We start from the raw sequence: 55,784 nt of genomic DNA on the forward strand, positions 1-55,784 counted from the left end.
CTCGGGGGAAAACTTCTTTGACTTTCTCATGGCTCCGTCTCAAGTGTAGGAGCCTCCGGGAAAGCCGGCGCGGTTCATTCCGGGGGTGTGACACGGACGTGGGCACGCGGGCGCAAAAGGGGCCGGTCGGTGTCACGGGCAGGATGAGGTAAGTCCTTGATTTTTAACAGTTCACCCCGTCTGGAGCCATCCTTGATCGGTCAACCTCTCTGCACCTACGCACAAGAAAACACGGGCTCATAACCCAAAGGTCGCAAGTTCAAATCTTGCCCGCGCAACCAAATTCGACGCCCGGTGGTCCCCCACCGGGCGTTTCCTTTTGCGCTTGCGGGAGGGCGCCGGGACGCACTATCGTGCGGACCAGCCATGAACCTCGCCCACACCCTCCTGCGCATCGCGCGGTCCGATCCGCGCCGTCCTGCCCTCTTCGAAGGCGATCGCCTGCTGCTGGACTACGGCCAGCTGGCGGAGCGGGTCGCGCGCCTCGCCGCCGCCATGCGCGAGGGCGGCCTCGCGCCCGGCGACCGCGTCGCGCTGTTCATGCGCAACCACCCCGCCTACCTCGAACTGATGTACGCCGCCTGGTGGGCCGGCCTGGCCGTGGTACCCATCAACGCCAAGCTGCACCTGCGTGAAGCCCAGTGGATCCTGGACCATGCGCAGGCGCGCTGGGCCTTCGTCACGCCCGACATCGGCGCCGGGCTCGTGGCGCCGGGACGCACGATCGATGCGACCGGCCCGGACTACGACGCGCTCTTCTCGCCGCCGCCTGCAGACCTGGCGCAGCGGCGGCCGGAGGACCTCGCCTGGCTCTTCTACACGAGCGGCACCACCGGCAAGCCCAAGGGCGTGATGCTCACGCACCGCAACCTGGCGACGATGGGGCTCACGTACTTCGTCGACGTCGATGCCATCGACAGCCGCGACGCCATCGTCTACGCCGCGCCCATGTCGCACGGCGCCGGCATCTACGCGATCCCGCACATGATGGCCGGCGCGCGCCACGTCGTTCCCGCCTCGGGCGGCTTCGATCCCGTGGAGATGTTCGCGCTCGCCCGCACCGTGGGGCGGCTGTCGATGTTCGCCGCGCCGACGATCGTCAAGCGCCTGGTGGACCACGCGGAGTTCGCCGGCGCCGACGGCGAAGGCTTCAAGACCATCGTGTACGGCGGCGCGCCCATGTACCTGGCGGACATCCAGCGCGCGCTGCGCGTCATGGGCCCGCGCTTCGTGCAGATCTACGGCCAGGGCGAGAGCCCGATGGTGATCACGTCGCTGCCGCGCGCGTACCTGTCCGACGTGGCGCACCCGCGGTACCTGCAGCGCCTCGCGTCGGTCGGCTTCGCGCAGACGCCGGTGCAGGTGCGCGTGGCGACGGCCGAGGGCGAGCCCCTGCCGGTGGGCGAGGTGGGGGAGGTGCTGGTGCGCGGCGACACCGTGATGGCGGGCTACTGGCGCGATCCCGACGCCACCGCCGCGGCGCTGCGCGATGGCTGGCTGTTCACGGGCGACATGGGCAGCCTCGACGAGGACGGCTTCCTGACGCTGAAGGACCGCAGCAAGGACGTCCTGATCAGCGGCGGCTCCAACATCTATCCGCGCGAGGTCGAGGAGGTGCTGCAGCTGCATCCGGCCGTGGCGGAGGTGGCGGTCGTGGGCGCGCCCGATCCCGAGTGGGGCGAGGTCGTCGTCGCCTTCGTCGTGTTCCGTACGGGGCAGCGCGTCGAAGCGGACGAACTCGATGCGCTCTGCCTGGAGCACATCGGCCGCTTCAAGCGGCCCAAGCGCTACGAATTCGTCGCGGCGCTCCCCAAGAACAACTACGGCAAGGTCCTCAAGCGCGAATTGCGCGAACGGCTCCGGGTTTGACTCGGGGCATCACTGACGGTACCATTCCTGTTATCAGAATGCTATTCCGCTAATCGGAATAGTGGTGATGAAGGAGTTTCCATGAACCGTCGTGAAGCAGCCCTCTGGCTCGCGGCCGGCGCCCTGGCCGCGCCCGCGGCGTGGGCGCAGGGCTATCCCGCGCGTCCCGTGAAGATCATCAATCCCTTCCCGCCCGGTTCGCCGGTCGACGTCGTGGCCCGTCCCGTCGCGCTGAAGCTGCAGGAAGCGCTCGGCCAGCCGGTCGTGGTGGACTACAAGTCCGGCGCCGGCGGCACCATCGGCGCCGACCTGGTGGCGAAGTCGCCGGCCGACGGCTACACGCTGCTGCTCACGTCCGCGTCCACGCACGTGATCGCGCCGGTGCTGCGCAAGAACCTCCCATACGACGCGGCAAAGGATTTCGTGCCGCTGGCGCTGCTGGCCCACGGCCCGACGGCCATCGTCGTGCACCCGTCGGTGCCGGCGCGCACGCTCGCCGAATTCGTGCAGTACGTGAAGGCCAACCCCGGCAAGGTGGCGTTCGCCTCGTCGGGCCCGGGCACCATCCTGCACCTGAACGGCGAGCTGTTCGCCTCGCGCACCGGCACCCAGCTGCTGCACGTCCCCTACAAGGGCGCGGTGCCCGCCGCCACCGACCTGCTGGCCGGCCAGGTGCAGGTGATGTTCGATTCCATCACCAACTCGGCGCCGCAGGTCAAGGCGGGCAAGCTGCGCGCACTGGCCGTGCTGACGCCGGAGCGTTCGCCGCTGATGCCGGACGTCCCCACGGCGCAGGAGCAGGGCTTCCAGGGCCTGGAGTTCCCGGCCTGGATCGGCATCTTCGCGCCCGCGGGCACCCCGCGGGAAGTGGTGGCCGAGCTGACGAAGGCGCTGCGCAGCATCACGGGCAGCACCGAGATCCGCGAGCGCTTCGTGCAGGCCGGCCTGGTGCCGTCCACGCTGCAGGAAGACGCGTTCGCGCGCCAGATCGCCGCGGACCAGAAGGTCGTGGCCGACCTCGTCCGCAAGGCGAAGATCCCCCAACTATGAGGCACCCGAACACCATGCGCCATATCTCCCGACGCACCGCCGCCGCCCTGCTGGCGTGCCTGCCGCTCGCCTTCGCCGCCGCTCCGGTGGCCGCGCAGTCCGACTGGCCCACCCAGACCGTCAAGCTGGTGGTGCCCTTCCCGCCCGGCGGCGGCACCGACGTGCTCGCCCGCATGCTGGTCGACAAGCTGCGCCCCTCGCTGAGCCAGCCGATCGTGATCGACAACCGGCCCGGGGCCACCGGCAACATCGGCAACGACCTCGTCGCCAAGGCAGCGCCGGACGGTCACACGATCCTGATGCAGGGGACCATCATCGGCATGTTCCCGCACATCTTCCCCAAGCTGAGCTATGACCCGCTGAAGGACCTGGTGGCGGTGGGCACGGTGGCGGAGTCGCCCAACGTGATCGTCGTGGAAGCCGGCAGCCCCATCAAGTCCTTGCCGGACCTGGTGAAGGCCGCCAAGGCCGACACGCGCGGCATGAACTACGGCACCGCCGGACTCGGCTCGCCGCAGCACCTGGCGATGGAGCAGCTGGCCAGCCTGGCCGGCATCAAGCTGCAGCACATCACCTACCGCGGCACCTCGCCCGCCGTGACGGACCTGCTGGCCAAGCAGACGCACTTCGGCGCCTTCAGCCTGAGCTCCATGCTGCCGCTGATCCAGGGCCACAAGGTCCGCGTGCTGGCGGTGATGACGGAGAAGCGCACGTCGCTGCTGCCCGATGCGCCGACGGTCGCCGAACTCGGCTACAAGGGCGTGGATTCGAGCATCCGGTTCGCGCTGTTTGTTCCCGCGGGGACGCCGCAGGACGTGATCGCCAAGCTGGCCGCGGCCAACACCAAGGCCATCTCGGACCCCGGCCTGAAGGAAAGCTTCGTCAAGGCCGGCTACGAGACGGTGTCGGCGACGCCGCAGCAGACGGCCGCGATGGTCCAGCGCGAGCATGACCTCTGGGGTCCCATCGTGCGGAAGCTGGGCCTGAAGCCCGAGTGACGCGCACGACCCTCTCGCAGGCGCTCGCCGAGCGCTGCAGCGCCGACGCATCCGCGCAGTTCACCGCGGCGGACCGCGCCGCGCTCGCGTCCCTCGTTCGCACCGCGTTCATCGACACGATCGCGTGCATCCTCGCTGGGCGCGGCGAAGAGCCCACGCGCGTGGTGCACCAGTGGGTGCGCACGCGCGGCGCGGGGCAGGGTCATGCGTCCGTGCTGTTCGGCACCGAGCGCGCCGACAGCGCTTCGGCGGCGCTGGTCAACGGCGTCGCGGGCCATGCCCTGGACTACGACGACGTCGGCCTGGGCGGTCATCCCAGCGTGGTGATCGTCCCGGCGTTGCTGGCGGAGCACGAACGCACGGGCCAGGGCGGGTTCGCGCTGGTGCAGGCCTACGCGAAGGGCTATGCGGTCTGGAGCGAGCTGCAGCGGCGCATCCGTGTTTCCCTGCACGCCCGGGGCTGGCACCCGAGCGCCGTGTTCGGCGTGGTCGCGGTGGCCGCGGCGGTGGCATCGCTGCGCGGCCTGGACGCGCGCCGCACGGCGAACGCGCTCGGCATCGCGGCGAGTTCCGCCAGCGGCGTCATCGCCAACTTCGGCTCGATGACCAAGCCGCTGCACCTGGGCCGCGCCGCCGAAGCCGGGATCCACGCCGTCGAACTGGCCCAGGCGGGGCTGGACGCATCGGCCGACGCGCTCGATGCGCGCGCCGGCCTGCTGGTCGCGCTCGCGGGCGACCCCTCGCGCGTCGACCTGGACAGCGCGGTGCCCGAGGACTTCGCATCGACCCTCCTGCGCATGCGCCCCGGCATCAAGAAATACCCGGTGTGCTATGCGGTCCATCGTGTCGTCGACGGCGTGCTGGACCTCGCGGCGCGCCACCGCTTCACGCCGGCGGACGTCCTCGCGGTGCAAGCCACGATCAGCGAAACGACGGCCGGCGTGCTGCGGCACCACGATCCGCGCACGCTGACAGAGGCGCGCTTCAGCATGGAGTTCGCCGTCGCCACCGCGATCGCGCGCGGGCGGCTGGGCATCGCCGAAGTGTCGGCGTCCTCGCTGCAGGACCCGGCCGTGCGCGCGCTGATGCAGCGCGTGGAGACGCGGACGGTGCAGACCTCGTGCCCGCTGGAACCTTCCTTCGCCTACACCGACCAGGTCGCGGTCACGCTGCGCGACGGCACGTCGCTGGACAGCGGGCCCATCCGCTTCGCCCGCGGCCACGCGGAGCTGCCGCTGGACGACGCGCAGCTGCGGGAGAAGCTGTTCTCCTGCGTGGAACCGGGCGAGGAGCCCCTGGCGCGCAGCCTGCTCACGCAGGTCGACGCCATGCTGGCCTGATCAGGCAGCCGCCGGCACGCCGCGCCAGCCGAGGGCATCGCTGAAGCGCGCGGCCTGCGCCTTCAGCACCCGCGCGAGCCGCGCTTCCATGCCTTCCTCGAAGCGCGAGTCCGGCAGGGTGATGCACAGCGCCGCGACCACGCCGCCGCTGTTGAACACGGGCGCCGAGATGCCCACGGCGCCGGGGACCTTCTGGCCGCGCGTATGCGCATAGCCCTGCTGCCGAATCGCCGCGAGGTCCCGGCGCAGTTGCGCCGGCTTCACGGCCTTGCCGCTCGAAGGCGAGGGCCCGTCGTGCGCGATGATGTCCTCGATCACGTCCGGCGGCAGGAAGGCGAGGATGCCCTGGCCGGTGGAACCCCACGCGAGCGACGTGGGCTGGTACAGCGTGGCCTCGTAGCGCAGGGGATGGCTGCCGTAGATCACCTTGGCGATCATGGCGGCGCGGATGCGCGGCATGTAGACGGACAGCATGCAGGTCTCGTCGCATTCGTCCACCACCGCCTGCATGAAACCCTGGGCGACGTCCGTCAGTTGCGCGCGCGAAGTCACGAGGCCGGACACGCGCAGGAACTCCAGCCCGGGGCGGTAGGTGCGGCTTCCGGCGTCCCGGTCGACGAAGCCCTGCTCCTGCAGCAGGCTCAGCAGCCGGTGCGTGGTGGAGGCCGGCAGCTTCATGCGTTGCGCGATGTCGCTCAGGCTGGCATCGTGCTCGCCCTCGGCGAGCACGCGCAGCAGCAGGGCGACCCGCGCGACGGTGCCCGAGGAGGTGGATCCTTCCTTGTCCGTGTTCGTTGGCATGTCCGTTCCCGTTGGCGGCCATCGCGTTGACGCTGCGGCCCGCGACCGCTAAAATTCCTGATAACAGAAATGTATTCCGATAATCGGAATACGTCAACACAGGAATCCATGCCGGACATCACGGGATTCATCGGCCTCGGCCACATGGGCGGGGCCATGGCGCGACGGCTGCTGGCCGCCGGCCACGCGCTCGCCGTGCACGACCTCGACGCCGGTGCGCGCGCCGCCTTCGCGCAGGCCGGGGCGCGCGCCTGCACCTCCGCGCGCGAAGTCGCGGACACGGCCAGCGTCGTGTTCCTGTGCCTGCCCTCGGTGGAAGCGACCGAGCAGGTCGCCCGCGAACTGGCCGGCGGCCAGGCCCTGAAGGTGGTGGTCGAGACGTCCACCGTGGGCCCCGCCTCCGTGCGCGCGCTGGCCGAGCGCATGGCCGCGCACGGCGTCGCCGTCCTGGACGCGCCGGTGAGCGGCGGGCCGCGCGGCGCCGAGGCCGGCACGCTGGCCGTCATGCAATCGGGCAGCGCCGAGGCCCTTGCGCTCGCCGCGCCGCAGTTGCGCGCCATCGCCGGCAAGCTGTTCGACGTCGGACGCGAGCCGGGCCTCGCGCAGGTCTGCAAGCTCGTGAACAACGCGATTTCGGCCGCCGGGATGATCGCCGCCTGCGAGGCCACGGTGCTGGGCGTCAAGGCCGGGCTGGACGCGGGCACGCTGCTGGATGCCATCAACGCCGGCTCCGGCCGCAACGCCGCGACGCAGGACAAGTTCCCCAAGTCCATCCTGCCCGGCACCTTCGATTACGGCGGCCCCATGGGGCTGATGCTCAAGGACCTCTCCCTGTTCATCGAGGAAGCGCGCCGGCAGGGCGTGCACAACCTCGTGGCGCCGGCCACGCTCCAGGCCTGGACGGAAGCCGTGCAGCGCAGCGGCGCGCAGGCGGACTACAGCATGGTGATCCGCCACATGGAAATCGACGCGGGCGTGGAAGTGCGCTCGCGGCCTCACCCCAAGGACTGAAGACAATGGATTACGGCATCGGCGGCAAGGTCGCCTTCATCACCGGCGCGGCCGGAGGCATCGGCTCGGCGACGGCGCGCCTGTTCGCCCGCGAGGGCGCGGCGGTCGCGCTGTTCGACCGCAACGGCGAGGGCGTCGAGCAACTCGCGAGCGAACTGCGTGCCTCGGGCGCCCGTGCGATCGCGGGCGCCTTCGACGTGCGCCGGCTGCAGGAATACGCGGCCGCGATCGAGCGCACCGAGCAGGAGTTCGGCGGGCTCGACTTCATCGTCAACGTGGCCGGCGGCGGATCGCGCCAGACGCTCGCGACCATGACGGAAGAGGACTGGCACGCGATCGTCGACCTGAACCTCACCGGTCCCTTCAATTCCATCAAGGCCGGCGGCCCGGCGCTGCGCCGGCGCGGGGGCGGCGCCATCGTCACGGTGGGTTCGCTCGCGGGCCTGCGCATGTCGATGAACAACGGCGTCAGCTACACGGCGAGCAAGGCCGGCGTGTTGGGCCTGACGCGCCATGCGGCCTTCGAACTCGGCCGCGACAACATCCGCGTGAACGCCGTCCTGCCCGGCCCGGTGCTCACGCCGCAGATGAAGGCCAAGATCTCGGCCGAGACGCTGGCCCGCGTGCCGCGCGAGCTGCCGCTGGGCCGCTGGGTGCAGCCCGAGGAAGTGGCCGCGCCCATCCTGTTCTTCTGCTCGCCGATGGCGAGCGCCTGCACCGGCACGCACGTCGTCATCGACTGCGGGCTGCACATCGGCGCGACCAGCTCGCGCGAAGAGTACGACCGCACGCGCGACCTGGCCGCCGCACCGGCCCGGTCCTGAATCCCGCACGAATCAAGGAGTGAACGAATGTCCCAGAAGCTGATCGAGCTCGCCAAGGTCTTCCAGACCCCGCTGAAACTGAATGCCAAGGCCGGCGACAAGGTCCTGATCATGACCGACACGCAGATGGACCCGCTGCTCTGGCAGGGCCTCGCGGCGGCTGCCAACGGCCTCGACATGGAGCCGGTCGTGACCGTGATGACGCCGCGCGCGCACCACGCGGCCAACCCGGCCAGTCCCGTCATGCACGCGGCGCTCGACCCCGAGGTGGACCTCGTCATCTACCTCACCAGCACGGCGATGGCGCACGCCAAGATCACCGAGGACCTGGTGGAGGCCAACAAGAAGTTCATCCTGATGGAAGAACTGACCGTCGACATGCTCAAGCCAGGCGGCCCGGCCTGGGCCGACTACGAGGCGATGAACCGCCTGGGCCAGAAGATCGCCAAGGTCTACACCGAGGGCAACACGGTGCGCGTCACCTGCCCGAACGGCACCGACCTCACTGCCAGCATCAAGGGCCGCCCGGGCCGCTCGATCGCCGGCATGCCGCTGGCGCTGCATCCCGGCAAGGGCGGCGGCTGCGCCTTCCCCGATGGTGAATCGCACGTGTGCCCGGTCGAGGGCACGGGCGAAGGCCGCGTGGTGTTCGACCTGACGGCGCACTCCACCGGCGCGCTGAAGGAGCCGATCATCCTGACGGTGGAAAAGGGCATGGTCACGAAGATCGAGGGCGGCCACCAGGCGCAGATCTGGCGCAACATCCTCGAGAAGGCCAACGACCCGAACAGCTACAACTGCCCGGCGGAAGTCTCCATCGGCCTGAACAAGAACGTGGTGCCCACCGGCTCCATGCGCACCGACAAGAAGATGTACGCCACCTCGCACATCGGCCTGGGCGACACCGTGGTGCTGGGCGGCACCTGCCACGCCAAGCTGCGCCTGGAAGGCGTGATCCGCCATCCCGAGATCTCGGTCGACGGGCAGGTGCTCACGCGCGGCGGCCGCATCCTGCTGGACGACTGAACACCGATCCGACCCACCCCTCGAGAGGAGACAACATGATCCGCACACTGCGTTCCGCGATCCTGGGCTTCGGCCTGCTGGCACTGCTCGGGGCCGCCGCGGCCCAGGGCTATCCCAACCGGCCCGTGCGCTGGATCATTCCGTACGCCGCCGGCGGCGGCTCGGACGCGCTGGCGCGCATGATCGCGCCGGCGCTGTCGCGCGAGCTGGGCCAGCCGGTGGTGATCGAGAACAAGCCGGGCGCGGCCTCCGCCATCGCCGCGACCGAAGTCGCGCGCTCCGCGCCGGACGGCTACACGATCTTCTCCGCGGACAACGGCACGCTGGTCTACAACCCGGCGCTGTACAGGAAGCTGCCGTACAACCCCTCGAAGGACTTCGCGCCGGTCTCGCTGATGGGACGCCTGCCCACCATCCTGGTGGCGGGCCCCGCCTCGCCGGCCAAGGACCTGAAGGAACTGGTGCAGATGGTGAAGGCGCAGCCCGGCAAGCTGAGCTACGCCTCGGCCGGCACCGGCAGCCCGCATGCGATGGCGATGGAGCTGTTCAAGAAGGAAGCGGGCCTGGAGATGATCCACGTGCCGTACCGCGGCGGCGCGCTCAGCCTGCAGGACGTCGCCTCGGGCCAGGTGCCGATCACCATGACCGACTATGCCGGCGGCGGCGGCCTGATCCGCGGCGGCAAGGTGCGCCCGCTCGCGGTCGCCAATGCCAAGCGCATCCCCCAGCTGCCGGACGTGCCCACCTTCGCGGAACTGGGCTACCCGAACGTGCTGGCGGAGGCCTTCGCGGGCATCGTCGTGCCGGCGCGCACGCCGCCGGAGGTGATCGCGAAGCTGCAGGCCGCGGTGCAGGCGGCGGTGCACGACCCGGTCGTGAAGGCGAAGCTGGTCGACATCGGCTACGAGCCGGTCGGCAACACGCCGCAGCAGTTCGCCGGCGTGCTGCAGCAGGAGGTGCCGCGCTGGCACAAGCTGATCCGCGAGCTGAACATCTCGCTGGACTGAGGCGAGGAGGACCGCCATGCCGGTGATCCAGACGGCGCCGGACCTGCACACCTGGTACCGCATCGACGACTTCACCGATCCCTGGGCCGACGCGCCCTGGATCGTGCTGATGCACGGCGTGGCCGAGAACAGCGACGCCTGGTACGCGTGGATCCCGCACCTGGCGCGCCGCTACCGCGTGCTGCGCTTCGACGTGCGCGGCTTCGGCCGCTCCACCCCCATGCCGCGCGACCACGCCTGGTCGCTGGCGCAGGTGGGCGACGACCTGCTGGCGCTGACGCGCGCCCTCGGCATCGCCTCCTTCCACCTCGTCGCCGCGAAGGTGGGCGGCACCATGGCCCTGCAGTTCGCGAGCAGCCGCCCGCCCGCGCTGCGCAGCCTCACGGTCCTGGGCACGCCCGTCGTGACCGCCAACTCCGGCTATTCCTCGCGGGAGATCGAGGAGCTGGGCGTCGGCCACTGGGTGCGCCGGACGATGACCAACCGGCTCGGCTCCGTGATGCCCCCGGAAGGCAAGGAGTGGTGGGCGCGCATGATGGAAGCCACGCCCGTGTCGACGCAGGCCGGCTTCATCGACTACCTGCACACCATCGACATCCGCCCGGTCCTGCCGCGCATCGCCTGCCCGACGATGGTGGTGATCACGGGCGATCCGCGCAACCCGGCGCAGAACCTCACGGGCGTCGAAGGCACGCGCGCCTGGCAGTCGACGATCCCCGGCTCGCGCCTGCTCGTGATCCCCAACGACTCGTTCCACGTCGCCGCGACCGCACCGGACGCGGCGGCCCAGGCCACGCTGCGCTTCATCGACGAGCAGGAGAAGCGCAGCGAGCCCACAGGAGGCATCAATGTGTGAGCACTACGCACCGATCAAGCGCGCATGGAAGGGCTGGCTGCCCCTGCCCGCCGCGCGCGGCGAAACGGGCACCGGCCCGTGGACGGACCTGACGCACGTCCTCACCGAGGACCTGTCGCGCGCGTCGGCCTTCCCCAAGCCCGTGATCCGCCAGATCCTGAGCATGCCCGAGGGCAACGCCAACATCACCGAGATCCACATGGTGGCCCACCACGGCACCCACGTGGATGCGCCGCGGCACTTCATGATCGACGGTCCCACCTTCGACCAGATCCCGCTGGAGCGGCTGTACGGCCCGGCCGTGGTCTGGCGCGTCGAGAAGGACCCGTTCGGCGTGATCACCGCGCAGGACCTGGAGGCCGCACGGCCCCAGCTGCGGCCCGGCGACATGGTCCTGCTGGACACGGGCTGGGCGAAGTACGTCAACACCGAGAAGTACGAAGACCATCCCTATCTGTCCATCGACGCGGCGTCCTGGCTGGTGGAGCACCAGGTCAAGCTGCTCGGCGTGGACTTCAGCACGCCCGACCTGACGGCGCACAAGCGCCCCAGCGGCTTCACCTGGCCCGTGCACCAGATCCTGCTGTCGCAGGGCGTGCTGGTGGCCGAACACCTGACCAACCTGGCGCCGCTCGCCAGCCAGCGCGTCGAGGCGATGTTCCTGGCGCTGCCGATCGCAGGTTCGGACGGCGCGCCGGCACGGGTCCTGGCCCGGCCGCTCTAGACGACGGCCGCCCCGGCGGCCCCGTCCACGTTCACGATCGCGCCGCTCACGTAGGACGCGCGCGCCGAACTGAGGTAGACGACGACGTCGGCCACTTCCTCCGGCGTCGCGAGCCGCCGCAAGGGCATGGAAGCCGAGGCCTGCCGCAGCGCTTCCTCCTCGCTGGTGCCGTGCAGGCGCGCTTCGGCGGCCAGTCCTTCCTGCAATCGTTCGGTGACGGTGAGGGACGGGTTCACCGCGTTCACGCGGATGCCGTGCGGCGCATAGGCGAGTGCCAACCCGGCCGTCGCCAGCATGAGGGCCGCGTTCGCCGAGCCGCCGGCGAGGTGCGTGGGCTTGGGGAACTTGCCGCCCATGCCGATCACGTTGACGATGGCCCCGCTGCCGCGCTGCGCCATGCGCTTCACGAGCGGATCGATGACGTTGACGTAGGCGTGGAACTTGGCGTCGAAGGCGGCCTTCCATGCGGCGGGGTCGAGCTCCGCATAGGGACGGCGTGCAGCGGCGCCGGCGCAATTCACCAGCACGTCGACCGGCCCTTCGCGCGACTCCACGGCCTCGACCAGCGCCTGGGCCGCGGCCGCGTCCCTGACATCCGCGAGATGCGCGCTCACCGGGCCGGCGCCTGACAGCGAGGCCAGCGCGGCGTCGCGCGACGCGGCGGAGCGCCCGCAGAGCGTGACGCGAGCGCCCTCCTGGAGGTACAGGCGCGCGCAGGCGAGGCCGATGCCCCGGGTGCCTCCCGTGACGAGGACGTGTTTTCCTTGCAAGCCGAGATCCATGTGCGCCTTCCTTTGCGTCCCGCGCCGCGGCGGGTCGCGTTCGATCGTAACGGCATCCCTGGCTGCGCGCAGCGCGCGGGCGCCGCCGCTTCACGCTGCGGTGCCTCTTCGCCTGGAACCAGGCCGGCCGAGCTCCGCCACCAGGTGCCGCACCATGGCCTCCGCCGCCGGCGACAGCGAGCGCCCGATGCGGCTCACGATGCCGATGCGGCGGATCGCCGCCGGCCGCTGCAGCGGCACGGCCACGAGCTCCTGCGAGCCCACCAGGCCCAGTGCCAGGCGCGGGAGCGCCGTGATGCCCAGACCTTCCGCCACCATCGCGCCGGCCGCCGCGACGCTCGGGTAGTCGAAGGTCCGCGCGACCTCGATGTATTCGCGCAGCAGCACCGCGTCGACGATCGGGCCGATGCTGCCCTGGGCGGAGCTGCCGATGAAGGCGCGGCCGGAGAACACCGTCCAGGGCACGGACTTGCGCCGCGCCAGCGGGTCGTCGCCGCGGCACACGAGCACGAAGGGATCGTCCAGCAGATGCGTGTAGCGCAGCCGCGCGTCCTTCGGCGGTTCCACGGTGATCGCGAAGTCGACCAGCCCCTGCTCCACCAGCTTCAGCAGCGGCGCGGCCGGCGCCTCCTCCAGCGTGAAACCCACGCCCGGCAGTTCGCGCTGCAGCCGCGCCACGGTGCGCGGCAGGATCGCGACGCCCACCGAGGGCAGCGACGCCACGGTGACGTGCCCGCGCCGGCCATCGACGAACTGCGAGAGCTCGCTGAAGGCGCTGTCGAACTCCTGCAGGATGCGCCGCGCGATCGGCAGCAGCTCCTCGCCGGCCGGCGTGAGCGCCACGCGGCGCGTGTCGCGGTCGAACAGGCGCGCGCCCAGCGTGCCCTCGGCGATGCGGATGGTGCGGCTCAGCGCCGGTTGCGAGACGAACAGCGCCTGGGCCGCGGCGCGGAAGCTGCCGCTGGTTGCCACCTTCTCGAAGGCTTCCAGCTGCTGCAGGGTGAGCTTGATGCGCATGGGGCTGATCAGGAAAGCGGATCACACATATACCTTCATTGTCCTTGTTCTATCGCCGGGGCCTGCCTAGACTGCCCCTTCCATCTGCAGGAGGAAGCATCCGCGTGCTCAAGGTTCTCGAAGGCATTCGCGTCCTGGAACTCGGCCAGGTCCTGGCCGGTCCGTTCGCCGGCTCGATCTTCGCCGGCCTCGGCGCGGAAGTGATCAAGGTGGAGCGCACCGAAGGCGGCGACGACGCCCGCCGCATGGGCGCCGCCTTCCACGCGGGCGACTCGCTGATCTTCCAGGTGTTCAACGCCGGCAAGCAGTCGGTCGCGCTGGACCTCAAGACCGAAGCGGGCCGCGCCGGGCTGGAACGGCTCCTGGCCCGGGCGGACATCCTCGTGCACAACCTGCGTCCCGGCGTCACCCGCGACCTCGGCATCGACGCCGCGTCGGCCTGTGCGCGCCACCCCGCCCTGATCTACTGCGAGATCTCCGCCTTCGGCGCGCGCGGACCCATGGCCATGCGTCCCGGCTACGAGCCGCTGATCCAGGCCTTCAGCGGGCTATCGAGCACCAATGGCGGCCCCGACGATCCGCCCATGCGCTCGGCGACGTCCCTCTGCGACCAGGGCTCCGGCATGTGGCTGGTGATCGGCGCGCTGTCGCTGCTGGCCCAGCGGGCCCGCACGGGCCGCGGCGGCGTGGTGGCCACCTCGCTGCTGGAGACTGCGCTGACCTGGAACGCGCAGAAGGCCGACGCGTGGCGCAACGAGGGCAGGCTGCCGCAGCGCCATCGCTCCGGCCACCCGGGCTTCGTGCCCTACGAGGCCTTCGACACAGCCGACGGGCCGCTGCTCGTGTGCTGCGGCAACGACCGCCTGTTCGCCAAACTGGCCGCCGAACTCGGCCGGCCGGGCTGGATGGAGGATGCGCGCTACGCGACCAACCGCGCGCGGCTGCAGAACAAGGACGCCCTGGTCGCCGAGCTCACGGCGCTGCTGCGGCAGCAGCCGCGCACGCACTGGATCGAGCGCTTCGCCGAGGCCGGCGTGCCCTGCGCGCCCGTGCATTCCTTGCCCGAAGCACTCGCGCATCCGCAGGTCGAGGCATTGGACATGCTGCAGCCGATGGCGGACGCCGACTTCGCGCTTACCGCGCTGCCGCTGTCCATCGACGGCGTGCGCGCCGGCTGGGACCGCGCCGCCCCCGCCCTGGGACGCGACAACGCCGCGCACGGCGTGCAGGAGGCCTCGCGATGAGCCGCAGCATCCGCATCGGGGGCGCCAGCGGCGCCTGGGGCGACAGCCCGATGGCCGTGCCGCAGCTGCTGGGCGCCGGCGTGCAGTACCTCATGATGGACTTCCTGGCGGAAGTGACCATGTCGCTGCTGGCGCGCGCGCGCATGAAGGACCCGGCCGCGGGCTTCCCGCCGGACGTGATCGGCTACCTGCAGCCGCACCTGGAGACGCTGGCGCGCGGCAAGGTGAAGGTCGTCACCAACGGCGGCGGGGTGAATCCGCTCGCGTGCAAGCAGGCGCTGGAAGCCGCCTGCGCGGAACGCGGCGTGCCGCTGCGCATCGCGGCGGTCGACGGCGACGACGTCCTGCCGCTGCTGGAGGAATTGCGCAGCGAAGGCGTGCGCGAATGGGTCAGCGGCGAGCCGCTGCCGCGCCGCCTCCTCACGGCCAACGCCTACCTCGGCGCGCTGCCGATCGCCGCGGCGCTGGACGCCGGCGCGGACATCGTCATCACCGGCCGCTGCGCCGACAGCGCCCTGGCGCTCGGCATCCTCATGCACGAATTCCGCTGGGCCGAAGGCGACCACGACCGTCTCGCGGCGGGCAGCCTCGTGGGCCACCTGCTCGAGTGCGGTCCGCAGGCCACCGGCGGCCTCTTCACCGACTGGGAGCAGGTCCCCGGCTGGGAGAACATCGGCTATCCCATCGCCGAGTGCGAAGCCGACGGCAGCTTCGCCATCACCAAGCCGGAAGCAACGGGCGGGCTCGTGACGCCGCGAACGGTGGGCGAGCAGGTGCTCTATGAAATCGGCGATCCCGCGGCCTACGTGCTGCCTGACGTCGTCGCCGACTTCTCGCAGCTGCGGCTGGAACAGGACGGCCCGGATCGCGTCCGGATCACCGGCGCGCGCGGCCGGTCCCCGACCACGCAATACAAGGTGTCCGCGACGTGGCAGGACGGCTGGCGCGCGACTTCGCTGGTCTGCATCATCGGCACGGATGCCGCCCGCAAGGCGGAGCGCACGGCCGAAGCGCTGCTGGCCCGCTCGCGCGCCTTGCTGCAGGAGCGCGGCTTCCCGGATTTCACGGCGACGCACGTCGAGGTGCTGGGCGCCGAGGCGAGCTACGGCGCCCAATCGCAGGCGCGCGCCAGCCGCGAAGTCGTGCTGCGCCTGGTGGCGGAGCACCCCGATCCCAAGGCCCTGGACCTGCTGGCGCGCGAAGTCGGCTCGTCCGGCCTGAGCTTCGCCCAGGGCACGGCGGCCTTCATCGGCGGGCGGCCCAAGCCCTCGCCGATCGTGCGGCTCTACACCTTCCTCGTCGACAAGACGCGCCTGCCCGCGCCGCGCGTGCACCTGGACGCGGACCCGGCCTTCGCCGTGGCCGTGCCGGCGGGGACACCCTGGCGTGCTGGTGCGGTGGCACAGGTGCCGGATCCGCAACCCGAAGCGCGCGCCGAAGGCGAACTGGTGGAAGTGCCGCTGCTGGCCGTCGCGCATGCGCGCTCGGGCGACAAGGGCGACTTCTCCAACGTGGCGATCTTCTGCCGCGAGCCGCGCTTCCACGCGCACCTGAAGCGCGAGCTCACCTGCGAGCGCATCGCGGAACACTTCGCCGGAACCGTGCAGGGGCCCGTGCAGCGCTTCGAGGCGCCGGGGCTGGCCGCGTTCAACTTCCTCATGCACGCCGCGCTCGGCGGCGGCGGCATGGCTTCGCGCCGCATCGACCCGCTCGGCAAGGCGCACGGGCAGCGCGCGCTCGAAATGCGCGTGCGCGTGCCGACCGACTGGGTCGCCGCCGGCGCCCCTTCCAGACAACACGGAGACGAAAGACGATGAGACGAGCATTCCTGCGGGGCGTGGCCCTCGCGTTCGGCCTGGCCGCGGCGCTGTCGGTGCAGGCCCAGGGCGGCTACCCCGACAAGCCGGTGCGGCTGGTCGTGCCCTTCCCGCCCGGGTCCGGCACCGACATCGGCGCGCGCATGCTCGCGCAGCAGCTGCAGGTCACGCTGGGCCAGTCCTTCATCGTGGAGAACAAGCCGGGCGCCGGCGGCTCCATCGGCGCCATGGACGTGGTGCGCTCGGCGCCCGATGGCTACAACCTGCTGTTCGCGTCGAATTCGCCGGCCGCGTCCAACGTCGCGCTGATGAAGAACCTGCCCTACGACCCGGTCAAGGATCTCACGCCCATCGCGGGCGTCGGCGACACCGTGCTGGTGCTGATGGTGCGCGCGGAGCATCCGGCGAAGAACCTCCAGGAATTCGTCGCGTACCTGAAGCAGCGTCCGGGCAAGGTCTCGGCCGGCTACGGCTCCTCCAGTTCGCAGACCAGCATCGCGCTGCTGAACAAGCTGGCGAAGGTCGACGTGCTGCCCGTGCCGTACAAGGGTATCCCGCTGGCCGTCACCGACACGATCGCCGGCATCGTCGACTTCACCTTCGTCGACATCCCGAACGCGCTCTCCCAGGCCAGGGGTGGCAAGATGCGCGCGCTGGGCGTCACGTCGTCGAAGCGCGCTGCGCTCGTGCCCGAGTGGCCCGCGCTCGGCGAGACCTTCCCGGGCTTCGACATCACCGCCTGGCTGGCCGTGTTCGGGCCCGCCCACATGCCGGCCGACCGCGTCGCCAGGCTCAACGCCGCAATCAACGAGGTGCTGCAGAAGCCGGAGATGCGCGAGAAGCTCGCCGCCACCGGCATGCAGCCGATGGTGATGAAGCCCGAGGAGCTCAAGGGCTTCCAGGCGGCCGAGATCAGGAAGTGGGTGCAGCTGGCCCGCGACGCGAACATCCAGCCGCAGTGAGGCGCGGCCGCGCCGCGCCGGGGTTCAGCCCTGCGCGGCGGCGGCCAGCACCTGCGGCGCCAGCTCGCTCTGCGCGTTCAGCGAATTGCTGATCAGGCACAGCGACTTCGCCTTCTTCAGCACGGTCAGCGCCAGCGTCTCGCTCGCGCCGGCCGCCAGTCGCAGCCGCGGCGAAATCGTCAGGTGCGTGAAGCGCGTGACCTCGTCCACGCGGTCCAGCACGCCGTGGACTTCCACCTGCAGGTCCTGCCATTCGAGATTCGACGCGCGCGCCACGCGGCGGAAGGTGAGCGTGAAGCAGTCCGCCACGGCCGACAGCAGCAGGCTCTCGGGCGACCAGTAGCCTTCCGGGCCGTCGAACTCCGGCGGCGGCAGCGTTTCGATGGTCGTGAGGCCCTGGGCGCCGACGCGTACCGGCCCCTCCGGCTTGGCTTCGGCACGCGTGCGGTAGTGGTGGGGAAAGGCCTGCGGCATGGCTTGCGTCCTTCAGTCGGCTTGGGGTTGCGGGAGGTGCCCCGCGTCGCGCCGCGCGAGCACCACGAACAGTTGCGCCATCCAGGCGAAGGCGAGCGCGAACGCGATGACCACCAGCGCCTGACCGAGCCAGAGCTGGTCATCCAGCAGGTAGGCGTTGCACAGGCGCAGCGGCGAGTCCTGGTACAGCTGGCCGGCCACGCCCATCATGGGCAGCACGTTGAACAGGAAGAAGCCCTGCACCACCAGCCCGGCGCGCTGCCAGGAGCCGCGCAGCGCCGCGCCGGCCGCGACGAGGGCCAGCCACTTCGCCGTCTCGATCCAGGGATCCACCAGCGCGAGATCCAGCAGGCGAGGGATCATCGCCAGCGCCAGCACCAAGGCGACCAGCACGAGGCCGCTGATGCCGTAGGCGTTCCAGCGCTGCACGCGCGCGGACAAGGCGGACGGGACGTGGCCCGCGAGCAGGAAGCCGCCCAGCATCAGCAGCGGGAACTGCGCCAGCATGTGCAGGCTCATGCTCGCTTCCAGCAGCGCACGCAGCGGCGGCAGCGCCAGCACGAGCGGCAAGGCCAGGCCGGCGATGAGAGAGAGCCGCCGCCTCACGATTGGCCTCCCGCGGCGATGTGGCGGGCGTAGTCCAGCGCGAGCTGCTGCTCCGCGAGATCGAACACGCGCACGAGCCGGCCCTGGGGATCCACGACGAGGAGTGCACCGTTGTGCTCGTAGTCGCCCAAGTCGTTGGGCACCACCACGACCTGGAAGGCCGAGAGCAGCTTGCGCGTGTCCTGCACGTCGGGCAGGCGCACGAAGCGCCAGTGTTTCGGATCGGCCTCCATGCGCCTGGCATACGCGGCCAGCGCCTGCGGCGTGTCGCGCTGCGGATCGAAGCTGATCGCCAGCAGCTTCACCCGCGCGGCATCCTCGCCCTTGGCCGCCTGCAGCGTGGCCTGCATCTGCTGGAAGATCGTGCCCTGCACCAGGCAGACCGTCTGGCAGTTGCTGTAGAAGAACTCGACGATGCTGACGTCGCCGTTGGCGAGCAGGCTCTGCAGGTCGCGCTCGGCGACCTGGGGACCTTCGACCGCGAAGGCCGGCGCCGGCACGGGCGCGAGCGCCACCTCCAGCCGCCGCGCGCCCTCGGCCGTCCACACCTGGAAGTCGTGCGTGAGCCATGCCCCGCTGGCGTACGCGGCGCCCAGCAGGGCGGCGCAGAGGACGGTGGTGCGCAGCATCGGGCGTCCCTCAGGGCGAGCCGGCCAGGGTCTTCAGCTCGGCGCCGCCGTCGAAGGGCTTGTCGCGCGGACGCGCCTTGCGCTCCTCGGCGAACAGCGAGGCCTCCAGCGCCTCCGCCTTGTTGGACCAGCTCGAACGCACGTAGCTGGCGACGGCCGCCAGTTCGGCGTCGCCCAGCTGGCCGAAGGCCGGCATCGAGCCCTGGTAGGACTGGCCCTTCACCTCGATCTTGCCGTTGATGCCGTGCAGGAGGATGTTCGCCAGCACGCGCGGTTCGCCGGTGACCCATTCCGATCCGTCCAGCGGCGGGAACACGCCGGGCAGGCCGGCGCCGTTGGCCTGGTGGCAGGCCACGCAGTTGCCGGTGAAGACCTGCTTGCCGTCCGCCACCGCACCGGCGGGCGGGCCGGCCAGGTCGGCCACCGTGCGCTGGTCGCCGAGCGCCGAGGCGCCGAAGGGCTCGGAGAACAGGATGTAGACGGCGCCCGCGATCACCATGGCGAGCGTCACGCCGGCGACCACCAGCGGGATCGGGCGGCTGCGTTCGGTGGGATCGACTTCCTCGCGCAGCTGCGCGGGGCTGGGCGCCGACGCGGCCTGGCGCCCCACGGGAAGTTCTTCGCTCATGGCTTGGGCGGTGCGGGCAGCACCGGGTACGTGTGGTTCAGCGACTGCAGGTACTTCACGAGGTCCAGCGCTTCCGGCGTGGGCACGACCACCTGGTCCACCATCGGGCCGTAGCCCGGGGGCAGCTTCAGCGGCTCCTCGCCTTCACGCTCGGCCTCCTTCGCGTCCTTCACCCGGAACAGGTAGGGGTAGGACGGCATGATCGAGTCCTTCACGTAGGCGCGCGGCTGGTACAGGTGGCCCAGGTTCCAGTCCTTGCTGGGCTGGCGCGCGCCGATGTTGAACAGGTCCGGCCCCGTGCGCATGCTCCCCAGCAGGTGCGGCTTGTCGTAGTAGTAGTCGCCCGGCACCGAGGCGCGGCCCCAGCCGCGCTGCAGGTCGGGGCCCAGGGAGCGGTCGCGCGGCTGCTGGCTGTGGCAGTACACGCAGCCGTTGGCGATGTAGACCTCGCGCCCGCGCAGCTGCGCGTCGGTGTAGGGCTTCAGTTGCGCCGGCGGCTGGATGTCGCGCACCTGCACGTAGGGCAGCACCACCAGGGCCGCCGTGGCCACGCCGAGGGCGACCATCGCCCCCGAGGCCAGCTTGACTTCATTTTCCATATGCGGGTTCCAGGTCGGCGCGGGCGCCGCCGAACAGCGCGGCGCCGGTGCGCATCGGGCCGAAGCGCAGCGCCATCGCGAGGAAGTGGCCCACGAACACGATGTGGCTGGCGACCATCAGCGTGCCGCCGATCGAGCGCCACTTGAGGTAGGGGATCGTGAGCGTCACCGATTCCATGAAGGCGCGCGCCGGGTCCAGCATGGCCAGCCCCTGCAGCCAGCCGCCGATGGTGAGCGCCACGAAGTAGATGGCTATGCCCACGGCGGCCAGCCAGAAGTGCACCGTGATCAGCTTCGGGTACGGCCACTCCCAGTTCAGCACGCGCGGCATCATGAAGTAGATGGCGCCGAACAGCACCATGCTGACGAAGCCGTAGGCGCCCAGGTGCGCGTGGCCCACCGTGTAGTGCGTGAAGTGCGCGACCTGGTTGACGCTGCGCAGCGCCTCCATCGAGCCCTGCAGCGACGAGGCCAGGTACATCAGGCCGCCGAACATCATGAAGCGCAGCGTCGGCGAGTGGCGCGCCAGGTGCATGCGGCCCCACAGCGTGCCGCCCATGTTGATCGTGAAGGCGATCACCGGGATCACCATCATCATGCTCTGCACGATGGACAGCGTGATCAGCCAGCCCGGCACCGGTCCGCCGATCAGGTGGTGGCCGCCGACCTGGCCGTAGAAGAAGGCGAGCGTCCAGAAGCCCAGGATCGACAGGTTGTAGGAGCTCACCGGCCGGCCGATGATCTTCGGCAGGAAGTAGTAGATGGCGCCCACGCTCACCGGCGTGAACCACAGGCCCAGCACGTTGTGGCCGTACCACCAGTTCATGGTGGCCTGCTGCACGCCGGTGTGCACGCCCGGCATCTTGGCCACGACGAACAGCAGCGTGATCCACAGCAGGCCGGCCACCGAGTACCAGACCGTCACGTACAGGTGCTCGGTCTTGCGGTTCACCAGCGTGAACAGCACCGGCAGGATGATGAGGGCGAAGCCGGCGGCGATGAAGATGCCGATCTGCCACGGGATCTCGAGGTACTCCATGCCGGCGGTCCATCCCGCGGCGATCGCGCCGATGCCGGCGGCGATGCCGGTGTTGATCAGCGCGCCGCCCAGCATCGTCCAGATCGCGCCCTGCAGCCGCGTGCGCAGCAGGCGCGGCAGCAGCCACAGGATCATGCCCAGCGCCGCGTTCGTGATCCAGCCATAGAGCACGGCCTGCAAGTGCACGGTGCGCAGGCGCCCGAAGGTCATCCAGGCCTGCTCGGTGAGCAGGTCCGGCATGTGCAGCTTGAGCGAGGAGGTCAGGCCCGCGATGGACCCGAGCAGCAGCCAGAAGCAGGCGAAGGCCGCGAACATGAAGACGGGGAAGGCGCTGGAGCGGTCGGCCGCCACGCGCGCCTGCAGGTCGCCGGCGTCGGCGGCGTGGGCGGGCGCGGGCTGCGCCGCGTCCTGCAGCGCCTGCTCCTCGCCGCTGGCGAGCGCCGGGTCGTCCACGCGCCCGACTTCGCCGCGCGCGAAGATCACCGAGGCGGCGGTCGGGTTCTCCACCAGCAGGCCCTTGCGCAGCGACCAGATGAAGAAGAAGAGGCCGATGATGGACAGCAGGAAGGCGCCCAGCAGGCTCAGGATGGCGCTGTCCATCACGCGTGTCCTTCCATGAGGTCGACGCCGCGGGCCATCTGGTAGCCGTACCAGAGGCTCTGGGCGACGCGGTGCGCCAGGTCGTTGGCGCGTTCTTCCATGGCGGGGTTGCCGAGGCCCGCGGTGGTCTGCCGGAACAGCATCAGCCAGCGGCCGAACAGGTCGGCGCTGAGGCCGGGGAGCGCCGCGTGCTTGGGCATGGGCGTGCCGCGGAAGCGCGCGGTGCCGCGCAGCGCGCCGGACCAGAAGTCCACCATCGTGGCCAGGTGGGGCGTCCAGTCGCGGATGTGGGTGTCGAAGATGGGGCCGAGGAGGGGATCCTCGCGGACCAGGGCGTAGAAGCCGTGGACCAGGCTGTGCACCTCTTCCTCGGTGCAGAGATCGGGGCTTGGCATGGCCCCGATTATAAGATTCACATAATGTGCATCTATTGATCTGGCGCAAAGCGCACTGCTGCGTGGGGGTGCTAGGAAGCGCGCCGCGCCATGCGCCGGTTGGCCGCGATGCCGGCCACCACCAGCAGCACCACCAGCCCCTGCGAGGCGAGCCCCTGCACGCTCGGATGCACGCCCAGGAGCGGCAGCGAGACGAAGTGCGTGGGGGTGAAGTGCAGCACGCCCGCTTCCTGCAGCGCCGCGACGCCGTGGCCCACGAAGACCACCGCCATCAGCACCAGCAGCGCCGAGGTCGCGGTGAAGAAGGGCCCGATCGGCAGGCGCACGCTGTACTTCAGGATCGCCCAGGCGATCGCCGCCAGCGCCACCGCCGCCGCCGCGATGCCGGCGAGCACGGCGCCCTGCCCCTCCGGGCCGGCCTGCGCCCACAGCGTCTGGTAGAACAGGACGATCTCGAACAGCTCGCGGTACACGGCCAGGAAGGAGATGCCGGCCATGGCCCACAGCGTGCGCTTGCCGAGCGCCGCCGTCACCTGCTCGCGGATGAAGGCCTGCCAGGCCTGCGCGTACGAGCGCTTGTGCAGCCAGAAGCCCACGTACAGCAGCATCGCGGAGGCGAGCAGCGCCGAAACGCCCTCGGTCAGCTCGCGGTTGGCGCCGGTGATCTCCAGCAGGTAGCTCGCGACGAACCAGGTGGCGAGGCCCAGCGCCACGGCGGCGATCCAGCCGACGTGGATGTAGGGCAGCGCGTCGCGCCGCCCGGTCTTGACCACGAACGCGACGATCGCCGCCAGCACCAGGATCGCCTCCAGGCCTTCGCGCAGCAGGATCAGCAGCGAGCTCACGAAGGCGGCCTGCAGCGACATCGCGTCGCCGGTCAGGGCTTCGGAAGCGCGATCGAGCAGCGCTTCGATGCGGCTCGCCCGGTCGGCGATCGCGCTCGCGTCCTCGCGCGCGTCGATCCCCGAGCGCAGCGCCATCATCTCGCGCTCCGTTTCCGTGCGCAGCTCCGGCGCGACGTTGTCCAGGCTGGCTTCGACCAGTTCGAAGCCTTCCAGGTAGGAAGTGATCGCCAGCTGGCGCGCGGCGGCCGCGTCGCCGCGCTGGTAGGCGGCCACGGCCTCGCGCAGCTTCGCGCGCGTGAGGTCCAGCGGCGCCGGCCGGGCGGCGTCCAGCACCTCCGGGTGCGCCGTGAGGTAGGTGCGCACGTCGGCGAGCTCCGCGCCGCCCTGCTGCGCGACGGCGTTGGGCGCCTGGGTCACGAGCGCCCGCAGCGTGCCGAGCTCCTGCTTGCCGCGGCCTTCCTTCCAGAGCGCCTCGCCGCGGCGGATGCTCTCCGCGTCGGCGCGCAGTCCGGCGGCCAGGAACGCGAGGCCCCAGCGCTGGTCTTCCGACAGCTCGCTGAAGGCCCGCATGGGCGTGCCGCCCACGCCCAGCGTGATGGTGTTGTACAGGCCGTAGACGCTGCGCTGGTCCATGCGCGCGGCGTGGTGGAAGTTGCTGGGCGTCGGGTCCATGCCCCTGGCCGCCGGCCCGTCGCCGTGGCCGCTGGCGCCGTGGCAGGCCGCGCACTGCGCCTGGAACAGCGTGCGCGCCTGGGCGAGATCGGGCGCCTGCTTGGGCGCGGTGGCGAGCTTGTACACGCGCACCACGTCGGCCGCCACGCCGCGCGCGAGCCGCGCCACCTCGTCGCCCGGCGCCTTGGCGTCGATGCGCGCGAGCAGCTCGCGCGCCTTCGCCAGCACCGCCGCCTGCTCGGGCGCCGCGGGCAGCTGCCCGATCAGCGCCACGGACTGGCTGGCGAACTCGCGCTGCTCCTGGTACTCCGGCTCGTCGAGCACCTTGCCGTCGCGCACGAACTCCGGATAGTCCACGCTGACGTAGTCGAGCATGTGGATCACGGTCTGCGCCCGGTCCTGCGCCGTCTGCGCGGCGGCGGGCAGGCAGGCGGCGCACAGGAGAAACAGCAGGACGCGGAGGCAGGAGAGGGCGGAGGCGGACTTCATGGTGGGTCGCAAGCGGGAGCGTTCAGGGACTACAGGTCGATGCGGGCGCCGACGCGCAGGGTGCGCGGCGCGCCGGTGCCGAGCAGGCCGTTGCCGGCGGTGGCCCAGTAATCGCGGTCGGTCGCGTTGTCCAGGTTCGCCTGGAAGATCACGTCGTGCCCGCTGATGCGGGTGCGGTAACGGGCGCCGAGCGACAGCGTTGTGTAGCTGCCCACGTAGGCCTGGTTCAGGTTGTTGACCGCGCGTTCGCCGACGTGGAACAGGCCCGCGTTGAGCGACAGGCCTGCGACCTGCGGCAGCCGGTACTCGCCGAACAGGCTGAAGGTGCGCTTCGGCGTGTTCTCCGGGGTCTTGCCCAGTTCGCCCGCGTTGGCCGCGCCGACCTGCACGATTTCCGCGTCGAGCAGCAGCGCCGAGGCGACGACCGACAGGCGCGGCGTGACCTCGCCGCTGGCCGACAGCTCCAGGCCGCGGTAGCGGCTCTTGCCGCCCAGCACGAAGCGGTTGGCCGCGTCGATCGTGGTCTGGGGCCGGTCGATCTGGAACAGGGCCGCCTGCGCGAAGATGTTCCTCCAGGCGCGGGTCTTGATCCCCAGCTCCTTCTGCTTGTTCACCGCGGGCGGCAGGATCTCGCCCGAGTTGGCGCGGCTGGCCGGCGCGGTGCCGGTTTCCTCCAGGCCCTCGAGGTAGCTCGCGTAGATCGACGTGTCCGGCGAGGCCTTGTACAGCAGCGACAGGTTGGGCGAGACGTCGTCGGTGCTGTAGCGCGAGTTGACGTTCTCGTTGCTGTAGTCGGACGCGCGCAGGCCCGCCAGGAGCTGCCAGCGTTCGCCGAAGGAGATGCGATCGAAGGCGTACAGGCCCTTGTCGCGGATCGTGGAGTTGGTGCCGGGGCGCGTCAGCGCCGGGTTCATCTCGGGGATCGGCCGCGGGTCGTACAGGTTCTGCGGCACCAGCGCGTTCGGGGCGGAGTCGCCCGAGAAGGCGTTGCGCCGGTTGTAGGTGTAGCCCAGGGTCAGTTCCTGCTGGACGAAGCCGCTGCCGAACAGGCCCAGGAGCTCCACGCGGTGGTTGGTGTTCGTGTAGCGCTGGCCGTCGGCGAAGAAGATCTCCAGCTGGCCTTCGCCCGTCGTGAGGTCGTAGTCGCGGAACTGCGAGAAGCGGCGGTCGCGCACCGTCTCCGCCCGGCCCGTCTCCACGGTCAGCGACCAGGTGTCGCCCAGTGCCAGGTCACCGCGCAGCAGGGCGTTGGTCGCGTGGGCGTCGTAGTGCTGCCACTCGCCGGCGAGGTTGGTCTTGTTGTCGGGGATGGCGGGCAACGGGATGCGGCCGCCGACGGCATCCAGCAGCCGGATCGCCGCCTGCTCGCTCACGTCCTTGCGGTAGTGCTCCAGGTCCGCCTTGAGGTTGAAGCCAGGCATGACGCGCCAGTCGTAGGCCGCGGACAGCAGGCTGCGGTCGCCGCTGTAGTTGTCGATGCCGATGTCCTGCTTGCCGGCCACGGCGTTCAGGCGCAGGCCCATGTCGCCGCCGGCGAAGCGCCGGCCGATGTCGACGTGCGCGTCGGCGCCGCCGTGCTGGTTGACCGAGGTCTCGAAGCTGGTGACCGGCGTGTCGCCCGCGCGCTTGGTCACGAAGTTGACGACGCCGCTGGGCGGCACCAGGCCGTAGTAGAGCGACGACGAGCCCTTGAGCACTTCCACCCGCTCCTTGTTCTCCAGCGGGATGTCGATCAGGTTGATGATCGGCAGCGAACCGTTGAGGCGATAGTTGCCCCGGTTCTCCACCAGGATGCCGCGGATGGAGATGTTGTCGTAGGTCGAGCCGCTCAGCTGCGAGCGCGTGACCCCGGCCGTGTTGCGCAGGGCGTCATAGAGCGTGCGCGCGCCCTGGGCGTCGAGCACTTCGCGCGTGACCACGTTGTTGGTCAGGGGCACGTCGATCGGGTCGACATCGCGGAAGGCGCCCACCTGGACCTTGCTGGAAGTGAAGCTGCCCTGCTGCCCGGTGACCCGGACTTCGGGCAGCGTGACGGTGGCGGTCTGGGCCTGCACGGCCGGCCAGACCAGGGCGCAAGCGGCGAGGGCGATCGGGGCGCGGGGGAAGCGAGGGAGTTTCTTCATTCGTTAGAATCGGAATGCCAATGCGAATTATTCTTGTTTGGAGTGTAACGTACCGATGAGGCCGGCCCTGCGCGCGACATGGGTACAGGTCCATCGCTGGCTCGCCCTCACCCTAGGCAGCCTGCTCGTGTTCACCGCCTTGCTGGGCGCGCTGCTCACGGTCGCGCGGCCGCTGGACGAGGCGCTCCATCCCGGCCTGTTCGCCCAGCCCGCCGAAGTGCAGGCCATCGCTTCGCCCCTGGAACATGCGCGGCAGCGGCTGCGCCACGAGTTCGGGCCCGAGGCCGGATTCACCTTCCGGCCGCCGCGCGCGCCGGGCGACACGCTGTGGGTCTTCGTGCGCGGGCCGTGGGACGGCACGGTCTACTTCGATGCCGCCGGCCGCGAGACGGGCCGGCGCGGCGAGACCGAAGGCTGGTTCAACGTCCTGTTCGAGCTGCACAGCGCGCTCCTGCTCGGCGACGTCGGCAAGGCCGTGCTCGCCAGCGCCGCCGCGAGCTACGTGGTGATGCTCGCGACCGGGCTCGCGCTCTGGTGGCCGCGCCGCTGGCCGCCGTCGTTCCGTGTCGAACGCCGCGCGGGGGCGCTGCGCACCTGGCTCGACCTGCACAAGGTGGTGGGCTCGCTGCTGGGCCTGCTGCTGCTCGTCCCGGTGGCCAGCGGCGCCTACATGGCGTGGACGCCGCTGCGCGCCTTCGTCACCGCGGCGGCCGGCGAGCGGGCAGTGAAGCCGCCGAGCCTCTCAGCCGTGGCGCCGGCCACCGATCCGGCCAACCTGGATCGCATCGTCGCAACGGCGCACGCGCGCTTCCCGGATGCGATGGTGGGTTACGTGCAGGTGCCGGCGAGCGTGAAGCAAGCCATTCGCGTGCGCCTGAAGACGCCCGGCGAGCCGCATCCCAACGGGCTGTCCTCGGTGTGGCTGCACCCGGCCAGCGGCGAGGTGCTGAAGGTGGCGCGCTGGGACGCGCTCGATGCGGGCAACCGGCTGGTGAACATCGTGTACCCGCTGCACATCGGCGTGCTCGGGGGCACGCCGCACACCATCGTCGCCGGCCTCTCGGGGCTCGCGCTGGCGACGCTGGGCGCGAGCGGCATCGTGCTGTGGTGGCGGCGCCGGTCCGCGCGGGCGGCCGCGCTCGCGCGCACGGCCAGCGGCGCGAGCGCGTAAGCTGGCGGGCCCCATCGAAGAAGAAGGATTCCATGACCGACCTCAGCGCCTTCCCCATCACCCGCAAGTGGCCCGCGCGCCAGCCCGACCGCATCCAGCTCTATTCGCTGCCCACGCCCAACGGCGTGAAGGCGTCGATCATGCTGGAGGAGACGGGCCTGCCCTACGAGGTGCACCGCGTGGGCTTCGAGAACAACGACCAGAACTCGCCCGAGTTCCTGTCGCTGAACCCGAACAACAAGATCCCGGCGATCCTCGACCCCAACGGGCCCGGCGGCCAGCCGATGGCCCTGTTCGAATCGGGCGCGATCCTCGTGTACCTGGCCGACAAGAGCGGCAAGCTGCTGGCGAAGGAGGGCGCGCGCCGCTACGAGGCGCTGCAGTGGCTGATGTTCCAGATGGGCGGCATCGGGCCCATGTTCGGGCAGGTCGGCTTCTTCCACAAGTTCGCCGGCAAGGACTGGGAAGACAAGCGCCCGCGCGACCGCTACGTCAACGAAGCGAAGCGCCTTCTGGGCGTGCTCGACGGGCACCTGAAGGGCCGGCAGTGGATGGTGGGCGACGAGTACGGCATCGCCGACATCGCAATCTTCCCGTGGGTGCGCAACCTGGCGGACTTCTACGGCGCGGGCGAGCTGGTCGGCTTCGACAGCTTCAAGGAAGTGCAGCGCGTGCTCGCGACATTCGTGGCGCGGCCGGCAGTCGTGCGCGGACTGGAGATCCCGAAGAGGGAAGGGTGAACCCGCGCCCCGGAGCGCGTTGGCCTGCAAGTTTTGGTCGCAGTTGGCCGTAGGACCGCCTCGCGGCCCTACCTAGCATGCCAGGCATCAGGCGCCGCATGCGCCAATGGAGACGACGAGATGATTTGCAGGAGACGCCTCCTCGCGCTGATGCCGGCGCTCTTGGCCGCGACGCCGCTGGCGATGGCCGACACCTTTCCCAGCCAGACCGTACGCTTCATCGTGCCGTTCCCGCCCGGCGGGTCGGCGGATGCGCTCTCGCGCATGCTGGCGCAGCGCCTCCAGGCGGCCTGGGGACAGCCCGTGGTGGTGGAGAACAAGCCCGGTGGCGGCACGGTCATCGGAACCGACGTCGTCGCCAAGGCGGCACCGGACGGCCACACGCTGGGACTCGTGATCCCATCGTTCGCCGTCAACCCGAGCATCCTGCCGCAACTGCCGTACGACACCCGCAAGGACCTCGCCGGCGTCACCCAGCTCAGCACGCTTCCGATCGGCCTGTTCGCTTCGCCCGACTTGCCCGTCGGCAACGTGCCCGAGCTCATCGCGTACGCCAAGCAGCATCCGAAGAAGCTGAGCTATGGCTCGGTGGGCGTGGGTTCCACGTCCCACCTCGCCGGCCTCATGCTGAACCAGATGGCAGGCATCGACCTGGTGCACGTGCCTTACAAGGGCAGCGCGCCGGCACAGACGGACCTGATCGGGGGCCGTCTCACGCTGCTGTTCGACTCCTTCATCTCGCAGCTGCCGATGGTCCAGGCGGGCCGCGTGAAGCTGCTCGCCCCGGCGGGCAACCAGCGTCTGCCCGGCTTCCCGAATGTCGCCCCGCTCGGCGATGCCGTGAAGGGCTTCAACGTGGAGAGCTATTTCGGCGTGATCGCGCCGCGCGCCACGCCGGCTCCCGTGCTCACGCGCATCCAGCGGGACATCAAGAAGGCCATGGAGGATCCGGCGGTCGCCTCCTGGATGACGACCCAGGGCATGACCCCGATCGCTTCCACGCCCGTGGAATTTGACACCTTCATCGAAGGCGACATGAAGAAGTGGGCCGCGCTCGTGAAGTCGCTCGGCGGCAAGCTCCAGTGATCTAGCGCAGCGCGCCGGACAACACGTCGTCCAGGCGCGCGATGGCCGCTGCAAGCCTGTCTCTTGCAGCGGCCGCATAGCCCACCACCAGCAAGGCTTCGCCCGGAGCGCGGCGCACGATCCGGGCGCCGAGCCGCGCGTGTGCGAGCGCCTCCGCGGCGGCTTCGGGCCGGCGCCATCCCGCCAGCGAGGCGACCAGGTACGACCCTGCGCCTTCGAACCGCAACGAGCGCGTGAGCGAGCCCTTGCGCAATGCTGCCAGGGCCAGCTTGCGCCGTTCGGCATGAGCTCGCCGCAGGCGGTTCGCATGGCGCCCGATGTAGCCTTGGATGATGAAGTCGCAGAGCGTCCGCTGCAGGGGAAAGGGGACCCGCAAGGGCTGGGCGACGCTCGCCTCCGCGAAGCGGTCCACCATCTGGTGCGGCACGACGACGAAGCTGCAGCCCACCTCCGGGAACAGGCTGCGCTCGAACGACCCGAGATAGATCGAGCGGTCGCCGGCCCGGCTGCGCGGCAGCACGGCGTGCTGCGGACCGTCCAGGTAAAGGTCCATGTCGCGGTCGTCCTCCACGAGCCACGCATCGTGTTCGCGCGCCCATTCGGCGAGCTTGTCGCGAGCGCCATCGTCCCAGGGTTCGCCTGAGAAGGCGAAGTCTCCCGCGCAACAGACGGCCAGGCCGGCCGGGGGTGGCGTGCAAATGCTCCGGTTCTCAAACGAGAGCGGGAGGATGCGCCGCCCCAGGGCCTCCAGGCCCCGACGGGCGCCCGCCCAGAGCGCGCGTTCATCGGCCAGGACCTCGCGGCGATGTCCCTGTGCCAGCCCGATCAGCATCAGGGCGCCCGCGCTTCCCGCCGTCACGAACACCTGTTCGGCGTCGCAGGAGAGGCCCCTGACCAGCCGGACCCGGTTCGCGATGGCCTCGCGCAAGCGGGGGTGGCCCGCCGGATCGTGCGGCACCATGTCTTCCGGCAGCAGCGTCTTCGCATGACGCGTGGCGAGACGGCACCACGCCTTGCGCGGGAACAGGTCGATGGCTGCTCCATCGGGATCGAGCGGCTGCAGTTCGCGTGCCTCCTCCGCGACGCGGCTGCGCTCGGCGGGCGCGTTGCGCCGGCCGCCGCTGGTCACCAGGGTGCCCCGGGCGGTGCGACCCAGCACCAGCCCATCGCCGGCCAGCAGGTTGTAGGCCAGGTCGACGGTGGTGCGCGAGAGGCCCAGCTGCGTGGCCAGGCTGCGCGAGGAAGGCAGGCGCGCGCCGTCCGGGAACGTGCCCGCCAGGATGGCTTCCTTGATGGTGAGGTAAATCTGTCGATAGACGGGCTCGCCACGGGCGCGATCGAGGCGTCCCCGGCTCAGCACGAATGCGCCGGTGGCGGGCGGCTTGGCTTGCTCGTCTTGGCCTCTCTTGGCCCTGGCAGCGTCCACGTGTGACCCCTACAGTTGCACGGAAAATCTTACTGCGCCCACCATGATCACCATCGACGAACTGGTCGCCCGCATCCCCGATGGCACGCACCTCGCCATCCCCGCGGATTTCAACGCGTTCTTCTCCGGCGCGGCGATGGAGGTGACCCGGCGCCTCGTGCGCGCCGGCCGCCGCCACCTCCGGCTGCTGGTCGTGCCCTCGAATGGCATGCAGGCCGACATCCTTATCGGGGCGGGGTGCGTGAGCGAACTCGAGTGCGGCGCGATGCTGATGCCGGAGCTGGGCACGCCGCCTCGCTTCTCGGCGGCAATGCGGGCGGGGCGCCTGAAGGTCGACGACTCCACCTGTCCCGTGATCTTCCACGGGCTCGCCGCCGCCGAAAAGGGCATCCCGTTCACGCCCATCGCCGGCGTCATCGGCTCGGGCGTGGTGGAGCGGCGCAGCGACTGGAAGGTCGTTGCGGACCCGTTCGATCCCGACCACGACGTGCTGCTGGTTCCGGCCATCCGGCCCGAAATCGCCCTGTTCCACGCGCCGCTGGCGGATCGTCATGGAAACGTCTGGGTCGGACGGCGCCGCGAAGTCGCCCAGCTGGCGCACGCGGCGCAGCGAACCCTCGTGACGGTGGAGCGCATCTTCGAAGGGGACCTCATGAACACCCCGCTGTACGAGGACGGAGCGCTGTCGAATGTCTACGTCGAGGCGGTCGCCCATTGCCCGGGCGGCGCATGGCCGCTCGATGCGGGCCGCGAAGCGCCGGGCGATCCGGCCCAAATGCGGGCGTATTTCGAGGCGGCGCGCACCGAGAGCGGGTTCGCTCGCTACCTGGAGGAAGTCTTCATGGCGGGAGCGCGCCAATGAGCGGCTCGGTCCAACCCGACGTGTTCTTCCTCCCGGCCGTGATCGGCCGTGAGCTCGCGGGCTGCAAACACGTGGCCGTCGGTTCCGACGGCGCGCTGCACGCCGCCGGCGCCTTGCTCGCCCAGCGCATGCACGGTGAGCCGCGCGTGACCATCCTGGGCAGCCGCCAGCAGCTGTTCTTTTCCGATGGCGGACGCGAACTGTTCGAAGCCGCCGCCCAGGGCCGGATCGACGGCTTCCTGCTGGGCGGCGGCCAGATCGACGGCCAAGGGAACCTCAACTTCATGGGGCGCGGGGCCTACCCGGAGCTGTCTGTCCGGTGGCCGGGCAACTTCGGCTCTCCCTACCTCTATTCGGTCGTGCGTCGCGTCGTGCTCGTGCGCGAGGAACATTCGCAGCGCGTCATGGTGCCCCGCGTGGACTACGTCAGCGCCGCCGGCACCAGCCCGGCGCGGGTCGCCCGCTCGGGCGGACCTTCGGCGCTGATCACCAGCCGTTGCGTGTTCCGCTACATCCGAGACGCGGAATGCTTCCGCCTGCAAAGCCTGCACGGGGGCAACACGCTGGCGGACATCCGCAGCGAAACGGGCTTCGCCTTCCAGTTCGACGGAATCGAGCCGCCGCAGACGCCTCCCGCGACACCGGAGGAGCGCGCGCTGCTCCGAGGTCCCGTCGCCGATGCGCTCGAGCCCACGTACCCCGCGTTTGCCGCCAGGCTGCGCGCGGCGGAAGCGCAGACATGAGGGGTTCCGCGTCGCTCACACCGAGTTGGGCGCCGACGCCCGAGCACATCGCCGGCGCCAACGTGACCGCGTTCGCGCGCATGCTGGAGCGGCGCCACCAGGTTTCGCTGCCGGACTACGCCAGCCTCCACCACTTTTCGCTGGCCCGCATGGGTGAGTTCTGGGAGGGGCTCTGGGACTTCGCCGGCGTGATCGGCGAACGGGGCGACGGTCCGGCGTTGGATGAGCGGGGGCCGATGCGGCAGGCGCGCTGGTTTCCTGGCGCGCGCCTGAACTTCGCCGAAAACCTGCTTCGCCGCAGCGGTGACGTGACCGCGGTTGCCTTCTGCAATGAAGCGGGGGCCGCCGTGCGCCTGAGCGCCGATGCGCTCCGGGCGGAGGCAGCGCGCATGGCACGCGCGCTGCGGCGGATGGGCGTGCAGGCGGGCGATCGTGTCGCCGCCTTCATGCCCAACACGCCGGAGTCGGTGATCGGCATGCTCGGCTGCGCGTCGATAGGCGCGGTGTGGACGATCTGCTCCACCGAGCTCGGGGTGGACGCCGCCATCGACCGCTTCTCGCAGATCGAGCCCGTGCTCCTGGTCACGTCCAGCGGCGCCTGCCACGGTGGTCGCATTCACGACGCCCGGGCGAAGGGCGTGAAGATCGCCGCCGCTCTGCCGACGCTGCGCCACGTGCTCGCGGTCGATTACGTGGCGGAAGGGGACGAGCCCCCAGAATGGCGGGCGTTCTCGCGGTGGCGCGAGGTGCTCGACCGTGAAGACTGCGCGCCCTTCCCGTTCGAGCGCTTCGCGTTCGCGCATCCCCTGTACATCCTGTACACGTCCGGCACCACGGGGCGTCCGAAATGCATCGTCCACGGCGCGGGCGGCACGTTGATGAAGCATTTCGCCGATCACCTGCTGCAGTTCGACGTCAAGCCGGGCGATGCGATCTTCCGCGTGACGGGCTCCGGGTGGATGCTCTGGAACTCGCTGATGTCCGGGCTGGCCTGCGAAGCCGCCATCGTCCTGTACGACGGTTCGCCGCTGCATCCGGCCTCCGCCATCCTCGACATCACGGCGCGCGAACGCGTGACCCTGCTCGGACTGGCGCCACCGGTGATTGAACACTGGGCGCGCAGCGGCTTGCACCCCGCGACCACGCACGACCTCGCCGCGCTGCGCAGCATTTCCGCAGGCGGTGCGCCCCTGTCGGCCGATACGGCCAGGTATGTCCACTCGCGCGTGAAGCCCGACGTGCACCTGGCCTCGCCTTCCGGCGGTACGGACATCATCTCGTTCTTCGTCGGCGGCCATCCCACCGGCCCCTGCTTCCCGGGCCAGATCCAGGCGCCGGCGCTCGGGATGGCAGTCGACGTGTTCGACGATGACGGGCGGCCCTTGCGTGGGCGACCCGGCGAGCTCGTGTGCACGCGCCCGTTTCCGTCGATGCCGCTCGGCTTCTGGGGGGACGACGACGGCACGCGCATGCATGCGGCCTATTTCGACGTGTTCCCCGGCGTCTGGCGTCATGGCGACTGGGCCGAGGTCACGCCGCAGGGCGGTTTCATCATCCACGGCCGCTCCGATGCGACGCTCAAGTCCAACGGCATCCGCATCGGAACCGCGGAGATCTACTCGCAGCTGGTCGGCTTCCCCGGCATCCTCGACTGCGCAGCCGTCGACCAGCGCCGCGGCACCGCGTCGCGGATCGTATTGTTCGTCGTGCTCGCGCCGGGCGTGGCGTTCGACGAAGCGCTGCAGAGCCGTGTCCGCAAAGCCATCGCGCAGGGCGCATCGCCGCGGCACGTGCCGGAAGCCATTTTTCCGGTCGCCGAGTTGCCGCGCACGAGCAGCGGCAAGTGTTCCGAGGCCGCCATCCGCGCCGCCATCCACGGCGAGCCCGTGCGCAACGTCGCCGCGCTCGTCAACCCGCACGCGCTTGCCGCCTTCCAGGCCTTCGGGGCCGCGGCAGCCGAAACCGCGCCCCTGGCGCCTTGACGCAGGAGACTCCATGTTCGCCACCACCGCCACGCCCTCTTCCGCCCGCCAGGGCACGCGCGCGATCGAACGGCTCTGGTACACGCGCTGCCCGGTTCCCACAGCAACCGGCCTGGCCATCCAGGAAGGCCTGTTCGACCGCGAATTCGCGCCGGACGGCATCTCCGTCCTGTCGCTGCGCGCATCCACCAGCCGGGACGTGCGCGAGTCGCACTTCGACCACAGGCAGCCCGACTCGTTCCGCCACGGGGGCAGTACCCCACCGATCTGGAACTACTCTCAGCGCCAGGACACGAAGCTGATCGGCCTCACCTGGGTCGACGAGTACCAGGCGATCATTGCCCGGCCCGAGACCGGCATCGTGCAGCCGAAGGACCTCAGGGGACGCCGGATCGGCATTCCGCGCCGCGTGAACGACAAGATTGATTTCTTCCGCGCAATGTCGCTGCGCGGCGCCCACGCCGCGCTCGCTCTGGGCGGCGTCGATCCGGGCGAGGTCGAATTCGTCGACCTGCCGATCACCGAAACCTACATGGGGGACACGGAGGAATCGAGCAGCGGCCAGTTGTGGAGCGGCGGGCATCGCGCCCGACGCCAGCAGGTGGAGCCGTTCGCGATCATCCGGGGCACGGTCGAGGCGATCTACGTGAGCGGCGCCGCCGGCCTGTGGATGCGCGAGTTCCTGGGCGCACGCGACGTCGCGAGCCTCGGGGACCACCCGGATCCGCAAGTCCGTGGCAGCAACCAGCAGCCGGCCACGTTGACCGTGAGCGCGCAACTGCTGCGGGAACGGCCAGACCTCGTCGACCGCTACATGGCGCAGGTCGTGAAGGCCGCCGAATGGAGCAAGTCCAACCGGGTGCCGACGGTGCAGTCCTTCGCGAACGAGGTAGGAACATCCTACGAATGGGCCGACGCCGCCTACGGGCCGAAGTCGCACCTGCTGCTGACGCCTTCGCTCGACGATGCCATGGTGCGCGGGCTCGAGTCGCACAAGAAATTCCTGCTGGACCACGGTTTCGTCGAGGCGGACTTCGATGTCGAAGCCTGGATCGATCGCGGCCCGCTGCAACGCTGCCTGGAGGCGATGCAATGAGCGCAGTGGCCTCCCATTCGGTCATTCCCGAATTCGCGGGGTCCATGGCTTGGCGTGCCGGCGAACTGCGTGACGAAGAGTGGCGCAAGGACCTGCCCGCGGAAGTGCTGCGGGAACTGCGCGCCGCCGTGGCGCAGGCGGGGGCGGACGTCGCCCGTCCCGGCGAGTTGCGGGTGCAGGACTTTGCCCTCGAAAGCGCGCGCGGCTTCATGGCCGAAATCAGGCGGCAACTCCAGCAGGGGCGTGGCTTCGTCCTCCTCCAGGGCCTGCCCGTCCGGGAGTGGGGAAAGGAGGCGAGCACGGCGGCGTACTGGCTGCTGTCCAGCCTGCTCGCCCGCCCCGTGGCCCAGAAGCTGGATGGAACTTTGGTGTACGACGTCCAGGACACGGGCCGGGAGGCGCTGCCAGGGTCGGGCGTGCGGCCGGACAAGACGAACATCGAGCAGTACTTCCACAACGACAACGCGTACAGCGTGTGCCCGCCCGAATACGTCGGCCTGCTGTGCCTGCAGCCTGCCGTGGAAGGTGGCCGCAGCGGCGTCGCCAGCATCCGCACGGTGCACAACGAGCTGAGGCGCCGCCACCCGGAGGCGCTCGCGCGCCTCTACCAGCCCTTCCTGTTCGACCGCCAGAAGGAGCACGCCCCCACCGAACCCGGTGTGCTCAGCGCGCCCATCTTCGCGGTGTTCGACGGGGACCTGAAGATGCGGATGGGCCTGTATCCCTTGCTGAATGCGTACAAGCTTCCCGGCAATGCGCTGGACGAGGCGGGAGCGCGTGCCATCGGGCTGCTCAAGGATGTGCTGGCGGATCCGGGGCTGTGCCACCACTTCACCATGGCGGCGGGCGACATGCAGTTCGTGAACAACCTGGGCACGTGCCACCGCCGCACCGCATTCGTGGACCACCCGGTGGACAAGCGCCACCTGGTGCGCCTGTGGTTGCGGGACGCGGGAGGCCCCGGCTACGACGGCTGAAAGGTGCCGAGGGAAAACTGGCGCGGCTGGCGGGGATCGAACCCACGACCCTTGGCTTCGGAGGCCAATACTCTATCCACTGAGCTACAGCCGCATTCGTGCGAGCACGCATTATCGCCGAAGCGCGGCGGCGACGTCCGCGCGCGGCCGTGCCGCCAGGGACCGCGAGGGGCGCTCGCTATAATCTTCGGTTGATCTGATAACGCGAATCACCTGAGGACGCCATGAGCGACACGCTGGAAGAAGCCCACACGGGCCCGATCAAGACCCCCAAGCAACTGCTGATCGCGGTGTTGTTCGCCTTCCTGATTCCGGTCTTCGTGATCGTCTCTCTCGTGGCGTACGTCTCCACCGGCACCAAGCCGTCCGGTGTCAACCAGGTCGACAAGTACGTGCTGAGCGGCGTCACCGAGCAGGAGCTCGAGCGCGGCGTCGCCGAACGCATCCGCAAGGTCGGCACCGTCGAGATCCGCGACGCCAACCGGCCGCTCGCCACCGGGGAACAGGTCTTCAAGGCCCAGTGCACGACCTGCCACACGGCCGGCGTGGCCGGCGCGCCAAAGTTCGGCGATGCCGGCGCCTGGGCCGCGCGCATCAAGACGGGCTTCGACGCGCTGGTGCAGTCCGCGCTGCACGGCAAGGGCGCCATGCCCCCGCAGGCGGGCGGCGACTTCAACGACACCGAGGTGGCGCGTGCCGTCGCCTACATGGCCAACGCTGCCGGTGCGCACTTCACCGAGCCGGCCGCACCCGCGGCGGGCGCTGCCGCGACGACGGCCGCCGCTCCTGCTGCCGCCCCTGCCGCTGCTGCTCCGGCCGCGGCGCCCGCGCCTGCCGCAACCGCCGCCGCTCCGGCTCCGGCCCCGGCTGCCGCCCCGGCACCCGCCGCCCCGCAGACCGCCGCCGCCGGCGGCGCGGGCGAGGCCCTCTACAAGCAGACCTGCGCCGTCTGCCACGGCACCGGCGTCGCCGGCGCGCCGAAGTACGGCGACAAGGCCGCGTGGGCGCCGCGCCTGGCCGCGGGCATGCAGGAGGTCTACAACATCGCGCTGCACGGCAAGGGCGCCATGCCGCCCAAGGGTGGCAGCAACGCGTCCGACGCCGACGTCAAGGCTGCTGTCGACTACATGGTCAGTGCCGTGAAATAAAAGGGCAGGACGCCCCGGAGAAAACCGGCCCGCGCGGCCGGTTTTTTCATGGTGCCGGCGTCGGTGCTTGCCCGGCCGCCGGGCTGCGCACGAAGCCGAAGCGCGCGGGCAGCTCGTCGGCGCGCACTTCTTCCGGCCGCCAGCGACCCGCCTCCACGGCCTCGGAGGCCTGCACGATGTCCTGCGTGTGCACCAGGCCGAGGCCGCGCTCGGTCGCGAGGTAGAGCCGCCCGCTCTCGTCGACCAGGCAGGACTGCACCTGCGCCGCCACGCCCGTGTGGCTCGTGATGCCGCCGTCGGCGGACAGGCGCCAGATCCAGGGCGTGGCCTGCAGTTCCACGTACACGCGCTGCGGGCCGTTCTGGAAGAACCATTGGCCCTGCGCATCGCATTCGTAGTTGCGGTGGATGAACTCGACCAGCTTCTCGTGCCGCAGCAGCGAGCCCTTGGCCTGCGGGAAGGGGCCGGCGGCCTGCACGCGGTCGTCGCGCATGTACCAGTTGCCGCGTTCGTCCAGCCCCAGCCAGCCGTAGCAGTGCGGCACGTTGGGCCACTTGGCGATCGCCTGGCGAACGATGTCGTCCATCGGGACATTATGGGCCGCGGCCCTCAGCGCAGGAAGGCGTCGTAACCGGTCTTCAGGATCAGGGCGCTCACCACCAGGATGAACACGACGCGCACGAACGAGGCGCCATGCTTGAGCGCGAGGTGCGTGCCCATCAGGCTGCCCGCCACATTCGCCACGGCGAGCGCCAGCGCGTAGTGCCACCACACGTGGCCCTTGAGCGCGAAGAGGATCAGCGCCGCCAGGTTGGTCGCCGTGTTGAGCAGCTTGGCGGCCGCGGACGCGTGCAGGAAGTCGTAGCCCAGCACCCGCACGAACAGGAAGACGAAGAAGCTGCCCGTGCCGGGGCCGAAGAAGCCGTCGTAGAAGCCGAGCACCAGGCCGATCGCACAGGCCGCGAAGGTCTGCGCGCGGCCCGCGAGGCTGGGCGCGTGCTCGTGGCCCAGGTTCTTCCTTGCCAGCGTGTACAGCAGCACGCCCAGCAGCACGATGGGCAGCAGCTTGCGCAGGAACTCCGAGGGCAGCACGGTGACGGCCCACGCGCCCGCGAAGCCGCCGATGAAGCCCGCCGCGGCGGCCGGCAGCAGCGCGCGCCAGTCCATCTCGACCCGGCGCGCGTACTGGCGCGCGGCGAACGCGGTGCCCCACACCGAGGCGCTCTTGTTGATCCCGAAGAGGGTGGCGGGATGCGTGGTGGGAAAGACGGCGAAGAGGGCGGGGACCAGGACCAGCCCGCCGCCGCCCACGATGGCATCGACGAACCCGGCCAGCACCGAGGCCAGCGATACCAGCAGCAAATCCATCGCGGCGATTGTGTCATCCGCGCCGGTGCGTTCCCTGGCTACCACTCGCGCGTGAGAAAAAGCGGGATCTCGCGGGCTTCACCTGGCGGAAATACGGGGCCTGCCGGGGCGGCGAACAAGGGGCGGCACCAAAGAAAAAGCGCCGCATCGGCGGCGCTCCAGTGCGGACCCGTGACGGGCCGCGACGGTGTTCGTGTTCTTTCGGGGTTTGTCTCCTCGGTCCCTCGTCCTGCCGGGCCCCGGGGGGCGCGGCGCGAGTGGACGCACTGTAACTGCGGGCAAGGGCCCGCCGCATGCGGACTTTCCCTGCCGTTTCCCCGCCGGCCCGGGGGTGGCCCGCAGGGACGCATGCGGGCCGTGCGTTAGACTTGCGGGCTCCAAATGTAGTAGCAGAGGTGGGGTGAACAAGGCAGCTCCTGCAGCGGCAGCTTCGTGCGCAGGCGGCCATCCGGAAGGCGCGGGGACGTAGCCATGGAGGCCGCGCGTTCGCATCTGGCCGTGACGCTTTCCGTGTGGAAGGCGCTGTTCCTGCGGGAGTCGCTGGCGCGCTTGTTCTTCGCGCGTGCGGCCTGGTTCTGGCTGGTCGCGGAGCCCGCTTTCCACGCAGCCTACCTCGTCTTCATCTTCACGGTGGTCCGGGTCCGCACCGTCGGCGGCATCGACACGGTCGTCTGGATCCTCGTCGGGCTGCTGGCCTTCTTCATGTTCCGGCGCACGGGCACGCAGGTGATGAATGCGCTGGGCGCCAACAAGGCGCTGTTCGCCTATCGCCAGGTGAAGCCCGTGGACACGACCTTGGTCAGGGGGGTGCTCGAGGGCTTCCTCATGGCCGTGATCGCCGCCGTCCAACTGGCGGCCGCGGCCCTGCTGGGCCACGACGTGGTGCCGGACGATCCACTGCTGGTGATCGAGGCGTTCTCCTCCCTGTGGCTGCTGGGCCTCGGCTTCGGCCTGACCGCGTCCGTCGTGACCGAACTGGTGCCCGAAGCGGGCCGCGTGATCAAGCTGGTCATGATGCCGCTGTACCTGGTTTCGGGAGTCATGTTCCCGCTGGCGTTGGTGCCCCCGCCCTATCGCGATTGGCTGATGCTCAATCCCATCGCGCACGGGCTCGAGGCGGCCCGGGCCGGGTTCGCCAGCCACTACCACATGATCCCCGGCGTCAGCCTGTCGTACCTGCACGGGTTCGCACTCACGACCGTGTTCGTCGGGCTGGCCCTTCATCGCCGCTTCGCGCTGCGCCTGGCGAGCCAATGATCTCCGTGCAGGACGTTCACAAGCGCTACCGGACGCCCCACGGCCCCGGGAAGTGGGTGCTGCGCGGCGTGAGCTTCGAGATTCCCGCGCGCCTGAACGTCGGCCTCATCGGCGCCAACGGAGCCGGAAAATCGACGCTGCTGCGCATCATCGCCGGCGTGGACGAGCCGACGCGCGGGAAGGTCACGCGCGACTGCAGTGTCTCCTGGCCCATGGGTTTCGGGGGCGGCCTGCAGGGTTCGCTCACCGGCCGCCAGAACGCCAAGTTCGTCTGCCGCGTGCACGGCCACGACCACGACATCGCGGAGAAGGTCGCCTTCGTCCAGGAGTTCTCCGAACTGGGCGACGCGTTCGACGAACCGATCAAGACCTATTCCTCCGGCATGCGGTCGCGGCTTCAGTTCGCCCTCTCGCTGGCGTTCGAGTTCGACGTGTACATCGCCGACGAGGTCACCGCCGCGGGGGATGCGGCCTTCCGGAAGAAGGCCGCCGCCGCCTTTCGCGGCCTCGCGGACCGGTCGGGCCTCATCATGGTCTCGCACGGCGAGGGCACGCTGCGCCAGTTCTGCCAGGCCGGGGTCTGGATCCATGACGGCCAGGCCCACTGGTTCGACCAGATCGACGACGCCCTGAAAGCTTACAAGGACAGCCTGTCCTCATGATCGACACCATCAAGAAATCCACCTTCGCCCGCTGGAGCGCCCGGGCCTTCGACTGGCTGCACAGCGAGATGGCGCCGGCCCTGCTGCGCCGGCGGATCATCGGCGCGGCCGTGATCGCCTCGCTGCTCGCGGCCGTGTACTGGCTGGCGATCGCGTCGGACCGGTATGTGTCGCATGCCCACGTGCTCATCGAGCGCACGGACCTGAGCGGCGGGCAGACGATGGACTTTTCCAGCCTGCTCGCCGGTGCCGCCAACGGCAACCGGGCCGACCAGCTCCTGCTGCGCGACCACCTGCTGTCCGTGGACATGCTGCGCAAGCTCGACGCGGCGCTGAAGCTGCGCGAGCACTACGCCGACGGTTCGCGCGATCCGCTTTCGCGCCTGTGGTCGAAGGATGGCGCGATCGAGACCTTCCACGACTACTACCTGTCGCGGGTCAGCGTGGAGTACGACGACTATTCCGGCGTGCTGATGATCGAGGCGCAGGCGTTCGACCCGCGCATGGCCCACGCGATCACGACGATGCTGGTGCAGGAAGGCGAGCGCTTCATGAACCAGAAGGCGCACAACCTGGCACGGGCGCAGGTCTCGTTCCTGGAGCAGCAGGTGCTCGCGATGAACACGCGGGCCCTGGCGGCGCGGCGCGCCGTCCTCGAGTACCAGAACCGCAAGGGCCTGGTCTCGCCGCAGGCCACGGCCGAGGCCATCGCCGCGATCGTCGCCCGGCTGGAGGCGCAGCGGATCGACCTGCAGACGCAGCGCGCCTCGCTCCAGGCCTACCTCGTAGCCGATCATCCCAACATCGTGATGCTGAACCAGCAGATCGGGGCGATCGAGAAGCAGCTGGCCCGCGAGCGCGCACGCCTCGCGGCGCCCACCGGAGCCTCGCTGAATCGGACGGTGGAGGAGTTCCAGCGGCTGGAAGCGGATGCGGCTTTCGCGGACGACGTGTACAAGACCGCCCTCGTCGCCCTCGAGCGCGGCCGCGTCGAAGCCATCCGCACCATCAAGAAGATGTCCGTGATGGAGGCGCCGACCATGCCCGAGTACCCGGTGCAGCCCCGGCGGCTCTACAACACGCTGATCTCCGTTCTGATCGCGATGCTGGTGGCGGGCGTGGCGCACCTGCTGATGGCGATCATCCGTGACCACGCGGACTGAGGGACACCAACAACCATGATCAAGAAACTGCTCTCCCTCCTTGCCTTGTCGCTGCTGGTGGCCGGCAGCGCCGGGGCCCAGAGCGTCGATGCGCTGCGATCGAGCACCGCGCCGACGCCCGCGCTGCAGCCGCAGACCGCCGCTTCGGCGGCCGCCGCCGCGGCGGCGACGGCACCGCCGTTCCGCCCGGCGGGGCTCCAGCAGCCGGGCGTGCCGGCGACTCCCACCATTCCGCCCGCGTCCACCGTCGATCCGCGGACGGGAGCGCCTGCGCAGGTCATCGACTACAGCGCCAACCTGCGCAGCGACGTGTTCGGCGCCAACCTGTTCTCCGGCGCCTTCGCGCGGGAGGGCGCGGCGCGCTTCAACCCGGACTACGTCATCGCCGTGGGCGACCGCATCCAGGTGCGCCTGTGGGGCGCGTTCGAGTTCGACCAGCCGCTGGAAGTGGACCCGCGCGGGAACATCTTCATCCCCCACGCCGGCCCGGTGCCGGTGCTGGGGGTGCGCAACCAGGACCTGCAGAAGCTGGTGGAAGCGGCCGTCGCCCGCACCTTCCGCAACAACGTCTACAGCTACGCCAGCCTCGCGGCGGCGCAGCCCGTGCGCGTGTTCGTCGGCGGCTTCGTGAACCGGCCGGGCCTGTACAGCGGGACCAGCATGGACAGCCTGCTGCACTACCTCGACGAGGCCGGGGGCATCGATCCCGACCGCGGCTCCTTCCTGGACGTGCAGGTCAAGCGGGGTTCCCAGGTGCGGACGCAGGTGAACCTGTACGACTTCCTGCTGCGGGGCACCATGCCCCTGATCCAGTTCGCCGACGGCGACGTGATCTTCGTGGCCCCTCGCCACAGCACGGTGCGGGTCAGCGGCCTGGCCGCCAACGCCAAGCGCTTCGAGTTCGACGGCGTGGGCCGTTCCGTCGCGGACATCGTGAACCTGGCCAAGCCCGACCCCTCGGCGACGCACGTGCGCGTGATCCGCAACACCGGGCCGGTGAAGAACATCGAGTACTACGCCCTCGGCGACGCCAGCCGGGTGCCGCTGCAGAACGGCGACGAGCTCGAATTCACCGCGGACAAGAAGCCGGGGAGCATCACCGTGCGCGTGGAAGGCGAGCACCTGAGCCCGCAGGAATACGTGCTGCCCTACGGAACACGCCTGGGCGAGCTGTTGCAGCACATCCGGTATTCCGACCGCTCCGACCGCGAAAGCCTGCAGCTGTTCCGCCAGAGCGTGAAGGAGCGGCAGAAGCAGATGCTGGCCACCTCGCTCAAGTCGCTGGAGACGGCGGCGCTCACCGCCCGTTCCGGCACCAGCGACGAGGCCCGCCTGCGCAAGGAGGAAGCGGACCTGATCCTGCAATGGGTGGAGCGCGCCCGGTCCATCGAGCCTTCGGGCCAGGTGGTGATCTCGCAGGCCGAGACGCAAGGGGACCTGCTGCTGGAAAGCGGCGACGTCCTGCGCGTGCCCACGCGCGACGGGCTGGTCCTGGTGTCGGGCGAGGTCCTGTTTCCCAATGCGGTGGCGTACGACCGCCGCCTCGGGCTGGAAGATTACGTAAAGCGGGCAGGTGGTTACACCCAGAACGCCGACTCTGCCCGTATCGTTGTCGCCCGGCGCGATGGCAGTTTCGTGCAACCCGCGGAAGGGGGTTTCATGCAGACCGCCGACGCCGGCAACCTGCAGGTTCGCCCCGGCGACGAAATCCTGGTGCTCCCCAAGATCGACGTGAAGTCCCGCCAGATCTGGAAGGACATGACGCAGATCCTGTATCAGATCGCCGTGAGCGCCAAGGTCGTGCTGGGTCTCTGACCCAGCGAGGAAGGGAAGTGCTGCCATATGCCCGCCGCGGCGAGCCCCCGTTTGGGGGATGTGCGTGAAGCGATATCATTCGCACACTCACGGACAATCAGTCTTGATGCAATAAATACAGCTGCTTGCATGGATCGTGCGGCCGGGCCGATGCGCCTGCCCGCGAGGCAATCCATTGTGTTTCGCCCCGATGGCGCGCGCAGTCGCGCGGGTGCTCTGTCGTGCTCGTGCCTCCCGGCGCGCCGTTCGAGGCCTCCTGGAAGGCGAGGTGATCGAATCGTGGTGCGATGGTCTTGCGGACGCCCCGTATGAGGGGATTTCGGCCGCGCTCGGACGAGGGCATTCCGGATTCCCTGGTCGCGCGCCTGCTGCGGCGAGTCGCCGGCGGGCCCGCGGACGGGCTCAGCGTCGCCCTGGTGGCCGACGAACTCACGCACGCGTGCCTCACCGCGCAGACGCGGGTCCGCAGCCTGTGCCCGCTGACGTACAAGCTCCAGTTGAAGCTCCACCGCCCGGACCTGCTGCTGGTGGAATCGGCATGGAATGCCGGCAGGGGCGCCTGGAAGTACAAGATCGCGCGCTACCCCGATCATCCCCGGCGCACCAACGCGGCCCTTCGCGACCTCGTCAGCCATGCGCGGGACCTCGGCATCCCGACCGTCTTCTGGAACAAGGAGGACTCGGTCCACTTCGACCGCTTCATCGACAGCGCGAAGCTGTTCGACCATGTGTTCACGGTCGATTCCAACTGCATTCCCCGCTACAAGGCCGTGATGGGGCCGGAAGCCTCCGTCCACACGCTGATGTTCCCGGTGCAGCCCGCCACCCATCATTTCACCGGCTTCGACTTCAAGCACCGGTGCGCCTCGTTCGTGGGCAGCTACAGCCATCACATCCACGCGCGGAGGCGCCAGTGGCAGGACATGGCCTTCGAGGCCGCCAGCGGCACCGGCCTGGGGCTGGCCGCCTATGACCGGAACTCGAACCGGAAGGCGGCGCACTACCGCTACCCCGCCCTGCCCGGGTTGACCGTGCAAGCCTCGGTCCCGCATGCGCAGACCGCCCAGCTGTACAAGGACTACGTCGTCTCGCTGAACGTGAATACGGTGGAGGACTCGCCGACCATGTATTCGCGGCGGCTGGTGGAGATCCTCGCCTGCGGCGGGATCGTCGCCACGTCCCCGGCGCTCTCCGTCGACACGATGTTCAAGGATTTCTGCCACGTCATCTCGACGCCGGAGGAGGCGCGGGAGTTGTTCGGGCGTCTCCGCCGCGACGGGCCCAGCGCCGACGACCTGGAGCGGGCACGCGCGGGGGCGGATTACGTGCTGCGTGACCACACCTGGGCCCGGCGATTGCAGCGGATTTCCTCGGTGGTCGGTTTGTGATCGAGGTCTGCGCCCCACGGGTCCCGATCTGGAACATCGGGCTTGCCCGAGCCGGCTGGCTGCCAGGCCTGCTCGGCCGCCGCCCGGCGATCGGAGTATTCCCCTGGAGGCATGGCGCCGACACCGTGTGGCTCGGCTGGGGCGCGAAGCCGAGCGCGTACCGCGCCAGCGCCTACGCGCGCATGGGCGGCAGCAAGGCCGTGCGGCTCGAGGACGGTTTCCTGCGGTCCTACGGTACCGGGGACGCATTTCCCCCGCTCGCCCTGGTCGTCGATGACGTCGGCATCTACTACGACTCGACACGCCCGAGCGCCCTGGAGAATCTCCTCAATTCAGAGGAGGACCTCCTGGGCCCCGTGGCGGAGGACGCCCGTCGTGCCAAGGGACTGCTTCTTGGCCACCGCCTGAGCAAGTACAACCACGCTCCCGATTGGGTGCCGCCGCCCGCCTTTTCCCCGTCGGCGCAACCCGGATGTCCGAGGAACGTGCTGGTCGTGGACCAGACCGCGGGTGACCTGAGCGTGTCCCTCGGCGGCGCGACGCGCGAGACCTTCGAGTCGATGCTTGCGGCGGCGAGGGCGGAAAATCCCGGCGCCACCATCTTCGTGAAGACCCATCCCGAAGTGACCTCGGGCAGGAAGCGGGGCTACCTGGCGAATGTGCCGGAGGACGCGGGCACCGTGGTCCTGCGCGACGCGATCAGCCCGCTCAGCCTGGTCGAACAGATGGACCGGGTGTATGTGGTCACGTCCACCATGGGCTTCGAAGCCTTGCTCGCCGGGAAGCCGGTGACCTGCTTCGGCCTGCCATGGTATGCGGGGTGGGGCGTCACCGATGACCGCCTTCCCTGTCCACGACGCATCCGGCGACGCTCCGTCGACGAATTGTTCGCCGCCGCCTATTTCCACTACACGCGCTACCTGGATCCGGTCGCGCATGCGCCGGGCAGCATTTTCGACGTGATCGACTGGCTGGTCCGGCAGAAGCAGATGGCGGCACGCCTTCGCGTGGCCGACCGGCCTGCGCGCGTCATCTGCGTCGGCTTGCGGCGCTGGAAGGCCGCGAACCTCCATCCCATGCTGTCGCTGGACAGGCATCAGGTGGAATTCGTGCCGACGGTGGCGGACGCGCGGGGCATCCAGCCACGCCCGGGCGACCACCTGGTGTTCTGGGGCGCGACCCCGCCGGCGGGGCTGCTCGATCTGGCGGACGCCTCCGGGGCGCGAGCCGTGCGGATGGAGGACGGATTCGTGCGGTCGGTGGGCCTCGGGTCCGACCTGATCCGGCCGATGTCGCTCGTGCTCGACGAGGCCGGCATCTATTTCGACCCCACCCGGCCATCCGGCCTGGAGCAGATCCTCCAGACCGCGCGGTTCGGCGACGCGGAACTGGCGGCCGCGGGCAGCGTTCGCGAGCTGATGGTCCGCCACGGGATCACGAAGTACAACATCGAGCCCCGGACGAGCGCACGGTGGGCGGCCCAGGGGCGGTCGATCGTGCTGGTGCCGGGCCAGGTGGAAGACGATGCGTCCATCCGCCTGGGCTGCGGCCAGGTCCGCACGAACCTGGGCCTGCTGCAGGCCGTCCGTGCATCGCGGCCGGACGCGTTCATCGTGTACAAGCCGCACCCCGACGTCAGCAGCGGGAACCGCGACGGGAAGCTCGCGTTGGCGGAGGCGCGCCGCTTCGCCGACCACGTGGAGACCCGGTTGTCGGTGATCAGCTGCATCGACGCCTGCGACGAGGTCCACACGATGACGTCGCTCACCGGGTTCGATGCCTTGCTTCGGGGCAAGAAGGTCGTTACCTTCGGCCAGCCTTTCTACGCGGGATGGGGGCTGACCGAGGACCGGATGGCGGATGGTGTGGCGCTCGCGCGCCGCACCCGCAGGCTTTCCGTCGACGAATTGGTTGCGGGCGCATTGCTTCGCTATCCGCTGTATTGGGATTGGCAGCTCAAGGGTTATACAAGCTGCGAAGCCGTGATCCGGCGCATCATCGAGGCGCGGAATGCGCTGGAGGCGAGGGGCAGGCTGGAGAATTTGAGGGTTGGCTTCGTGCGGCGGCAGTCCAGGAAACTGCAGGTCCTGACGCACGCATGGCTGCGCAGAGGGTGAGAAGAAAATGATCAGTCGAGGACTTCAGGCGTATTCCGGCAAGAGGGTTCTGTTGCTCCAGGGCCCGGTGGGCCCCTTCTTCGCCCGTTTCGCGGCCGACCTCCGTGCGGCCGGCGCCGAGGTCTTCAAGGTGAACTTCAATGCCGGCGACTGGCTGTTCTTCCGGAAGGGGGCCCTGAACTACCGCGGCACCATGGCGGACTGGCCGCTGTGGTTGCGGGGCAGGCTCGAACGCCTTCGCATCGATACCGTCTTCCTGTTCGGCGATTGCCGGCCCGTGCACCAGGCCGCCCATGATGTCGCCACCCGGATGGGGCTGGAAATCGGCGTCTTCGAGGAAGGCTACGTGCGCCCCGACTACGTGACGCTCGAGCGCAGCGGCGTGAACGGGTATTCCAGCATGCCCCGCCAGCCGGAGGCGTACCGCTCGCAGCCGCCGGCGATCCCGGCGCGGCGCCTCGTCGGGAACGCGTACTGGGCGATGGTCTGGTACGGCTTCCTCTATTTCACCTTCGGTGCGATGGGCAGGCGCTTCTTCCCGCACTATGAGCACCATCGCCCCCTCATGATCCGGGAAGCGCTGCCCTGGATCCGGGCGGCCTGGCGGAAGCATTGGTACGCCTGGCGGGAACGCGGGATCCAGGAGCGGCTGACCACCGACTTCAGCCGGCGCTACTTCCTCGTCCCGCTCCAGGTCTTCAACGATGCCCAGCTCACCGTGCATGCCGACCTGGACGGCGTCGAGAGCTTCATCCAGCGCACGCTTTCCTCCTTCGCGCGCCACGCGGAGGCCGGCGTCATCCTGGTGTTCAAGCACCATCCCATGGACCGCGGATACCGGGACTACCGTCGCCTGATCCGCGACCTCGCCTCGCACCACGGCGTGGAGGACCGCGTGCTCTACATCCACGACCAGCACCTGCCCAGCCTGCTCGATCATGCCCAGGGCGTCGTGGTCGTGAACAGCACGGTGGGCCTGTCTGCGCTTCACCATGGTGCTCCCACGTTCGTCTGCGGCAAGGCCATGTACGACATGCCCGGACTCACCTACCAGGGCGAGCTGGACGAATTCTGGAAGGCGGCCCCGGACAGCAGGCCCGACCGTGAACTCTACGCACACTTCAGGGCGCGGCTGATCCAGCAGACGCAGATCAACGGCAGCTTCTACAGGCGATTGAAGGGTGCGGTGTCGCGCACGGGCCTGGCGTACGTTTCGACTTCCCACGATGCGAGCGTCCCGTTCCTGCAGCTGGATACCGCGCAGATCCCGCGGGTGCAACATTCCGAACCGGCGCCCGAATGGATGGAGGCACCTGTCGGCGTGGTGATCCGATCCGTCGAATCGCCCTCGCTTCCCAGCTGAGGCCGGCAGGCGCTAGCCCCGCCTCGCATCCCCCACGATCCACTCCGCCGCCTTCTCCGCCATCATCAGCACCGGCGCATTCGTGTTGCCGCTGGTGATCGTGGGCATGGCGCCGGCGTCCACCACGCGCAGGCCCGAGATGCCGCGCACGCGCATGCGCGAGTCGAGCACGGCGCGTGGGTCGTCGTCGCGGCCCATGGCGGTGGTGCCCACCGGGTGGAAGATCGTCGTGGCGATGTCGCCGGCCAGGCGGGCCAGGTCCTCGTCGGTCTGGTACTGCGGGCCCGGCTTCCACTCCTGCGGCTTGTATTTCGCCAGCGCCGGCTGGGCGGCGATGCGGCGCGTCACGCGCAGCGAGTCGGCCGCGACCTTGCGGTCCTCGGGCGTGCTCAGGTAATTGGTGGCGATGGCCGGCGCGTCCTCGAAGCGGTTGCTGCGGATGCGCACCCAGCCGCGGCTCGTCGGGTTGAGGTTGCAGACGCTGGCCGTGAAGGCGTTGAAGCCGTGCAGCGGCTCGCCGAAGGCGTCCAGGCTCAGGGGCTGCACGTGGTATTCGATGTTGGGCCAGGGCTGCTCGGGCCCGCTGCGCGTGAACGCGCCCAGCTGCGAAGGCGCCATGCTCATGGGGCCGCTGCGCTTGAGCGCGTACTCCATGCCGATCTTCAGCTTGCCCCACCAGCTGTTGGCCAGCGTGTTGAGGGTCGTGACGCCGTCGACCTTGTAGACGGCGCGGATCTGCAGGTGGTCCTGCAGGTTCTCTCCCACGCCCGGCAGGTCGTGCACGACGGGGATGCCGTGCTGCCGCAGCAGGTCCGCCGGGCCGACGCCCGAGAGCTGCAGCAATTGCGGCGAGCCGATGCTGCCGGCGCACAGCAGCACCTCGCGGGCGGCCTGGGCGCGGACCATCTCGGTCCCGGTCCACACCTCCGCGCCGGTGCAGCGGTGGGTGCCGTCGGGCAGCGTGTCGAACAGCAGCCGGCCCACGTGCGCGCCGGTCCACAGCTCGAAGTTGGGCCGGCCGTAGCAGGCCGGCCGCAGGAAGGCCTTGGCCGTGTTCCAGCGCCAGCCGTTCTTCTGGTTCACCTGGAAGTAGCCGACGCCCTCGTTGCTGCCGCGGTTGAAGTCCTCGGTGTGCGGGATGCCCGCTTCCTGCGCCGCCTGCGCGAACGCGTCCAGCACGTCCCAACGCAGGCGCTGGCGCTCCACGCGCCACTCGCCGCCCGCCCCGTGCAGTTCGTCGGCGCCCTTGTAGTGGTCCTCGTGCTTGCGGAAGTGGGGCAGGCAGTTCTCCCAGCGCCAGCTCGCGTCGCCGGTGCGCTCGGCCCAGCCGTCGTAGTCGCGGGCCTGGCCGCGCATGTAGATCATGCCGTTGATGCTGGAGCAGCCGCCCAGCGTCTTGCCGCGGGGATAGCGCAGCTTGCGGCCGTTCAGGCCTTCGTCGGGCTCGGTGTAGTACAGCCAGTCGGTGCGCTTGTTGCCGATGCAGTACAGGTAGCCGACGGGGATGTGGATCCAGTGGTAGTCGTCGCGCGGGCCGGCCTCGATCAGCAGCACGCGCTGCTTCGGGTCGGCGGAGAGGCGGTTGGCGAGCAGGCATCCCGCCGTGCCCGCGCCGATGATGATGTAGTCGAAACTCGTGTCGCTCAATGTCCCCTCCTCGCGGGCCCTCGCCGCGGCCCTCTCCCGCGAGCGGGAGAGGAGCGCTCCCACCTATTTCGCCGTCGGCATCACGAACTCCGCGCCCTTGGAGATGCTCTCCGGCCAGCGCTGCATGATCGACTTCTGCTTGGTGTAGAAGCGCACGCCTTCCTCGCCGTAGGCGTGCATGTCGCCGAACAGGCTCTTCTTCCAGCCGCCGAAGCCGTGCCACGCCATGGGCACCGGGATCGGCACGTTGATGCCGACCATGCCCACCTGCACGCGCCGCGCGAACTCGCGCGCCACGTTGCCGTCGCGCGTGAAGCAGGCGACGCCGTTGCCGTACTCGTGCGAGTTGATCAGCTCGGTGGCTTCCTTCAGGTCCTTCACCCGCACGCAGCCCAGCACCGGGCCGAAGATCTCTTCCTTGTAGATCTTCATGTCGGGCTTGACGCCGTCGAACAGCGTGCCGCCGATCCAGAAGCCGCCGTCGCAGCCGGCGCCGGCCTGGGCCGCCTGGAACTTGCGGCCGTCCACCACCAGCTTCGCGCCTTCGCTCTCGCCCTGGCCGATGTAGCCGGTGATGCGCTGGTGCGCCGCCCCGGTGACGATCGGACCCATCTCGGCGTCGAGCTCGGTGCCGTTCTTGACCTTCAGCGACTTGGTGCGCTCCGCGAGCATCGGGATGATCTTGTCCGCCGCTTCGCCCACCAGGATGCCGACGGAGACCGCCATGCAGCGCTCGCCGGCGGAGCCGAAGGCGGCGCCGATCAGCGCGTCGACGGCCTGGTTCATGTCGGCGTCGGGCATCACCACCATGTGGTTCTTCGCGCCGCCCAGGGCCTGCACGCGCTTGCCGTGCTTCGCGCCCGTCTCGTAGATCTTCTGCGCGATCGCGGTGGAGCCGACGAAGGACACGGCCTGCACGCCGGGGTGCTCGAGGATCGCGTCCACCGCCTCCTTGTCGCCCTGCACGACGTTGAACACGCCATCGGGCAGTCCGGCCTCCTTCAGCAGTTCGGCCATGCGGATGGAGGGCGTGGGGTCCAGCGGGCTGGGCTTGAGGACGAAGCAGTTGCCTGCGGCGATGGCCACCGGGTACATCCACATCGGCACCATCACCGGGAAGTTGAAGGGCGTGATGCCCGCCACCACGCCCAGCGGCTGGCGGATCGTCCAGTTGTCGATGCCGGTGGAGACCTGGTCGGTGAAGTCGCCCTTCAGCAGCTGCGGGATGCCGCAGGCGAATTCCACGACGTCCATGCCGCGCGTGACCTCGCCTTGCGCGTCGGTGAAGACCTTGCCGTGTTCGGCCGTGATCATGTGCGCCAGTTCATCGCGGTGCTGGTTCAGCAGCTCGAGGAACTTGAACATCACGCGGGCGCGGCGGATCGGCGGCGTGTCGGCCCAGGCCGGGAAGGCGGCGTGCGCCGAGGCGACGGCCTGGTCCACTTCCGCGGCCGTGGCCATGGCGACGCGGCCGCTCACCTGGCCGGTGGCGGGGTTGAAGACGTCGGCGCGGCGGCCGCCCTGGCCGGGGACGACCTTGCCGTGGATCCAGTGCTCGATGGAGGCCAGCGTGGCCGCGGGGCGGGACTTGTCGGGTGCGTTCATGGGGGTTCTTCCTGCGGTGGAGGCCCAGTCTAGGCCGGCCGCCGCCCTTTGGAAATACGCGGGCGCTGACCACATTGTTTGCCAAAATGAACAATCCCGCCATGAAAACCCCACCGACGCCTGCCTTCGCCGACCTGCACCTGCTCACCGTGCTGGGCGAAACGCGCAGCTACACGCAGGCCGCCCGCCGCCTGGGCATCTCCAAGGCCTCGGTGAGCAGCCGCATCGCGGAGCTGGAACGCAGCGCCGGCGTGCCGCTGGTGCGCCGCACGACGCGCTCGGTGGGGCTCACGCAGGCCGGCCAGCAGCTCGCAGACGAGACGCGCGCCTCCTTCGATCGCATCGCCCAGAGCTTCGCCGGCATCCGCGACCTGGCGGGGCATCCGCGCGGGCTGCTGCGCGTCACGGCGCCGGTGGCGCTGGGGCGGCAGTATGTCGCCCCGACCCTCGCGTCCTTCCTGCTGCAGTACCCGGAGATCCGGCTCGAGCTGGACTTGAACGACCGCTTCGTCAACCTGCCGCAGGAGGGCTTCGACCTCGCGATCCGCCACACGCAGGCCCCGCCGGAAACCCACGTGGCCTGGCAGCTGTGCCCGACGCGCTCCCTGCTGGTGGCGAGCGCCGCCTACCTGCGGCGGCGCGGGAAGCCCGCCCATCCCTCCGAGCTGGCCGGGCACGCCTGCCTGCTGTACCTGCGCGATGCGGCGGGGCAGAGCTGGTCCTTCGAGCACGGCACGGGCCGCAAGGCCGAACGCGTGGTCGTCGCCGTGGACGGGCCCCTGCGCGCCAACAACAGCGAGGTGCTGCGCGAGGCGGTGCTGGGCGGGCTGGGCATCGCGCTGCTGCCCGACTTCAGCGCCGCCGCGCAGGCGGGCGCGCGCCAGCTGGTGCCGGTGCTGCCGGACTGGCGGCCGCTCGGCTTCTTCGGCGACGGCATCTACGCGATCCGCCCCTGGTCGCCGCAGGTGCCGCGGGCGGTGCAATGCTTCGTCGACCACCTGCGCGGCGTGTTCGCCCGGGGCTTCGTCCCGGCCCGTTCTCCTACACGACCGCACCCAGGCTCTGCCGTACCATGAGCCCCGTTCCGCCATGACCGACGCCACGCCACGCTTCGAACAAGCGCCAGCGCCGCAAGGCGGGGCGGTCCGGCTGCTGGGCGAATGGACTTCGGCGCAGTTCGCCCAGCCGCGGCTGGCCTTCGAGCTGCGCCGCCGGCTGCCGCGCGGCGGCGACCGGCAGGCCTGGGACCTGCGCGAGGCGATCCAGCTGGACCACGTGGGCGCGCAGCTGCTGTGGGACCACTGGGGCCATCGCTGGCCGCAGCGGGTGGACCTGCTGCCGCCGCAGCGCGCCATCCTGGAGCGGGTCGCCGAGTTCACGGCGCGGCCGCCACCGGCGCCGCGCGGCGGGCTCTGGGCGATCTACCTCGGCTTCGGCGGCACGCTGCTGCGCGCGCTCGGGCACATCCGCGGCTTCGTGCGCCTGATCGGGCAGGTCACGCTGGACCTGGGCGAGCTGCTGCGCGCGCCGCACCGGGCGCCCTGGCGCGATTTCTCCGGCCACCTGTACCGCATCGGCGCCACCGCGCTGCCGATCACGGCGCTCGTGGGCGGGCTGATCGGCATCGTGCTCGCCTACCTCACGGCCCAGCAGCTGCGCCAGTTCGGCGCGGACGCGTACATCGTCGACATCCTCGGCATCGCGCTGGTGCGCGAGCTGGGCCCCATGCTGGGGGCGATCCTGATCGCCGGCCGCTCGGGCTCCGCGATCACGGCGCAGATCGGCGTGATGCGGGTGACCGACGAGCTCGATGCCATGCGCGTGATGGGCATCTCGCACACGTACCGGCTCGTGCTGCCGCGCGCCATGGCGCTGGCGATCGCCATGCCGCTGATCAGCGCCTGGACCACGGTGGCGGGCCTGGCGGGCGGCATGGTCGCGGCCGACCTGTCGCTGGGCATCAGCCCCATCTTCTTCCTCAAGGCGCTCCCGGCGGCGGTGAGCCTGCCCAACTTCGTCCTCGGCACGGTCAAGGCGGTCGTGTTCGGCATCCTGATCGCGCTGATCGGCTGCCACTTCGGCCTGCGCGTGCAGCCCAACACCGAGAGCCTGGGGCAGGGCACGACGGCGTCCGTGGTGACGGCGATCACGGTGGTGATCCTGGTCGACGCGCTGTTCGCCGTCCTCTTCAGCAGCGTGGGGATCTGATGGCCAGCCACGCACGCAAGCCGGAACCGGGCGAGCCGCCGATCGTGGAGATCCGCAAGCTCTGGTCGGTGTTCGACCTGCCGGACCGGCGCGCCGTGATCCACAAGGACCTGGACCTGACGGTGCAGCGCGGCGAGGTGCTGTCCATCGTCGGCGGATCGGGCTCTGGCAAGACCGTGCTGCTGCGGCAGATCCTCGGCCTGGAGCGGCCCGCGGCGGGCGAGGTGCGCATCATGGGCCGGCCGCTGCGCACGCTCTCGCGCCACGGCGCCTCCAGCCGCATCGGCATGCTGTTCCAGCACGGGGCGCTGTTCTCGGCCTTCAACGTGCTGGAGAACGTCGCCTTCCCGCTGCGCGAGCTGAAGACGCTGCCGCACCGCATGGTCGAGGAGGCGGCGATGGTCAAGCTGCAGATGGTGGGGCTGAAGCCTTCCGACGCGGAGAAGAAGCCGTCCGAGCTGTCCGGCGGGATGATCAAGCGCGCCGCGCTCGCCCGCGCGCTGATCATGGATCCGCCGCTCCTGCTGCTGGACGAGCCCACGGCCGGGCTGGACCCGGACAGCTCCGACGGATTCGTGCGCCTGCTGCGCTCGTTGCACCGCGACCTGGCGCTCACCGTCATCATGGTCACGCACGACCTCGATACGCTGTTCGAACTGTCCACGCGCATCGCGGTGCTGGCGGACCAGCGGGTGATCGTCGCGGCGCCGCCGCGCGAGGTGATCGCCTTCCCCCATCCCTTCATCGAGGACTTCTTCCTGGGCGAGCGCGGCCAGCGGGCGATGGAGCTGCTGCGCGAGTACCCGTTCGCGATCTGACATGAGGTAATCGAACCATGGAAAACAAGGCCCATGCCATGGCCGCCGGCATCTTCGTGGCGCTGCTCACCGCGCTGGTGCTCGGGCTGGCCGCCTGGCTGACGCGCGACACGAGCGGACCGCGCGACGTCTACGAGATCTCCACCAAGGAAACGGTGACCGGCCTGCAGGAGCAGGCGCCGGTGCGCTTCCGCGGCGTCGACGTCGGCAAGGTCAAGCGCATCGGCTTCGACCCCAAGGTGACCGGCAACGTGCTGGTGCGCCTGGAGGTCGACCACGACGCGCCGATGACGCAGGACACCTTCGCCACCCTCAGCTACCAGGGCGTCACGGGCCTCGCCTTCGTGCAGCTGGCCGACGAAGGCCGGCCGGCGCCGCGCCTCGTGCCGAACAATGACGACCCGCCGCGCATCCCGCTGCGTCCGGGCCTGCTGGCGCGCCTGGAGGAAAAGGGCGAGGTGATCCTGGAGCGGGTGGACGAAGTGGCCCGGCGCGTGAACACGGTGCTGGGCGACGCCAACCAGAAGCGCATCGCGACGGCGCTGGAGAACATCGGCCAGGCGGCGAGCAGCACGCAGCAGCTGGCCGCGCACATCGACACCACCGTGCGGCAACGCCTGGATCCGGCGCTGGCGCAGGCCACGATCACGCTGCGCGGCGCGCAGAAGACCGTGGAACAGGTCGGCGCCGCCGCGGCGCAGTTCGGCCAGACGGC

At 70.1% G+C, this 55,784-nt stretch carries 50 protein-coding genes and 1 tRNA gene (1 of these 51 running past the window's edge); 33 read left to right on the forward strand and 18 right to left on the reverse strand.

The features are described 5' to 3' along the window. The first annotated feature begins 366 nt into the window (after positions 1-366). From ACY0MJ_RS17275 to ACY0MJ_RS17290, 4 genes are all read left to right on the forward strand, one after another. The gene (locus tag ACY0MJ_RS17275; protein ID WP_462639775.1) at positions 367-1,869 is read left to right on the forward strand and encodes an AMP-binding protein; all 1,503 of its coding nucleotides are present in this window, start codon (positions 367-369) and stop codon (positions 1,867-1,869) included. A gap of 81 nt (positions 1,870-1,950) precedes the next feature. Then, on the forward strand, positions 1,951-2,919 hold the full coding sequence (locus tag ACY0MJ_RS17280; RefSeq protein WP_462639776.1) for a Bug family tripartite tricarboxylate transporter substrate binding protein: 969 nt from the start codon (positions 1,951-1,953) through the stop codon (positions 2,917-2,919). Positions 2,920-2,933: 14 nt separating this feature from the next. Continuing rightward, on the forward strand, positions 2,934-3,917 hold the full coding sequence (locus ACY0MJ_RS17285) for a Bug family tripartite tricarboxylate transporter substrate binding protein (RefSeq protein ID WP_462639777.1): 984 nt from the start codon (positions 2,934-2,936) through the stop codon (positions 3,915-3,917). Beyond that, on the forward strand, positions 3,914-5,257 hold the full coding sequence (locus ACY0MJ_RS17290) for an MmgE/PrpD family protein (protein ID WP_462639778.1): 1,344 nt from the start codon (positions 3,914-3,916) through the stop codon (positions 5,255-5,257). Before ACY0MJ_RS17285 ends, ACY0MJ_RS17290 begins: the two co-directional genes overlap by 4 nt. On the opposite strand, the gene ACY0MJ_RS17295 is transcribed toward ACY0MJ_RS17290, so the two are convergent. After that, positions 5,258-6,058 carry an IclR family transcriptional regulator gene (locus tag ACY0MJ_RS17295; protein WP_462639779.1) on the reverse strand — a complete coding sequence of 267 codons (801 nt, stop codon included), beginning with the start codon at positions 6,056-6,058 and terminating at the stop codon, positions 5,258-5,260. Positions 6,059-6,127: 69 nt separating this feature from the next. Between ACY0MJ_RS17295 and ACY0MJ_RS17300 the strand changes: the two genes are divergently transcribed. Genes ACY0MJ_RS17300 through ACY0MJ_RS17325 form a run of 6 tightly spaced genes read left to right on the forward strand, consistent with a single transcriptional unit; the run spans position 6,128 to position 11,506 of the window. Beyond that, positions 6,128-7,069: an NAD(P)-dependent oxidoreductase gene (locus ACY0MJ_RS17300; RefSeq protein ID WP_462639780.1), complete on the forward strand. Its 942-nt coding sequence runs from the start codon at positions 6,128-6,130 to the stop codon at positions 7,067-7,069. A 5-nt stretch (positions 7,070-7,074) separates the two neighbouring features. Beyond that, positions 7,075-7,893: an SDR family NAD(P)-dependent oxidoreductase gene (locus ACY0MJ_RS17305; protein WP_462639781.1), complete on the forward strand. Its 819-nt coding sequence runs from the start codon at positions 7,075-7,077 to the stop codon at positions 7,891-7,893. A 27-nt stretch (positions 7,894-7,920) separates the two neighbouring features. Beyond that, positions 7,921-8,919: an aminopeptidase gene (locus tag ACY0MJ_RS17310; protein ID WP_462639782.1), complete on the forward strand. Its 999-nt coding sequence runs from the start codon at positions 7,921-7,923 to the stop codon at positions 8,917-8,919. Positions 8,920-8,954: 35 nt separating this feature from the next. Then, positions 8,955-9,926 (forward strand): Bug family tripartite tricarboxylate transporter substrate binding protein, encoded by a 972-nt coding sequence (locus tag ACY0MJ_RS17315; protein ID WP_462639783.1) that lies wholly within the window; start codon positions 8,955-8,957, stop codon positions 9,924-9,926. A 16-nt stretch (positions 9,927-9,942) separates the two neighbouring features. Further along, the gene (locus ACY0MJ_RS17320; RefSeq protein WP_462639784.1) at positions 9,943-10,782 is read left to right on the forward strand and encodes an alpha/beta fold hydrolase; all 840 of its coding nucleotides are present in this window, start codon (positions 9,943-9,945) and stop codon (positions 10,780-10,782) included. Beyond that, positions 10,775-11,506, forward strand: coding sequence for a cyclase family protein (locus ACY0MJ_RS17325; RefSeq protein ID WP_462639785.1), 732 nt, complete (start codon positions 10,775-10,777; stop codon positions 11,504-11,506). The genes ACY0MJ_RS17320 and ACY0MJ_RS17325 overlap by 8 nt, the downstream gene beginning before the upstream one ends. Here the strand turns inward: ACY0MJ_RS17325 and ACY0MJ_RS17330 are convergent. After that, a complete protein-coding gene (locus ACY0MJ_RS17330) occupies positions 11,503-12,288 on the reverse strand; it encodes an SDR family NAD(P)-dependent oxidoreductase (RefSeq protein ID WP_462639786.1) in 786 nt (261 codons plus the stop codon). The two genes, ACY0MJ_RS17325 and ACY0MJ_RS17330, sit on opposite strands and share 4 nt — an antisense overlap. Before the next feature lie 90 nt (positions 12,289-12,378). Continuing rightward, a complete protein-coding gene (locus ACY0MJ_RS17335; RefSeq protein ID WP_462639787.1) occupies positions 12,379-13,305 on the reverse strand; it encodes a LysR family transcriptional regulator in 927 nt (308 codons plus the stop codon). 104 nt (positions 13,306-13,409) lie between these two features. Between ACY0MJ_RS17335 and ACY0MJ_RS17340 the strand changes: the two genes are divergently transcribed. The 3 genes from ACY0MJ_RS17340 to ACY0MJ_RS17350 are packed head-to-tail and all read left to right on the forward strand — an operon-like array spanning position 13,410 to position 17,328. Further along, complete coding sequence (locus ACY0MJ_RS17340) at positions 13,410-14,549, forward strand: CaiB/BaiF CoA transferase family protein (protein WP_462639788.1); 1,140 nt, start codon at positions 13,410-13,412, stop codon at positions 14,547-14,549. Beyond that, positions 14,546-16,366, forward strand: a complete 1,821-nt coding sequence (locus tag ACY0MJ_RS17345; RefSeq protein ID WP_462639789.1) for an acyclic terpene utilization AtuA family protein — start codon at positions 14,546-14,548, stop codon at positions 16,364-16,366. The genes ACY0MJ_RS17340 and ACY0MJ_RS17345 overlap by 4 nt, the downstream gene beginning before the upstream one ends. Further along, positions 16,363-17,328 carry a Bug family tripartite tricarboxylate transporter substrate binding protein gene (locus tag ACY0MJ_RS17350; RefSeq protein WP_462639790.1) on the forward strand — a complete coding sequence of 322 codons (966 nt, stop codon included), beginning with the start codon at positions 16,363-16,365 and terminating at the stop codon, positions 17,326-17,328. Before ACY0MJ_RS17345 ends, ACY0MJ_RS17350 begins: the two co-directional genes overlap by 4 nt. Positions 17,329-17,352: 24 nt before the next feature. Here the strand turns inward: ACY0MJ_RS17350 and ACY0MJ_RS17355 are convergent, their stop codons facing one another. The 9 genes from ACY0MJ_RS17355 to ACY0MJ_RS17395 form a co-directional block, all read right to left on the reverse strand. After that, the gene (locus tag ACY0MJ_RS17355) at positions 17,353-17,802 is read right to left on the reverse strand and encodes an OsmC family protein (RefSeq protein ID WP_462639791.1); all 450 of its coding nucleotides are present in this window, start codon (positions 17,800-17,802) and stop codon (positions 17,353-17,355) included. Positions 17,803-17,814: 12 nt separating this feature from the next. After that, on the reverse strand, positions 17,815-18,408 hold the full coding sequence (locus tag ACY0MJ_RS17360) for a hypothetical protein (RefSeq protein ID WP_462639792.1): 594 nt from the start codon (positions 18,406-18,408) through the stop codon (positions 17,815-17,817). After that, positions 18,405-19,037, reverse strand: a complete 633-nt coding sequence (locus ACY0MJ_RS17365; protein ID WP_462639793.1) for an SCO family protein — start codon at positions 19,035-19,037, stop codon at positions 18,405-18,407. Before ACY0MJ_RS17365 ends, ACY0MJ_RS17360 begins: the two co-directional genes overlap by 4 nt. Positions 19,038-19,047: 10 nt before the next feature. After that, positions 19,048-19,665, reverse strand: a complete 618-nt coding sequence (locus ACY0MJ_RS17370; protein WP_462639794.1) for a c-type cytochrome — start codon at positions 19,663-19,665, stop codon at positions 19,048-19,050. Then, positions 19,662-20,264 (reverse strand): cbb3-type cytochrome c oxidase subunit II, encoded by a 603-nt coding sequence (locus ACY0MJ_RS17375; protein WP_462639795.1) that lies wholly within the window; start codon positions 20,262-20,264, stop codon positions 19,662-19,664. Before ACY0MJ_RS17375 ends, ACY0MJ_RS17370 begins: the two co-directional genes overlap by 4 nt. Continuing rightward, positions 20,254-21,903, reverse strand: a complete 1,650-nt coding sequence (locus ACY0MJ_RS17380) for a cbb3-type cytochrome c oxidase subunit I (protein ID WP_462639796.1) — start codon at positions 21,901-21,903, stop codon at positions 20,254-20,256. Before ACY0MJ_RS17380 ends, ACY0MJ_RS17375 begins: the two co-directional genes overlap by 11 nt. Beyond that, positions 21,903-22,298 (reverse strand): group III truncated hemoglobin, encoded by a 396-nt coding sequence (locus ACY0MJ_RS17385; RefSeq protein WP_462639797.1) that lies wholly within the window; start codon positions 22,296-22,298, stop codon positions 21,903-21,905. The genes ACY0MJ_RS17380 and ACY0MJ_RS17385 overlap by 1 nt, the downstream gene beginning before the upstream one ends. 71 nt (positions 22,299-22,369) lie before the next feature. Next, complete coding sequence (locus tag ACY0MJ_RS17390; RefSeq protein ID WP_462639798.1) at positions 22,370-24,304, reverse strand: FTR1 family protein; 1,935 nt, start codon at positions 24,302-24,304, stop codon at positions 22,370-22,372. Between the two features lie 29 nt (positions 24,305-24,333). Then, positions 24,334-26,427, reverse strand: a complete 2,094-nt coding sequence (locus tag ACY0MJ_RS17395) for a TonB-dependent siderophore receptor (protein WP_462639799.1) — start codon at positions 26,425-26,427, stop codon at positions 24,334-24,336. A gap of 55 nt (positions 26,428-26,482) precedes the next feature. Between ACY0MJ_RS17395 and ACY0MJ_RS17400 the strand changes: the two genes are divergently transcribed. The 3 genes from ACY0MJ_RS17400 to ACY0MJ_RS17410 all read left to right on the forward strand — a co-directional run bounded on the left by ACY0MJ_RS17400 (position 26,483) and on the right by ACY0MJ_RS17410 (position 29,424). Beyond that, positions 26,483-27,598, forward strand: a complete 1,116-nt coding sequence (locus tag ACY0MJ_RS17400) for a PepSY-associated TM helix domain-containing protein (protein WP_462639800.1) — start codon at positions 26,483-26,485, stop codon at positions 27,596-27,598. A 32-nt stretch (positions 27,599-27,630) separates the two neighbouring features. Further along, on the forward strand, positions 27,631-28,338 hold the full coding sequence (locus ACY0MJ_RS17405; protein ID WP_462639801.1) for a glutathione binding-like protein: 708 nt from the start codon (positions 27,631-27,633) through the stop codon (positions 28,336-28,338). A 150-nt stretch (positions 28,339-28,488) separates the two neighbouring features. Beyond that, the gene (locus ACY0MJ_RS17410) at positions 28,489-29,424 is read left to right on the forward strand and encodes a tripartite tricarboxylate transporter substrate binding protein (RefSeq protein WP_462639802.1); all 936 of its coding nucleotides are present in this window, start codon (positions 28,489-28,491) and stop codon (positions 29,422-29,424) included. A 1-nt stretch (position 29,425) separates the two neighbouring features. Here ACY0MJ_RS17410 and ACY0MJ_RS17415 read toward each other — a convergent pair whose 3' ends face one another. Then, entirely contained in the window at positions 29,426-30,850 is a 1,425-nt protein-coding gene (locus tag ACY0MJ_RS17415) for an aminotransferase-like domain-containing protein (protein WP_462639803.1), read from the reverse strand. A 43-nt stretch (positions 30,851-30,893) separates the two neighbouring features. Between ACY0MJ_RS17415 and ACY0MJ_RS17420 the strand changes: the two genes are divergently transcribed. The 5 genes from ACY0MJ_RS17420 to ACY0MJ_RS17440 are packed head-to-tail and all read left to right on the forward strand — an operon-like array spanning position 30,894 to position 36,510. Then, positions 30,894-31,712, forward strand: a complete 819-nt coding sequence (locus tag ACY0MJ_RS17420; RefSeq protein WP_462639804.1) for a CoA transferase subunit A — start codon at positions 30,894-30,896, stop codon at positions 31,710-31,712. After that, positions 31,709-32,455: a CoA-transferase gene (locus ACY0MJ_RS17425; RefSeq protein WP_462639805.1), complete on the forward strand. Its 747-nt coding sequence runs from the start codon at positions 31,709-31,711 to the stop codon at positions 32,453-32,455. The genes ACY0MJ_RS17420 and ACY0MJ_RS17425 overlap by 4 nt, the downstream gene beginning before the upstream one ends. Beyond that, complete coding sequence (locus ACY0MJ_RS17430) at positions 32,452-34,437, forward strand: acetoacetate--CoA ligase (protein WP_462639806.1); 1,986 nt, start codon at positions 32,452-32,454, stop codon at positions 34,435-34,437. Before ACY0MJ_RS17425 ends, ACY0MJ_RS17430 begins: the two co-directional genes overlap by 4 nt. Positions 34,438-34,450: 13 nt before the next feature. After that, positions 34,451-35,533 carry an ABC transporter substrate-binding protein gene (locus ACY0MJ_RS17435; RefSeq protein WP_462639807.1) on the forward strand — a complete coding sequence of 361 codons (1,083 nt, stop codon included), beginning with the start codon at positions 34,451-34,453 and terminating at the stop codon, positions 35,531-35,533. Positions 35,534-35,577: 44 nt separating this feature from the next. Further along, positions 35,578-36,510, forward strand: a complete 933-nt coding sequence (locus ACY0MJ_RS17440) for a TauD/TfdA family dioxygenase (RefSeq protein WP_462639808.1) — start codon at positions 35,578-35,580, stop codon at positions 36,508-36,510. 18 nt (positions 36,511-36,528) lie between these two features. Here the strand turns inward: ACY0MJ_RS17440 and ACY0MJ_RS17445 are convergent. Then, positions 36,529-36,604: transfer RNA gene (locus ACY0MJ_RS17445), tRNA-Arg, on the reverse strand. Between the two features lie 130 nt (positions 36,605-36,734). Here ACY0MJ_RS17445 and ACY0MJ_RS17450 point away from each other — a divergent pair. Further along, a complete protein-coding gene (locus tag ACY0MJ_RS17450; protein ID WP_462639809.1) occupies positions 36,735-37,658 on the forward strand; it encodes a c-type cytochrome in 924 nt (307 codons plus the stop codon). 46 nt (positions 37,659-37,704) lie between these two features. On the opposite strand, the gene ACY0MJ_RS17455 is transcribed toward ACY0MJ_RS17450, so the two are convergent. Both ACY0MJ_RS17455 and ACY0MJ_RS17460 read right to left on the reverse strand, forming a co-directional pair. Beyond that, positions 37,705-38,244, reverse strand: coding sequence for a DUF2946 family protein (locus ACY0MJ_RS17455; RefSeq protein ID WP_462639810.1), 540 nt, complete (start codon positions 38,242-38,244; stop codon positions 37,705-37,707). 23 nt (positions 38,245-38,267) lie between these two features. Further along, the gene (locus ACY0MJ_RS17460; protein ID WP_462639811.1) at positions 38,268-39,026 is read right to left on the reverse strand and encodes a sulfite exporter TauE/SafE family protein; all 759 of its coding nucleotides are present in this window, start codon (positions 39,024-39,026) and stop codon (positions 38,268-38,270) included. A gap of 498 nt (positions 39,027-39,524) precedes the next feature. Between ACY0MJ_RS17460 and ACY0MJ_RS17465 the strand changes: the two genes are divergently transcribed. The 7 genes from ACY0MJ_RS17465 to ACY0MJ_RS17495 all read left to right on the forward strand — a co-directional run bounded on the left by ACY0MJ_RS17465 (position 39,525) and on the right by ACY0MJ_RS17495 (position 48,791). Beyond that, positions 39,525-40,283, forward strand: coding sequence for an ABC transporter permease (locus ACY0MJ_RS17465; RefSeq protein ID WP_462639812.1), 759 nt, complete (start codon positions 39,525-39,527; stop codon positions 40,281-40,283). Next, positions 40,280-40,945, forward strand: coding sequence for an ABC transporter ATP-binding protein (locus ACY0MJ_RS17470; protein ID WP_462639813.1), 666 nt, complete (start codon positions 40,280-40,282; stop codon positions 40,943-40,945). The genes ACY0MJ_RS17465 and ACY0MJ_RS17470 overlap by 4 nt, the downstream gene beginning before the upstream one ends. Next, positions 40,942-42,108: a chain-length determining protein gene (locus ACY0MJ_RS17475; protein ID WP_462639814.1), complete on the forward strand. Its 1,167-nt coding sequence runs from the start codon at positions 40,942-40,944 to the stop codon at positions 42,106-42,108. The genes ACY0MJ_RS17470 and ACY0MJ_RS17475 overlap by 4 nt, the downstream gene beginning before the upstream one ends. Before the next feature lie 15 nt (positions 42,109-42,123). After that, on the forward strand, positions 42,124-43,923 hold the full coding sequence (locus ACY0MJ_RS17480) for a polysaccharide biosynthesis/export family protein (RefSeq protein ID WP_462639815.1): 1,800 nt from the start codon (positions 42,124-42,126) through the stop codon (positions 43,921-43,923). 416 nt (positions 43,924-44,339) lie between these two features. Beyond that, positions 44,340-45,311, forward strand: coding sequence for a CgeB family protein (locus ACY0MJ_RS17485; protein WP_462639816.1), 972 nt, complete (start codon positions 44,340-44,342; stop codon positions 45,309-45,311). Then, positions 45,308-47,428, forward strand: a complete 2,121-nt coding sequence (locus ACY0MJ_RS17490; protein WP_462639817.1) for a capsular polysaccharide biosynthesis protein — start codon at positions 45,308-45,310, stop codon at positions 47,426-47,428. Before ACY0MJ_RS17485 ends, ACY0MJ_RS17490 begins: the two co-directional genes overlap by 4 nt. 52 nt (positions 47,429-47,480) lie before the next feature. Beyond that, positions 47,481-48,791: a capsule biosynthesis protein gene (locus ACY0MJ_RS17495; RefSeq protein ID WP_462639818.1), complete on the forward strand. Its 1,311-nt coding sequence runs from the start codon at positions 47,481-47,483 to the stop codon at positions 48,789-48,791. 12 nt (positions 48,792-48,803) lie between these two features. On the opposite strand, the gene ACY0MJ_RS17500 is transcribed toward ACY0MJ_RS17495, so the two are convergent. Together ACY0MJ_RS17500 and ACY0MJ_RS17505 are read right to left on the reverse strand one after the other, a co-directional pair. Continuing rightward, a complete protein-coding gene (locus tag ACY0MJ_RS17500; RefSeq protein ID WP_462639819.1) occupies positions 48,804-50,438 on the reverse strand; it encodes a GMC family oxidoreductase in 1,635 nt (544 codons plus the stop codon). 63 nt (positions 50,439-50,501) lie between these two features. Beyond that, positions 50,502-52,043, reverse strand: coding sequence for a CoA-acylating methylmalonate-semialdehyde dehydrogenase (locus ACY0MJ_RS17505; protein ID WP_462639820.1), 1,542 nt, complete (start codon positions 52,041-52,043; stop codon positions 50,502-50,504). Positions 52,044-52,144: 101 nt separating this feature from the next. On the opposite strand from ACY0MJ_RS17505, the gene ACY0MJ_RS17510 reads away from it, so the two are divergent. The 4 genes in view from ACY0MJ_RS17510 to ACY0MJ_RS17525 are tightly spaced (at most 17 nt apart) and all read left to right on the forward strand, a layout consistent with a single transcriptional unit that may run on beyond the window. Further along, positions 52,145-53,119, forward strand: a complete 975-nt coding sequence (locus ACY0MJ_RS17510; protein WP_462639821.1) for a LysR family transcriptional regulator — start codon at positions 52,145-52,147, stop codon at positions 53,117-53,119. Between the two features lie 13 nt (positions 53,120-53,132). After that, positions 53,133-54,251 carry an MlaE family ABC transporter permease gene (locus tag ACY0MJ_RS17515; RefSeq protein ID WP_462639822.1) on the forward strand — a complete coding sequence of 373 codons (1,119 nt, stop codon included), beginning with the start codon at positions 53,133-53,135 and terminating at the stop codon, positions 54,249-54,251. Further along, positions 54,251-55,069, forward strand: a complete 819-nt coding sequence (locus tag ACY0MJ_RS17520; RefSeq protein WP_462639823.1) for an ABC transporter ATP-binding protein — start codon at positions 54,251-54,253, stop codon at positions 55,067-55,069. The genes ACY0MJ_RS17515 and ACY0MJ_RS17520 overlap by 1 nt, the downstream gene beginning before the upstream one ends. 17 nt (positions 55,070-55,086) lie before the next feature. Continuing rightward, on the forward strand, positions 55,087-55,784 hold the 5' portion of the coding sequence (locus tag ACY0MJ_RS17525; protein ID WP_462639824.1) for an MlaD family protein. It continues 262 nt past the right edge of the window; the window shows 698 of its 960 coding nt (coding positions 1-698); the start codon lies at positions 55,087-55,089; its stop codon lies off the right edge, out of view.

It is taken from the genome of Ramlibacter sp. bp-362 (assembly GCF_054956735.1).

Bases quoted from the DNA above. Each gene is read 5' to 3' on its own strand.
- ACY0MJ_RS17435 (WP_462639807.1), top strand. From the start codon at position 34,451: ATGTTCGCCACCACCGCCACGCCCTCTTCCGCCCGCCAGGGCACGCGC.
- ACY0MJ_RS17440 (WP_462639808.1), top strand. From the start codon at position 35,578: ATGGCTTGGCGTGCCGGCGAACTGCGTGACGAAGAGTGGCGCAAGGAC.
- ACY0MJ_RS17410 (WP_462639802.1), top strand. From the start codon at position 28,489: ATGCCGGCGCTCTTGGCCGCGACGCCGCTGGCGATGGCCGACACCTTT.
- ACY0MJ_RS17295 (WP_462639779.1), bottom strand. From the start codon at position 6,058: ATGCCAACGAACACGGACAAGGAAGGATCCACCTCCTCGGGCACCGTC.
- ACY0MJ_RS17390 (WP_462639798.1), bottom strand. From the start codon at position 24,304: ATGAAGTCCGCCTCCGCCCTCTCCTGCCTCCGCGTCCTGCTGTTTCTC.
- ACY0MJ_RS17475 (WP_462639814.1), top strand. From the start codon at position 40,942: ATGATCGACACCATCAAGAAATCCACCTTCGCCCGCTGGAGCGCCCGG.
- ACY0MJ_RS17320 (WP_462639784.1), top strand. From the start codon at position 9,943: ATGCCGGTGATCCAGACGGCGCCGGACCTGCACACCTGGTACCGCATC.
- ACY0MJ_RS17400 (WP_462639800.1), top strand. From the start codon at position 26,483: ATGAGGCCGGCCCTGCGCGCGACATGGGTACAGGTCCATCGCTGGCTC.
- ACY0MJ_RS17450 (WP_462639809.1), top strand. From the start codon at position 36,735: ATGAGCGACACGCTGGAAGAAGCCCACACGGGCCCGATCAAGACCCCC.
- ACY0MJ_RS17405 (WP_462639801.1), top strand. From the start codon at position 27,631: ATGACCGACCTCAGCGCCTTCCCCATCACCCGCAAGTGGCCCGCGCGC.
- ACY0MJ_RS17480 (WP_462639815.1), top strand. From the start codon at position 42,124: ATGATCAAGAAACTGCTCTCCCTCCTTGCCTTGTCGCTGCTGGTGGCC.
- ACY0MJ_RS17310 (WP_462639782.1), top strand. From the start codon at position 7,921: ATGTCCCAGAAGCTGATCGAGCTCGCCAAGGTCTTCCAGACCCCGCTG.
- ACY0MJ_RS17510 (WP_462639821.1), top strand. From the start codon at position 52,145: ATGAAAACCCCACCGACGCCTGCCTTCGCCGACCTGCACCTGCTCACC.
- ACY0MJ_RS17430 (WP_462639806.1), top strand. From the start codon at position 32,452: ATGAGGGGTTCCGCGTCGCTCACACCGAGTTGGGCGCCGACGCCCGAG.
- ACY0MJ_RS17305 (WP_462639781.1), top strand. From the start codon at position 7,075: ATGGATTACGGCATCGGCGGCAAGGTCGCCTTCATCACCGGCGCGGCC.
- ACY0MJ_RS17385 (WP_462639797.1), bottom strand. From the start codon at position 22,298: ATGCCAAGCCCCGATCTCTGCACCGAGGAAGAGGTGCACAGCCTGGTC.
- ACY0MJ_RS17300 (WP_462639780.1), top strand. From the start codon at position 6,128: ATGTATTCCGATAATCGGAATACGTCAACACAGGAATCCATGCCGGAC.
- ACY0MJ_RS17395 (WP_462639799.1), bottom strand. From the start codon at position 26,427: ATGAAGAAACTCCCTCGCTTCCCCCGCGCCCCGATCGCCCTCGCCGCT.
- ACY0MJ_RS17470 (WP_462639813.1), top strand. From the start codon at position 40,280: ATGATCTCCGTGCAGGACGTTCACAAGCGCTACCGGACGCCCCACGGC.
- ACY0MJ_RS17350 (WP_462639790.1), top strand. From the start codon at position 16,363: ATGAGACGAGCATTCCTGCGGGGCGTGGCCCTCGCGTTCGGCCTGGCC.
- ACY0MJ_RS17375 (WP_462639795.1), bottom strand. From the start codon at position 20,264: ATGGAAAATGAAGTCAAGCTGGCCTCGGGGGCGATGGTCGCCCTCGGC.
- ACY0MJ_RS17345 (WP_462639789.1), top strand. From the start codon at position 14,546: ATGAGCCGCAGCATCCGCATCGGGGGCGCCAGCGGCGCCTGGGGCGAC.
- ACY0MJ_RS17325 (WP_462639785.1), top strand. From the start codon at position 10,775: ATGTGTGAGCACTACGCACCGATCAAGCGCGCATGGAAGGGCTGGCTG.
- ACY0MJ_RS17505 (WP_462639820.1), bottom strand. From the start codon at position 52,043: ATGAACGCACCCGACAAGTCCCGCCCCGCGGCCACGCTGGCCTCCATC.
- ACY0MJ_RS17315 (WP_462639783.1), top strand. From the start codon at position 8,955: ATGATCCGCACACTGCGTTCCGCGATCCTGGGCTTCGGCCTGCTGGCA.
- ACY0MJ_RS17275 (WP_462639775.1), top strand. From the start codon at position 367: ATGAACCTCGCCCACACCCTCCTGCGCATCGCGCGGTCCGATCCGCGC.
- ACY0MJ_RS17280 (WP_462639776.1), top strand. From the start codon at position 1,951: ATGAACCGTCGTGAAGCAGCCCTCTGGCTCGCGGCCGGCGCCCTGGCC.
- ACY0MJ_RS17335 (WP_462639787.1), bottom strand. From the start codon at position 13,305: ATGCGCATCAAGCTCACCCTGCAGCAGCTGGAAGCCTTCGAGAAGGTG.
- ACY0MJ_RS17520 (WP_462639823.1), top strand. From the start codon at position 54,251: ATGGCCAGCCACGCACGCAAGCCGGAACCGGGCGAGCCGCCGATCGTG.
- ACY0MJ_RS17455 (WP_462639810.1), bottom strand. From the start codon at position 38,244: ATGGACGACATCGTTCGCCAGGCGATCGCCAAGTGGCCCAACGTGCCG.
- ACY0MJ_RS17420 (WP_462639804.1), top strand. From the start codon at position 30,894: ATGATCACCATCGACGAACTGGTCGCCCGCATCCCCGATGGCACGCAC.
- ACY0MJ_RS17355 (WP_462639791.1), bottom strand. From the start codon at position 17,802: ATGCCGCAGGCCTTTCCCCACCACTACCGCACGCGTGCCGAAGCCAAG.
- ACY0MJ_RS17425 (WP_462639805.1), top strand. From the start codon at position 31,709: ATGAGCGGCTCGGTCCAACCCGACGTGTTCTTCCTCCCGGCCGTGATC.
- ACY0MJ_RS17370 (WP_462639794.1), bottom strand. From the start codon at position 19,665: ATGAGCGAAGAACTTCCCGTGGGGCGCCAGGCCGCGTCGGCGCCCAGC.
- ACY0MJ_RS17365 (WP_462639793.1), bottom strand. From the start codon at position 19,037: ATGCTGCGCACCACCGTCCTCTGCGCCGCCCTGCTGGGCGCCGCGTAC.
- ACY0MJ_RS17330 (WP_462639786.1), bottom strand. From the start codon at position 12,288: ATGGATCTCGGCTTGCAAGGAAAACACGTCCTCGTCACGGGAGGCACC.
- ACY0MJ_RS17285 (WP_462639777.1), top strand. From the start codon at position 2,934: ATGCGCCATATCTCCCGACGCACCGCCGCCGCCCTGCTGGCGTGCCTG.
- ACY0MJ_RS17515 (WP_462639822.1), top strand. From the start codon at position 53,133: ATGACCGACGCCACGCCACGCTTCGAACAAGCGCCAGCGCCGCAAGGC.
- ACY0MJ_RS17460 (WP_462639811.1), bottom strand. From the start codon at position 39,026: ATGGATTTGCTGCTGGTATCGCTGGCCTCGGTGCTGGCCGGGTTCGTC.
- ACY0MJ_RS17380 (WP_462639796.1), bottom strand. From the start codon at position 21,903: ATGGACAGCGCCATCCTGAGCCTGCTGGGCGCCTTCCTGCTGTCCATC.